Genomic DNA, 57671 nt, shown 5'->3' with positions numbered 1-57671 from the left:
CGGCGGCCTCGACCAGCGTGTAGCCGAAACCCTGGTAGCGGAACATCACCTCGACGATGACGACGCCGGTGAGCAGCCACGGGAACTGCAGCATGATGACGGTGAAAGGCGCGATCAGCGCGTTGCGTAGCGCGTGCTTGATCACCACACTGCCGAAGGAGAGGCCCTTGAGGCGGGCCGTGCGGATATACTGCTGCGTCATCACCTCGACCATCGAGGCCCGTGTCATGCGCGCGATATAGCCGGTGCCGTAGATCGCCAGAGTGATCACTGGCAGGGTGAAATTGTAGAAGGTGATGCCCTGGCTGGCGGATGCCGCCGAGCCGTTCAGCCAGCCCAACCACGAGGCGAAGATGACGGTGAAGATGACGCCCGACACATATTCGGGCGTCGCCGTCGAGGCGATCGAGGCCACCGACAGGGTCCGGTCCGTTCGCGAGCCTTCGCGCATGCCGGCAAGGATGCCGATGAGCAAAGAGATCGGCACCATCACCGCCAGCACCCAGAACATCAATATGCCGGTGGCGCCGAGTGCCGGAAACAGCTTGGCCGCGACCGTCGTCTTGAACTTGGTCGAACAGCCGAAATCGCCCTGCAGCACGCCGGAGAATTTCGGCTCGACCGGGTCGTTGCAGAAGGAGAAGCGCTGCGTCACCTTGCCGGTGGCCGGATCGGTGATCGGCTGCTTGGGCAGGACGCCCAGCCATTGGCCGTAGCGCGCAAAGAAGTTCTGCCGGTAGCCGTGATTGACCAGCCAGCTTTCGAGCTGTTCGGCCGACGTGTGCATCTCGGTCTGGCTGATCGCCAGCTTCTTCAAGTTGGGCTCGAGATTGACGAGAAAGAAGACGACCAGCGTCAGGCATAGCATCGTGAGCAGAATCGTGCCGATGCGTCTGGCAATGAATGAGAACATGCGCGCTCCCCTGCCGGCCGGGTTGGGGTCAGATAGGTTCAACCCTGTGTCGGATACCTTGTGAGGCTCCGCCACCGTTGCACAATACGCAACGGCGACGAAGCTGCAAATAAGAGGGGCTGACGCCCCTCATATTTGTCGCAAAAGGATCACGCCTGTTCGAGCCAGACCTTGCCGAAGTCGTGCTCATAGGTCGGGTGCATCGAGTGGTTCTTCACCTCGGGCTTGATGTTGATGTAGAGCTTGCGCCAGTAGGGCTGGATGATGATTCCGGAATCCTGCAGGGTCTGCTCGATGTCCTTCATCACAACCTTGCGCTTCTCCGCATCGGCGATGCCGAGCGCCTCGTTGACCTTCTTGTCGAAGTCGGGATTGGCGTAGGCCGTCTCGTTCCACGCTTCGCCGGAGCGATAGGCGATGGAGATGACCTGGATGCCCAGCGGGCGCATGTTCCAGTTGGTTTGCGAGAACGGATACTTCGTCCAGTCGTTCCAGAAGGTCGAGCTCGGCAGCACGGTGCGCTTCACCTTGATGCCCGCTTCGCGCAGCTGGGCCGCGATCGCGTCCGTGGTGTTCTTGTGATAGTCTTCGTCGTTGCTGATCAGTTCGTGCTCGAAATCGATCACGCCGGCTTCCGTCAGCATCTGCTTGGCCTTGGCGATGTCGCGCTTGACCTCGGGCAGCTTGACATATTCCGGATGGATCGGCGCGACATGGTGGTTTTCAGCCGGGGTGCCGGCATTGCCGTAGCCGAGCTGCAGCACCGTGGCGTTGTCGACCGCAAGCAACATCGCCTGACGAACCTTCTGGTTGTCATAGGGCTTGTGGGTGATGTTGAAGCGCGACACCACGGTGGCCGCCGTGACGACCTCCGAAACCGGCGCGCCGACATCAGCGATGATCTTGATGTAGTCGGCGGTCGTTTCGTGGTTGGTCTGGACTTCGCCAGATTCGAAAGCCGAAACCGTCGCCGCCGGATCGGTGCCGTAATCGATGAACTCGACACCATCGAGGAAAGCTTCGCCCTGCCACCACTTGCCGGTCTCGCGGCGCTTGTAGACCACCTTCTGGCCGACATCGTAGGAGACAAGCTCGAACGGGCCGGTGCCGATCGGGCAATTCTTGAAGTTGGCGCCCTTCTCATCGAAGGTCTTATGCACGACCAGTGCCGGATAATCGCACATGTTCGGGATGATGGCGATGTCGGGCTTGCTCAGCTTGAGCTTGACCGTCATGTCGTCGACCTTGACCACGGAGCCTTCGCGCAGCTTCTTGGTGCCGTCGTCGACCAGGCTGCCGAGGCGGCCAGGCATCGAGTTGCCTTCCGCTGCCTTGTCGGCCCAGCGGGTGAAATTGTAGATCACGTCGTCGGCGGCGAACTTGTCGCCGTTATTCCATTCGACGCCTGGCCGCACATGCAGCGTGTATTCGGTGGCGTCGTCGTTGATATCCCAGCTTGCCAGCAGGTAAGGCGCGAAGGTGTACTCCTTCGTGTACTTCACCAGCGGCTCGAGCGCCTGGCGCTCGGCGTTCGCAATTTCCGACCAGTCGGCGGTGCGTGGATCCTTGGGATCCTTGATCGACATGGCGACCTTCAGCACGCCGCCCTTCTTGCCCTGCACGTCCTCGGCCTTGGCCGGCGTCGGCGCGGCGAGACCGAGCATGCCGTAAGCCATTGCCGTCGATGCACCGAAAACGCTGGCCAAAGCCAGGAATTCACGGCGGTCCACCGTGCCCGACTTGGCCGCTTCGGCCATCGCCACGATGTGGTCCGGAACGCGATCACCGTTACTTTTGTAGATTGCCATGACTGACTCCCATTGTTTGGCTTTCTGCCTTTTAACATTCCGCATCCAGACCGTGATGTCAAAAGCCGGTTTGGAATTGGAACATGGTGGGGAATGTGCAACTTTGGAATGGGGCCGGTTGGCGTGATAGCGACAGCCTTGACGCAAATTTGTTAGTCCACAGCACATTTCCAAAAATTAACAGGGCAATCAAATCAAGACATTGCCGGCGGACAGGCCTCGTGCGCGCGCCAAAAGTCCTCTTCAGCCCGCCGGGGCGGGCAACACCGTCAATATTCGCGTTCGTAAAAGACGCCGCCCTTGGCTTCGCCCGCGTCGTTGGCCTCGCCGCGCAGCTTCACGCCCCTCCCGACATTGAGATCGATCGTCGCCTTGCCGGAGCCCGGTTTGTCGCCCTTCTGGATTGTCACATAGGTACGGTCGTTGAGGTACTTGCCGGCCGAAACCGCGGTGCCCCCCTTCTCGTCGGTCGTCACGTCGAGATCGTCGATGCCGATCGCGCTGCGTAGATTGTCCAGCAGCGAGGTCGTGCCGCCGGCCCCTGCCAATTGCGCGGCCGCGTCGGCAAGCTGGGCGATCTGCAGCGGCGAGAGATTGGACATCGAGCGGCCGAAGATCAGTTGCGCCAGCACCTCGTCCTCAGGCAGCGCCGGTGCGGAGGAGAAGTTGAACTTTGGGTTGGTCGCTTCGCCCGAAACGACGATGGTGACGGTGGCGCTGCCGGTCGTCGTGGTCGCGGTCAGGTTGAGGTAAGGCACAAGCGAACCCTGGAACCCGACTGTGCCCTCGGTGAAGGTCAGCCGCTTGGCAAGGATCGTCAGCCGGCCGCGTTGCAAGGTGAAGGTTCCGACGGCCTGCGGCGAGGATGCCGGGCCGGTCAGCTTCAGCGAGCCGCCTAGCTCGGCATCGACGCCCCTGCCCTGGATGAAGATCTGATTCGGCGCGTTGACCGTCACGTCGAGGACAAGGCCGCTGCCGCTGCTGCCGCCGCTGCTGGATGTCGGCGGGTTCAGTGCCCTGTCCTGCGCGCGCACCGCGCGCGGCGGGTTCTTATGCTTCACATCCAACTCCGAGAGCGAACCGGGCAGCTTCTCCGGCACGGTGATGACCGTCCTCGCCAGATTGATGGTGCCGGCGAGCACCGGCGCCGACACGAGCGACCCCTTGATGGTCAGGTCGCCGCCGAGATTGGCGGTCACCACCCTGCCGTCGGTGTAGCGGGCGTCGGTGAGTTTTATCGACAGGTCGGCCGGAAAACCTTGCGCCGGCGTGATGCCGACGGTGCCGCTCGCCGAAAGGCTGCCGCGCGTCGACAACGTGCCCGTAAGGCGATTGATCCTGGCGACGCCGCCGCCGATCGAGACGTCGGCCCCGATGTCGTTGACCGCCAGCCCGGAGCGCGCGTCGATGAGACGGGCGCCCGACGTCGAGACTTTGCCGCTGATCACCGGCGCGGATACAGGACCGCGCACCTGCACGTCGACATTGGCGGTTCCGTTGAGCGCCAGGCCTTGCACGGCGAGTTTCGAGGCAAGGAAGGAAAACGGCACCTTGCCTTTGAAATCGAGCGCCAGGGTCGGCCCGCCTGCCGTCGTCACCGTGCCGCCGCCCTTGAGACCAAGGCCCGCGCCGTCGCTGATGTTGGCGTCGAAGGCAAGCTTGCTGCCGGCAAAGGTTCCCGACGAGGATACGTTCATGCCGCCGAGGCCTGCGCCCCGCGTCTGCGAAGTCTGCACGCCCGAGGCATCGACATTGAAGGCGACCGTCGGAGTGGCCGGCGCGCCGGAGACCTTGACCGTGCCCGAGATCGAGCCTGCCGCATCGAGGCCAGGCGAGAAACTGTTTGCGAGCGAGACCGGCACCCTGGCCAGATTGGCGTTGATGTCGAGCGTCTGCGTGACCTTGCCCGTCACCGTCGCCGTACCGCCGCCGAGATTGAGCACCAGCCGGTCGAGCGTCGTCGCGCCGTTGGCGATGGTCACGGTCGAGGCCTGCGCGATCGCCGCCTTGATGCCTTGCACCGTCGCTTGGCCCGACGCGAGTTCGACGGTCGTCGTGCCGTTCGCCACTTTCACCCGGCCGGCCGCTTTCGCCGGAATGTTCTTCACGGTGGCGCCGCCGGAAAAGCCGGTCCAGTCCCCGTCGCGCTTCAGGTCGACATCGATCCTGGTAACGGCAGTGCCGCCGGAGGTCACGCTGTCGGCGCGGATCTTGCCGGAGATGACAGGTGCTGCAAGGTAATTGGCGATCTGGGCGTCGATGGCGACTTTTTTGGCCGAGAGGTCGCCGCGCCGGATCGCCGCCGTCGTTGCCTTGACGGCGACGTTCGGTGCGTTGCCGGCCTTCGAGAAGGCGATCGTGCCGCGGACGTCGCCTTCCGCCTTTTCCAGCGCAAGCGCCGCCAGCGGCCCGATGTCAGGAAGATCGAGCGACACGGTGCCCACCGGCACGAAAGCTTCATCAAGCGCGAGGTCGCCGGAGATCTTGTTCGGGCCGAGCGACAGCAGAAGCCCGTTGATCGCGCTCTTGCCATTGGCGGTGGCAAGCACCGCATTGCCCTGCAGCGGCTGTCCGGCGACATTGCCGGTCAGTTGCACATCGGCCGCCGGATTGGCGGCATCCGCCTTGCCTGTCGCGGTGAGCTTCAGTCCGGTGATCTCGCGCGCCGCCACGGACAGCCTGTCGCTGTTCACCGTCAGCGAGAGGTCGGGCGCCATGATCGGACCTTGCGCATTCAGGCCAAAAGCGATGGCGCCCTTGGCGTCTTTCGACAGCAGCGAAACGTCGCTCAACGCCCCCCTGATGTCGGCGGCAAGCTTGTTGTCGGCAAGGCTCGCCTGCCCGTCGGCGCTCAGCGCGCCCGAGTTGAGCTTCAAGCCGGAGACATTGACGTTGCCGTTGGCGTCGCGTTTTAGCGCGGCGCTCAATTGCGCGCTCTCGCCCAACATGCCGCGCACCGCCGCCGGCAAGGCGGAAGAAGCGACATTGGCGTTCACGTTGAGGTCGACGGCGCCGTCGCGCAGCGACATGCGGCCGGCGACCTGGCTGTTGAGCGCATCGCTCTTGAGCGAGCCGCTGTTGACGGCAACGGCGTCGCTCGTCAAACGGCCGTTGACCTCGGCCGTAACCTTGCCGGCAACCAACGGCGCGATCATCGGATTGTCCAAGCCGATCCTGTCAATCGACACCGTCCCGGAGACCGGGCCTGCCCGCCCCTTGAGATCGAACGCATCCGAATGCAGCGCAACGGCAAGGCCGTCCACATTCACCTGGCTGGCGGCAACCGAAGGCAGGATGGCGGAAGCCTCGAGGCGGGCTTGCGTGCTTTGGCCGGCTATCTTTGCCGACAATGACTGGACCTCGATCTTGACCGGGCTTTTGGCGCTGCCGATCGTCAACGGCAGGCTGGGTCCGGATGACGTCAGATCGAGCGAAAAATCGCTGACGCCGTTCGGATTCAAGGTGCCGGCGGCGTTGCCGGAAATCTTGTCGCCCGCAAGCGTTGCATGGTCCAGGGCCAGGCCGCTCGCCAGACCATAGCTGCCGGCGGCATCCAGATTGAGCGGCCCAAGTCCCGCCTGGCGGGTCTGGCTGGTCTCGGCGCCGGCAAGCTTGGCGTCGAACTCGATATCGGGATTGGCCGACGGACCCGTGAGGTGTGCCGTGCCTTCCAGCGTTCCGGCGGCGTCCAGGCCCGGCACGAAATCATTGGCGAGCGCCGCAGGCAGGCCGGCGAAATTGGTCGTCAGGTCGAGGAGCTGGCCGGCGCTGCCGGAAATGGTCGCCGAGCCGCCGCCGAGATTGAGCGCAAGCTTCTCGACGCTGGCGACGCCGTTGGCGATTGCAAGGCGCGACGGCTCGGCGATCGCCGCCTTGATGCCGCGCAGGGTCGCTTCGCCGGACGCGATCTCGACGCTGGTCTTGCCGTCGGCGATCTTCACGCGCCCGGTCGCGGTGGCCGGAATGCCGGATGCCGTCGCGCCGCCGGAAAAATTGGTCCAGTCGCCGTCGCGCCTCAGGTCGATGCCGATACCGCTGACCACTGTCTTGCCGGAAGTGACGCTGTCGGCCTTGATCGTGCCCGATATTGCCGGTCCCTTGAGATAATTGGCGATCAGCGCATTGACGGTGATCGCTTTCGCCGCCACTTCGCCGCGCGCGATCGATGTGCTGGCCGCATTGATGGTAAGGTTCGGAGCCGCGCCATCCTTGGCGAAGGCGATCGTGCCGTTGATATCGCCGGTTGCCGTCTGGCCGCCTAGCGCCGCCAGCGGGCCGACATCGGGAACGGCCAGCGTCAGCGTGCCCACCGGCACGAACGCTTCGTCGAGCGCGAGGTCGCCCGAAACCTTGTTGTCGCCGAGTGCAAGGCTGAGGCCCTTGATCGCGCTCTTGCCATTGGCGGTGGCAAGCACCGCATTGCCCTGCAGCGGCTGTCCGGCGACATTGCCGGTCAGTTGCACATCGGCCGCCGGATTGGCGGCATCCGCCTTGCCTGTCGCGGTGAGCTTCAGTCCGGTGATCTCGCGCGCCGCCACGGACAGCCTGTCGCTGTTCACCGTCAGCGAGAGGTCGGGCGCCATAATCGGACCTTGCGCATTCAGGCCAAAAGCGATGGCGCCCTTGGCGTCTTTCGACAGCAGCGAAACGTCGCTCAACGCCCCCCTGATGTCGGCGGCAAGCTTGTTGTCGGCAAGGCTCGCCTGCCCGTCGGCGCTCAGCGCGCCCGAGTTGAGCTTCAAGCCGGAGACATTGACGTTGCCGTTGGCGTCGCGTTTCAGCGCGGCGCTCAATTGCGCGCTCTCGCCCAACATGCCGCGCACCGCCGCCGGCAAGGCGGAAGAAGCGACATTGGCGTTCACATTGAGGTCGACGGCGCCGTCGCGCAGCGACATGCGGCCGGCGACCTGGCTATTGAGCGCATCGCTCTTGAGCGAGCCGCTGTTGACGGCAACGGCGTCGCTCGTCAAACGGCCATTGACCTCGGCCGTGACCTTGCCGGCAACCAACGGCGCGATCATCGGATTGTCCAGGCCGATTCTGTCGATCGACACCGTCCCGGAGACCGGGCCTGCCCGCCCCTTGAGATCGAACGCATCCGAATGCAGCGCAACGGCAAGGCCGTCCACATTCACCTGGCTGGCGGCAACCGAAGGCAGGATGGCGGAAGCCTCGAGGCGGGCCTGCGTGCTTTGGCCGGCTATCTTTGCCGACAATGACTGGACCTCGATCTTGACCGGGCTTTCGGCGCTGCCGATCGTCAACGGCAGGCTGGGTCCGGATGACGTCAGATCGAGCGAAAAATCGCTGACGCCGTTCGGATTCAAGGTGCCGGCGGCGTTGCCGGAAATCTTGTCGCCCGAAAGCGTTGCATGGTCCAGGGCCAGGCCGCTCGCCAGACCGTAGCTGCCGGCGGCATCCAGATTGAGCGGCCCAAGTCCGGCCTGGCGGGTCTGGCTGGTCTCGGCGCCGGCAAGCTTGGCGTCGAACTCGATATCGGGATTGGCCGACGGGCCCGTAACATGTGCCGTGCCTTCCAGCGTTCCGGCAGCATCGAGGCCCGGCACGAAATCATTGGCGAGCGCCGCAGGCAGGCCGGCGAAATTGGCCGTCAGGTCGAGGATCTGGCCGGCGCTGCCGGAAATGGTCGCCGAGCCGCCGCCGAGATTGAGCGCAAGCTTCTCGACGCTGGCGACGCCGTTGGCGATTGCGAGGCGCGACGGCTCGGCGATCGCCGCCTTGATGCCGCGCAGGGTCGCTTCGCCGGACGCGATCTCGACGCTGGTCTTGCCGTCGGCGATCTTCACGCGCCCGGTCGCGGTGGCCGGAATTCCGGATGCCGTCGCGCCGCCGGAAAAATTGGTCCAGTCGCCGTCGCGCTTCAGGTCGATGCCGATACCGCTGACCACCGTCTTGCCGGAAGTGACGCTGTCGGCCTTGATCGTGCCCGATATTGCCGGTCCCTTGAGATAGTTGGCGATCAGCGCATTGACGGTGATCGCCTTCGCCGCCACTTCGCCGCGCGCGATCGATGTGCTGGCCGCATTGATGGTGAGGTTCGGAGCCGCGCCATCCTTGGCGAAGGCGATCGTGCCGTTGATATCGCCGGTCGCCGTCTGGCCGCCTAGCGCCGCCAGCGGGCCGACATCGGGAACGGCCAGCGTTAGCGTGCCAACTGGCAGGAATTGATCGTCGAGCGCGAGGTCGCCCGAAACCTTGTTGTCGCCCAGTGCAAGGCTGAGGCCCTTGATCGCGCGCTTGCCGGCGGCGGTCACCAACGACGCCTCGATGTCGAGCGGCTGTTCCTCGACGCTGCCCGTCAGCGAGATATCGGCCGAGGGGTTGGCGATGTCGGCTTTGCCCTTCGCCGAGAGCTTGATGTCCTTCACCGTGCGGCCGGCCGCCGTCAGGCTGGCGCTGTCGGCCGACACCGAGAAATCCGGCGCCCAGCGCGGACCGCTGGCGGTCAGCGCGAAATTGACCCCGCCGGCAAGCGGCGTGCCCGCCAGCGACGACAGCGCCGATACATCGCCCAGCGTTCCCTTGACGTTTGCCTTGATATCCGAGCCTTGCGCGCTGGCGGTGCCGCTGGCGCTGAGCGAGCCGGAGGTGAGTTCCAGCTCGTTGGCCGCGAAAGCGCCTTCCGGATCGCGGGTCGCGGTAGCCGAGAATTTCACCCGTTCGCCAAGCAGCGAGCTGATCTGCGGCGGCAGCGCCTTCGATACGGCGTCGGCGTTCATCTTCAGCGTCATCGACAGGTCGGCGAGCGAGACGCCGGCGGTCAGCGCGGCATTGAGCGCATCGCTGCGCAACGTGCCCTGGTCGACGGTGACGGTGTCGCGGCTGATCGAACCGGCGAGATCAGCGGCTAGCTTGCCCGTCACCAGCGGCGCCAGGGTCGCCACGTCGGTCTTCAGGCCGGCGGCCGCGAGCTTGACATTGACCGGCCCGGTGCGGGTCGCGACGTCGAAGCCGTCGGAATGGACCTGTCCCGTCACATTGTTGAGCTGCGTGCCGCCGACGGCGATCGAGGCCAAGGAGGTGCCGATGTCGACTATCGGCGCCTTGCCGTCGCCAAAGGCGCGTGCGGTCGCCTTCTCGACCGCGACCAGGATCGGCACCGCGCTGGTGCCGACGTCGATGGTGACGGGCTTGTCCTTGGCGGAGAGCTCGACGGCAAGATCGCTGGCGCCCTTCGGGTCGACATTGCCGGTGGCCGTGCCGTGCACGGCGCCGCTCTCTACAATTGCGCGCTCGATATCGATCCCGCCTGTCGTGGTCGCCGTCCCGGCCACGTCGAAATTCGTCTTGCCGGCAAACAGCGACTTGAACTTCTCCGGCAGGAAGCGCTCGAATTCGCCGTCGCCTTTGGCCTCGACATAGTGGCCCCTGTCGCTCAACTGATGGCGGCCGGTGAGCTGGGCGACGATCTGACGGTCGACAACGAACGTGCCGATGCCGTTCCAATTGGCGAGCGGCCCCGTGCCGGAGACGACGATATCAACGGGGGGCGCATCGGGGAGCTTGAGCAAATTGGCGATGATGCCGCCGGCCGGCTCCGACGCCTTGAGATCGAGGTCGAGCTTGTTGTCGGCCGGCGCGAAACGGACCTTGGCGTCGACATTGCCCTGCTTGCCGTCGCGGCGGGCGACTTTGAGCACCGTGTCGATCGCCAGCGGCGATGGATCGGCCTTGAGCGAACCCTTGGCGGCAAGTTCGGCAATGCCGCTGCCGGCGAGCTCTTGCCCGAGCGCGATCTCCGGCAGCTCGATCTCTTTGACGTCGATCGAGACCGGCAGACTGTTCGATGCGCCTTGCGACGGCTGTTGGCCGGCTCGTGGCAGCCGCGCCAACTCGATGCGCTCGGCTTCGATGCGATCGGCGCTGAAGTTGCGCGACAAAAGCGCCGTCGGCGACCAGTCGAGCGCCACCTTGCGCGCCACCAGCCAGGGCCCCGTGCGATCCTCCAGCACGACATGATCGAGCCTGAGCTGACCGGACCAGATGCCTTCGATACCGCTGACGGTGATCTTGCGGTCCTCGGTCGAGGCCAGCTTCGAGATCAGACCGGCGAGATTCTGACGACCGCCTTCGGTGCCGGTCAGCACGGCGAGGGCGCCGATCGCCACCACCAGCAGCAGGAGCAGCGCGTAAAGGCAGATACGAAGGATGCGCCAGAATATCCTCATCATCAGAACGCCTGACCGATGCCGGCATAGAGGCCGAAATGCGGATCGCCCGGATCGCGGTTGAGCGGCACGGCGGCGTCGATGCGCAGCGGCCCGAATGGCGTAAGATAGCGCAGACCGACGCCGGCGCCGACCTTGACGTCGGAGAAATCGGGGAAGGATTTGGTCGAGACCGTGCCGGCATCGACGAACGGAACGATGCCGATCGTGTCGGTGACGGCCATGCGCATCTCGACCGAGGTCTCGAACAGGGACAGGCCGCCGATCGGCTGGCCGTCGATGTCCTTCGGGCCGATACCTTGATAGGCATAGCCGCGCACCGAGCCGCCGCCGCCGGAATAGAAGCGCCTGTCGGCCGGAACATTCTGCAGCCCGGTGCCAACGATCGAGCCGAGCGTGGCGCGTTCGGCGAGGACGAATCTGCTCGCCGTATCGAGCGACTGGTAAGCCGAGCCTTCGCCCTTCAACTTGAGGAATGTCGCGCCGTTCAGAATGTCGTAGCTCGGCTCGGCATAGGCGAGCGCCCGGAAACCCCTGGTCGGGTTGAGCTTGTTGTCGCGGCTGTCATAGACATATTGCAGCGGAATGCTGGCGATCAGATAGGTGTGCTTGCCGAAGGCGTCGGTGATCCTCGAGTAGTCGAGGTCGAATTCAGCCGAGACCCGCTGCCTCTTGTCGAGGTCGTAGGAGACTCCAACGTCGCCCTTGACCGAGAAATGGTCATAGGCGTCGGGGTGCTCCAACACGGTCTTGACGCCGGTGAAGAACTTGGATGTCGGCCCGAGCACCCCCGGCTTCTCGAACATGATGCCGGCATTGTAGTTGAGCGCGGAAATGCTGTTGCTGCCGATGCCGCTGATGGAGCCGTCGATGCGCAGCTTCTCTGCCTGGCCGAACAGGTTGCGGTGGCCCCAATAGCCTTCGAGCCCCAGTCCTTCCGTGTTCGAAAACGTGCCGCCGACGCCGAAAAAGCGCGGCTTGCGCTCGCTCACCTGGACGTCGATCGGAATGTTGCCTTGGGCGTCGAGGCTCTCGCCCTCCTTGATGGTCACGCTGTTGAAGACTTCGAGCCCGAGCAGCCGATCGCGGGCATCGTCAATCTCTTGCGGCGAATATTGCTGGCCCCGCTTTAGGTCGGTCATGTATTCGGTGAAGTCGCGATCGACCTTTTCGGTGCCCTCGACGGTGGTGTCGCCATAGCCGGCGACCGGGCCGGCCGCGACCGTCAGTGTCACGTCGAGCGTCGAGGTGTCATGGTCTGCGACGATCTCGCGATCCGTCACCTTGGCTAGCGGCCTGCCCTCCTCCTTGAGCGCTCGCACGATCGCCGCTTCGGCCTTGAGCACGGCACCCGAACTGGCGTCGCCGCCCGCGATCAGGCCGAAATCGGCGCTCGCCAGGCCGGCCGCGTCGCCTTTCAGTCTGATGTCGCCGAGGGTGAATTTCGGCCCGGCGGCGATGCTGACGACCACCGGAATGGGCTGCGGCCCCTTGAATTCGGCGTCCGGCGGCAGTTCGTCGATGGACTTGCCCTCTATGGTGATGGTGACCACGCCCTCGTAGCGGGCGTCGGCATAAAGGGCGGCAACCAGTTGCTCGCGGTCGCTGCGCGCCTTGGCCATCAAGCCGAGCGACCCCGATACCGGGTGCTCCTCGTCATTTTTGAGCACCGAGGCATCTTCCAGCTTCTTGACCAGATCCTTGTCGGCATCGGGAGCGTCAATGGTCACCGAATAGCGCAGCGGATCGACGATGTCGGCATCCTCGTCCTTGGACGAGCCCCAAAGCTTGATGCCGAAAATCTCGAAAGCAGCCGCCGGCCGGGCTTCGCCGGCGAGCATGGCCGCGCAGACGAGCGCCAAAAGCAGGGCGCGCGGAAGCACGCGCCCTGGCGCGATCCCTCCTGACATCTGCGTTTCATACGCCGGCATTACGCTAACCTAGACGACAAAACTAAAATTGGAATGAAGTTCTGAAACGCTCGTAAAGGGGCCACAATCCAATTGTCTGAAATAGACCGGGCTTGGAATTCACACCTTTTGCGCCTTCGCAAGAAAGCGTGAACCCTTGTCCCATGGAGGTTCTGTCGAAATACCGGCCTGTGGCCGGCATGGAAACCGTTGGCGGGTTGAAAACCTGCCGCGTTCGGCGTTGACAAGCCTGTTTGATGCTTGATCATGGCCGGACGCTGCAATGTCGGGAGGGTGATATGGCAATGCGCGCGGCTCGTGGTCTCTCTTTCCTCGTTCTTCTGTTCTTTGCCTTGAGCGGGGCCGCGCAAGCGGCCGAAGCCCGGCGAATCGTGACGACCGACAACTCCGACTATTTCGGTTTCGACCTCAGGTCCGACCAGAATGTCAGCCTCGACCAATGCAAGACCACATGCCTCGGCGATCCCGCCTGCCGCGCCTTCACCTACAACACGAAGGCCAAATGGTGCTTTCTCAAATCCGACTACAATCAGCTGAAACCCTTCAGCGGCGCCGTCGCCGGCAAAGTCGCAAACGTCGATGGCGACCCCGATATCGGCGCGCCGCCTCCACTTGCCTTCTTCCCCAACTGGATGGCCGATCAGGCCCAGCAGTTTCGCAACAAGCTGACCGATCCGGCGTATGACAAGCCGACCGAAGGGCTGGCCGCACTTCAGGCTGCGGCCGAGCAGGCAGCGCTGACCGGCGACCATCGCCTGGCCATGCAGAAATACCAGGCGGCGCTGTCCGTCCTGCTCGACGACGGCGCGCTCTGGCTGGCGCTGGCGCGCGAGACGCTCGGCGTGCAGCCGGCTTCCAACACTTCCGAACCCTCGACCCTGCCGGCAAACGTCACCTCGGCCGCTTTCAACGCCTATAAGCTGGTGCGCACGGCAAAAACCCGCGCCGAGGCGCTGGCGCTGCTTGCCGCCGGCCTCGACAAGCGCGACCTTTTCCGGCCGGCCATTCAGGCCTATGAGGCGAGCCTTGCGCTGGTGAACTCGCCAGCCGTGCAGGCCGACTACGCCGACCTCAAAGCACGCAAGGGTTTCCGCGTGATCGACCATTCCGTCGATGCCGATTCCTCTTCGCCGCGCATCTGCGCCCAGTTCTCCGAGGACTTGGTGAAGACCGGCGTCGACTATTCGCAGTTCGTCACCGTCGACAATGCCGCTCCCAAGGCTGTCGAAGCCAAGGACAAGCAGATCTGCGTCGAAGGGCTTGAACATGGCCAGCACTATGACGTGACCTTCCGCGCCGGTCTGCCGGCCGCGATCGGCGAGTCGATTGCCGCTCCGGTCGTGCTGTCGATCTATGTCCAGGACCGCGCCCCGTCGGCCCGCTTCACTGGCGACAGCTTCGTGCTGCCGGCCGGCGCCCGCCGCGGCATTCCGGTCGTCACCGTCAACATGAGCGCCGCCAAGATGAAGCTCTACCGCATCGGCGACCGATCGCTGGCGCAGCTTCTGTCCGGCTACCAGTTCCTGCATCAGCTCGACGGCTATGACATTTCCACCATTTCCGACCAGATGGGCGAGCCGGTCTGGGAAGGCACGCTCGACATCGCCAACGACCTCAACAAGGAGGTCACCACCTCCTTTCCGGTCGACGAGGCGATCCCGCAGCGCAAGCCCGGCGTCTATGTGCTGACCGCCCAGCCGGTCGACGACAAAAGCGACGATTATGGTTCGCGCGCCACCCAGTGGTTCGTCGTTTCCGACATCGGTCTGTCCACCTATACCGGCCAGGACGGTCTCAACGTCTTTGCCCGCTCGCTGGGCTCTGCCAAGCCGATTGCCGGCGCCGAACTGACGCTGCTTGCCAAGAACAATGAAATCCTCGGCACGGCGACGTCCGACGCCGAGGGCCATGCCGTTTTCAACCCGGGCCTGACGCGCGGCGAAGGCGGCATGGTGCCGGCGGTGCTGATGGCCAAGCAGGGCGACAACGACTTCGTCTTCCTCGACATGGGCCGCGCCGGTTTCGATCTGTCGGACCGCGGCGTTGCCGGGCGTGCCGCGCCCGGCGCGCTCGACGTCTATGCCTGGACCGAGCGCGGCATCTACCGCGCCGGCGAAGACGTCCATGTCGCCGCCCTTGCGCGCGACGGCGCCGCCAAGGCGGTCGAGAACCTGCCGCTGACCTTCATCTTCACCCGACCCGATGGCGTCGAGAACCGCCGTATCGTCAGCGACGGCGCTTCCGCCGGCGCCCATGCCGTCGATCTGTCGCTCGAGCCTAACGCCATGCGCGGCACCTGGTCGGTGTCGATCTACACCGATCCCAAGCAGGCACCGGTCGCCAGCCATATGTTCCTGGTCGAAGACTTCGTGCCGGATCGCATCGAGTTCGACTTGACGGCCGACAAGAAGGAAATCGCGCAGGGCGAGACAGCCAATGTCAGCGTCGACGGCCGCTTCCTCTATGGCACGCCGGCCGCCGGCCTCGCGCTTGAAGGCGAGATGACGCTGTCGACCACGGACAGCTGGGATCGGTTCAAGGACTTCACCTTCGGTCTCGCCGACGAGCAGTCGGCCGAACCTTCGGTGACGCCTTTGGCCAACCTTCCCCTCGTCGGCGACGACGGCAAGGCGACCTTCCCGGTCTCGATCGACCAACTGCCCTCCACGACCAAGCTGATCAACGCCAAGGTCACAGTCCGCATGCGCGAAGCCGGCGGCCGTGCCGTCGAGCGCTCGCTCGACATCGCCGTCCATCCGGAAAAGGAGATGATCGGCATCCGCCCGGATTTCGAAGGCGGCGAGGTGCCGCAAGGCGGAACGGCGAAATTCAGCATCATCGCCGTCGATCCGAACGGCAAACGCGAGGAGCTGAAGGGCGCGCAGTGGTCGCTGGTCAAGGTCGAGCGCAATTACCAGTGGTACCGTTCGAACAATTCCTGGAACTATGAAGCGGTGAACCTCACCAAGGCCGTCGCCAACGGCCAGATCGACCTGAAAGCCGACGGCGAGGCGACCGTGTCGCTTCCTGTCGACTGGGGCCGCTACCGGCTCGAGGTCGAGACGGCCGACCCCGATGGCCCGGCGACCAGCTATGAGTTCGACGCCGGCTGGTACGTCGCCTCGACCACCACCGAAACACCGGACGGCCTGGAGATCGCTCTCGACAAGGACACTTACGCCGCTGGCGAGGTGGCCAAGCTCAAGGTGTCGCCGCATTTTGCCGGCGAACTCCTGGTCACCATCGGCGCCGAGAAGCTGTTGAAGACCGTCACCGCTTCGGTGCCGACCGGCGGCAGCACCGTCGACATCCCGGTCGGCAACGACTGGGGAGCCGGCGCCTATGTCACGGCGACTTTGTTCCGGCCCGGCGATGCGCAGGAATCGCGCATGCCGGCCCGCGCAATCGGCGTCAAATGGCTGACCGTCGATCCGGGTTCGAAAAAGCTCACTGTTGCGCTTACGCCGCCTGGAAAGACGGCCCCGCGCCAGCAGCTGTCGATCCCGGTCGCCGTCAGCGGCGCGCAAGCCGGCAGCAAGGCCTATGTGATGGTCGCCGCCGTCGATGTCGGCATCCTCAATCTCACCAACTACAAGGCGCCCGATCCGGAGGACTGGTTCTTCGGCCAGCGCATGCTGGGTCTGGAAATCCGCGACCTTTATGGCCGCCTGATCGACGGTTCGCTCGGCACCACCGGCAAATTGCGGACCGGCGGCGACGGCGCCAACATGCGGTCGCAGGGCAGCCCGCCGACCGAGAAGCTGGTCGCCTTCTTCTCCGGCCCGGTCGAGCTCGATGCCAACGGCAAGGCGCGGATCGATTTCGACATCCCGCAGTTCAACGGCACCGCGCGCGTCATGGCCGTCGCCTGGACCAAAGAGGCCGTCGGCCATGCTCAAACCGACGTCATCGTGCGCGATCCGGTGGTGATCACCGCCGGCCTGCCGCGCTTCCTGGCGCCTGGCGATGCCGCGACCATGCGTCTCGATATCGCCGACACCGACGGCCCTGCCGGCGACTACAAGCTGTCGGTCACCACGACCGGCGATCTCTCGACCGGCGACAAGCCCCTGCCCGAGAAGCTGACGCTTAGCCAGGGCAAGCGGCAAGCGCTCTCATTTCCGCTGATCGCGCAGACGGCGGGCGACGCTTCGATCACCGTCAAGCTCGCGCATAACGGCGGAACGGAGGTCGAGCAGACGCTCTACCTGCCGGTGCGCCCGGCGCAGCTCCCGGTCACCAACCGCATGGTGGTCGACCTGAAGCCCAATGGCGGAGCCTTGCGCGTCGACAAGGAGCTGCTCGCCGCAAGCGTGCTCGACGGTGCTTCGGTCAGCATCGGCGTCTCGCAGGCAGCCGCCTTCGACGTCCCTTCGCTTTTGATGACGCTCGATCGCTACCCCTATGGCTGCGCCGAACAGACAACCAGCCGCGCCTTGCCGCTGCTCTATGTCAACGACATGGCCAAAAGCACCGGCATGGAGAGCGATCCGGACCTGCATGGGCGCATCCAAGATGCCGTCTACAAGGTGCTGAGCTACCAGGCATCAAGCGGCAGCTTCGGCCTCTGGGGCCCGGGGTCCGGCGATCTCTGGCTCGATGCTTATGTCACGGAGTTCCTGACCCGGGCACGCGAGCAGAAATACGACGTGCCGGCTCAGGCGATGAACCAGGCGCTGAACAACCTGCAGAACTCGCTTGGTTATGACCAAGACGTCCAGGATCGCGGCAGCGAGATCGCCTACGCGCTCTATGTGCTCGCCCGCAACAAGAAGGCCTCGATCGGCGATCTGCGCTACTATTCGGACACGCAGCTCGAGTCCTTCTCCAGCCCGATGGCTGTCGCCCAACTGGCCGCGAGCCTGGCGCTCTATGGCGACACCCAGCGTTCGGAGGCGACTTTCCAGACGGCCTTGCGGCTGGCGCAGGCAAGCACCGAATACGACTATTATCGCTCCGATTATGGCTCGCCCCTGCGTGACGGCGCGGCGATGCTTGCGCTGGCCGCGGAATCGAAGCCGGTGCCGAGCATCGTGCCGCAGCTGATCAGGCTGGTGGCGCGTGAACGCGCCGACGCCCGCTGGACGAGCACGCAGGACGAATCCTGGATGCTCCTTGCGGCAAGGGCGCTGAAGGAAGGCAACAATTCGATCACGCTTTCCGTCAACGGCGCGCCGCATACCGGCGGCTATTCCGATCGGGTTGCCGGCAACGACCTTGTCGACAGCCCGCTCGCCATCGCCAACACCGGCACGACGGCGCTGCAGGCGGTGGTCACCGCGGTGGCCGCACCCGTCGAGCCGCTGCCGGCCGGCGGCGACGGCTTCACCATCGATCGTACCTACTACAGGCTCGACGGCACCGAGGCCAACATCACCGAGGCCAGGCAGAACGAACGCTATGTGGTCGTGCTCAAGGTCTATGAGCAGAACAAATGGCCCTCGCGCCTGCTGATCACCGATCTGTTGCCGGCCGGCTTCGAGATAGACAATCCGAGCCTGGTGTCCAGCGCTCAGTTGTCGAACTTCTCCTGGCTGGCGCAGACCGACGCCGCGCATCTGGAGTTCCGCGACGACCGCTTCGTCGCCGCCTTCAATCCCAACGAAGGCGACGGCGACCGCAACATCACGCTGGCCTATGTCGTGCGCGCCGTGAGGCCCGGCACCTATGCCCATCCGGCGGCGACGGTGGAGGACATGTACCGGCCGCAATATTCGGCCCGCACCGCCTCCGGCATGGTGGAGGTCAAGGCGGAGTAAGTATTCCGACGCTGGCGATCACAAACATGGCGATAGCGCTGCCCCTCATCCGCCTTCCGGCACCTTCTTCCCGTGAAAGACGGGGAGAAGGGACAAGCTCCAGCGCTGACGCCCCCCTCTCCCCGTCTTTCACGGGAAGAGGGTCAGGGTGAGGGGCAGCACCATGCTTTCCAAAAGATTTTTGCGCCGCGCTGCCATAACGGCAGCTTCCTCCGCCGCCTGTCTTGCCCTTTCCGTCGCCGCTCTCTGGCAGCTCGACCGCGCCTTCCCGCCGCCGCTCCCGGCGCCGCTGACGGTCTCCACCGAAGTGCAGGACCGCGACGGCGAACTCTTGCGCGCCTTCGCGACGCCGGACGGCTACTGGCGGCTTGGGACCCGGCTCGACCAGGTCGACAAGCAGTTCGTCGACATGCTGGTCGCTTATGAAGACAAGCGCTTCTGGGACCACCGCGGCGTCGACATGCTGGCGCTTTGTCGCGCCGCCGGGCAGTTCGCCACCAGCGGCCACATCGTTTCCGGCGGCTCGACGCTCTCGATGCAGCTTGCCCGTCTGATCGAGCCGCGCGACAGCCGCAGCCTCGCCTCCAAGGCCAGGCAAATCCTGCGCGCCATCCAGATCGAGCGGCGTTTGTCCAAGCGCGAAATCCTCGAGCGCTACCTGACGCTGGCGCCCTATGGCGGCAACCTGGAAGGTGTGCGCGCCGCCTCGCTCGCCTATTTCGGCAAGGAGCCGAAGCGGCTGACCGTATCGGAAGCAGCACTTTTGGTCGCGCTGCCGCAGTTGCCGGAAAAGCGCCGGCCAGACCGCAATCTCGACATCGCGCATGCCGCGCGCGACCGCGTGCTCACCCGCATGGTCTCGGCCGGTCTGCTCAACGAACGAGAGGCAGCGCGCGCCGCGCTCGACGACGTCTCCGGCCTGCGCCGCAAGCTGCCGGCATTGGCCGCGCATGCGTCCTACGCCATGCTGCCCAAGGCTCAACCCGGCAAGCCGCTGCAACTCACCATCCGCCGCAGTGTTCAGCAAGGGCTGGAGCAGGTGGCGAAAGAGGCCGCCAGGAAGCTCGGCCCAAAGCTTTCCGTCGCCATGGTGCTGGCCGATGCGCGCACCGGCGACATTCTTGGCGAAGTCGGTTCAGCCGATTTCTTCGACGCCAGCCGATCCGGCTGGATCGACATGACCAAAGTAGTGCGCTCGCCCGGCTCGACGCTGAAGCCGTTCATCTATGGGCTTGCCTTCGAGCAAGGCCTAGTGGCGCAGGAGACGATCATCGAGGACAGCCCCGCCGACTTTGGCGGCTACCGGCCGAAGAATTTCGACATGGGCTACCAGGGCGACGTCAGCATCAGGCAGGCGCTGCAGCTGTCGCTCAACGTGCCGGCGATCCGGGTGCTGGACGCAGTTGGTCCCGCGCGGCTCACGGCGCGCTTCCGCCAGGCCGGCGTCAACCTGGTCCTGCCGCTCAACGAGGCGCCCGGGCTGGCGATCGGCCTCGGCGGCGCCGGGGTGACTTTGCGCGACCTGGTGCAGCTGTATACCGGCCTCGCCAATGGCGGCAAGATGCACGCGCTGCATGACGGCACCGAGCCCGCCGATGCCGAGCGCATCACCGCCACTATCCTCGACGACCAGGCCGCCTGGCAGATCGACGACATCCTGTCCGGCGTGAAGCCGCCCGAAGGTGCGGCCCAGCGCGGCATCGCCTACAAGACCGGCACATCTTACGGCTATCGCGATGCCTGGTCGGTTGGCTTCGACGGCCGCTATGTGCTTGGCGTCTGGGTCGGCCGTGCCGACGCCGGCCCGGTACCTGGCCTCTCCGGCTATGTTTCGGCCGCGCCCATTCTCTTCGAAGGCTTTGTCCGCTCGGGTTTGGCCAGCGTGCCGCTGCCCGGCCGGCCGCCGGGTCTCTTCAATCCCAAACGCGAAGAATTGCCGGTGACGCTCGCCCGCTTCGGCGCCGGCTCCGACGGGCTGGTGCAGGCAACGCCGACTGAACCGGCGCCCACCATCGTCTTCCCGCCGGACGGGGCTCGCGTCGACCTCGGCACCAATTCGGCGGACGCTTCGCCGCTTGTGCTGAAGCTGCAGGGCGGCCGCGCGCCCTTCCGCTGGCTTGCCAACGGCAAGCCGCTCGCCGGCATCGACCGCCGCCGCACCGCGACCTGGCAGCCCGACGGCACCGGCTATTCGACGCTCACCGTTATCGACGCCGCCGGGCGCGCGGCCAGCGTGAAGGTTTTCGTTGAATAGAAGCGGGCAAGCGATTCGGCGCGTTGCGCCTTTCAAGGATCGAAAGGCACTTCTCTCGAGGCTTATTGCGAAGCACACCCGTCCTTCAGCGGGAGCAGCTATAATCCTCCCGGCACTGGCTCTCCTGGCTGCCTTCTCCGCCCACGCCGACCCCCTGCCCGCCGGATTCGTCCGGCTCGCCGATGTCGATCCGACCATTCGCAGGACATCCGCTATGCCGGGCTGGGAAACTTCCTGCAACGCGAGGTCGACGGCTACGAAGCGCCGGTCTGCATCCTGACCGCGCCGGCGGCGAAGGCGCTGTCCGGCGTCCAGAAAGCAATGACGGCCGAGGGCCTCACGCTGATCGTCTTCGACTGTTACCGCCCCGCACGCGCCGTCGCCGACATGGTCAGATGGACAAGGCAAGGCGGCCCGCCCGATCCGCAATGGTATCCGACGGTCGAGCGCGGCGACCTCATCGCCGAGGGCTATGTCGGCGAACTGTCCAGCCGCTCGCGGGGCTCGACCGTTGACCTCGCCGTCGCTGAGCTTGACAAGACAAGCCCGGCTCATTCCGCTTGCGGCGCGACTGACGCCCGCACGCTCGACTTCGGCACCGGATTCGACTGTTTCGATTCGGCGAGCGAGACGGCCCACCGCCCGCTGCCCCTCCAAGCGACGGCAAACCGCACGATGTTGCTTTCGGCCTTGCGCGCCGCCGGCTTCCGCAACTATGCGCGCGAATGGTGGCATTTCACCCTCGCCGACGAGCCGTTCCCAAAGCAGCGCTTCGATTTTCCGGTGACCGCCGACTAGGGCACAGGACTTGCCCGGATCGCGGCCGGTTCTAATTAGGCCCGCTGACGAGGAACCACGCTGCTGGCAAGTGAGGAAGATATTTCCTCGACTGGCCGCCCCTCGGCGAAAAATTGCTGCAAGGAGATGAAAAAGGCAACATTGAGTGCATCTAATTTCTATAAATTCGCTAGAGTTCGGGCCGTTCAACGGAGGCGGAAATGACCAACCCTCATTTCGGGAAACTGCTCGGCGCGCTGGTCGCCACATCTGTCCAGTTCGGCTCGCTCGGTTTCGCATTTGCCGATACGACCATTCTGAATGTGTCCTACGACCCGACACGTGAGCTCTACAAAGCCTATGACGAGGCCTTCACCGCGCACTGGAAGGCGGAGACCGGAGAAACCGTTACCATCCAACAGTCGCATGGCGGATCCGGCGCCCAAGCGCGAGCCGTCATCGACGGTCTCGACGCCGATGTCGTGACGCTGGCACTCGAAGGCGACATCAACGCCATTGCCGCGAAGACGAAAAAGATCAATCCGGACTGGCGCACGAAGTTCGAGAACAACTCGGCCCCCTACACCTCGACCATCATCTTCCTGGTGCGCAAGGGCAATCCCAAGGACATCCATGACTGGAACGATCTGGTGAAGGACGGCGTCCAGGTAATCACGCCGAACCCGAAGACCTCGGGCGGCGCGCGCTGGAACTACCTCGCCGCCTGGGCCTATGCCAATGCCAATGACGGCAATGACGAAGCCAAGACCAAGGAGTTCGTCGGCAAGCTCTATGCGAATGTCCCCGTCCTCGATACCGGTGCCCGCGGCTCGACGGTGACCTTTGCGCAGAAGGGGCTGGGCGACGTGCTGATCGCCTGGGAGAACGAAGCCTATCTCGCGCTCGATGAATTCGGCGCCGACAATTTCGACATCGTCTACCCGCCGACCTCGATCCTGGCCGAGCCGCCGGTCGCCGTCGTCGACGGCAATGTCGACGCCAAGGGCACCCGCAAGGTCGCCGAGGCTTATCTGAGCTGGCTCTATTCGAAGGAAGCCCAGACCATCATCGCCAAGAACCACTATCGTCCGGCCAAGCCCGACCTGGTGCCTGCCGAGGATCTCGCCAAGCTACCGGCAATCAAGCTCGTCACCATCGACGATCCGCAATTCGGCGGTTGGAAGAAGGCGCAGCCTTATCATTTCGGCGACGGTGGTATATTCGACCAGATTTACAAGCCCGCCCAATGAAGCATGGCAGCCATAGGCCGGATGAAACCTGCTTGGGTCTATTGTACGAGTGCCCGAGCCGAGGCGAAGGGCACTCTGGTCTGAGTAAGAAGGGACGATCCAGAACAGCATGAACACAGCACCCGCCAAGGCGGGGTGGCGGTTCAGACAGCCGAGTGTCATTCCGGGCTTCGGATTGACGCTCGGCTTCTCGCTTGCCTACCTCACGCTCATCATCCTCATTCCGCTTTCGGGGCTGGTCTGGCGTTCGGCCGCGCTCGGCTGGACCGACTTCTGGGCGATCGCCGTCGACCGGCGCACTCTCAATGCGCTGAAGATCAGCTTCGGCACCGCCTTCCTGGCCGCCGCGGTCAACGTCGTCTTCGGCACCATCGTCGCCTGGGTGCTGGTCCGCTACCGCTTCCCCGGCCGACGCATCGCCGATGCGATGGTCGACCTGCCCTTCGCCTTGCCCACCGCAGTCGCCGGTATCGCGCTCACCACACTCTATGCGCCGAATGGCTGGATCGGCCAGCTTCTGATGCCGCTCGGCATAAAGGTCGCCTACACCCCGCTCGGCATCGTCATCGCCTTGGTGTTCATCGGCCTACCCTTCGTGGTGCGCACCGTCCAGCCAATCATGGAGGAGCTCGACAGGGAGGTCGAGGAAGCTGCCGCCACGCTTGGCGCCAACCGCTTCCAGACCATCACTCGTGTGCTCTTCCCGGGACTGGCGCCGGCCATCGTCACCGGCTTCTCGCTCGCCTTCGCGCGCGGTGTCGGCGAATACGGCTCGGTCATCTTCATCGCCGGCAACCTGCCCTTCAAGTCGGAGATCGCGCCGCTCCTCATCGTCATCCGGCTCGAGGAATACAATTACGAGGCGGCGACCGCGATCGCCGCGATCATGCTGGCGCTGTCCTTCGTGATGCTTTTGGTCGTCAACCTCGTCCAGACATGGAGCCGCAAGCGCTATGGCTGATCCCGAGATCAAATCCTACGAACCGCATCACGAAAGCCAGTCGGCCGCGGTGACCGAAAGCAGGCCGGTGCGCTGGGTGGCGATGGGAATAGCCTTCGCCTTCCTCGCCGTCTTCCTGCTTCTGCCGCTGATCGTTGTCTTCCACGAGGCGCTTAGCAAAGGCATCGGCGCCTACACGGAGGCGCTTGCCAGCCCCGACACGCGCTCGGCGATCCGCCTGACGCTGCTGGTGGCGGCGATCTCGGTGCCGCTCAACCTCATTTTCGGCATCTCGGCTGCCTGGGCGATCGCCAAGTTCGAGTTCAAGGGCAAGGCCTTTCTGACCACCCTCATCGACCTGCCGTTCTCGGTGTCGCCCGTCATTTCCGGCCTGGTTTATGTGCTCCTCTTCGGGGCGCAAGGCCTGCTCGGCGCGTGGCTGAAGGCGCATGGCATCGTCATCCTGTTCGCCGTGCCGGGCATTGTGCTCGCAACCATCTTCGTCACTTTCCCCTTTGTCGCCCGCGAGCTGATCCCGCTGATGCAGGAACAGGGCAATGGCGACGAGGAGGCGGCCCTGTCACTCGGCGCCAATGGCTGGCAGGCCTTCTGGTATGTGACGCTGCCCAACGTCAAATGGGGCCTGCTCTACGGCGTGCTACTCTGCAACGCGCGCGCCATGGGCGAGTTCGGCGCCGTGTCGGTGGTCTCAGGTCACATTCGCGGCCTCACAAACACCATGCCGCTGCATGTGGAAATTCTCTACAATGAGTATAACGCCGTCGGGGCCTTCGCGGTCGCCTCGCTGCTTGCCGGCCTGGCTTTGGTGACGCTGGTCTTGAAAACACTTCTGGAGATGCGCTACGGCGCCGAGATTGCCGCGACACGCGGACATTAGATGCATGCCGCCCGAAACCGCGTAGCATGCATCAACTGATTGAGGGATCTGTATGGAAGTTCGCGTTGTCAACGTGCGCAAGGAGTTCGAGCGGTTTCCGGCGCTCCACGACGTTTCGCTCGACATCAGGTCGGGCGAGCTTATCGCGCTGCTCGGGCCATCCGGTTCCGGCAAGACGACGCTGCTCCGCCTGATCGCCGGCCTGGAGCGGCCCACCAAGGGCGCCATCTTCTTCGGCGAAGAGGATGCTTCGCAGAAGTCGATCCAGGAGCGCAATGTCGGCTTCGTGTTCCAGCATTACGCTCTGTTCCGACACATGACGGTTGCCGACAATATCGGCTTCGGCCTCAAGGTCCGGCACGGCGCCGCGCGTCCCTCGGCGCAGGAGATCCGCCGCCGCGCTTCGGAACTCCTCGACCTCGTCCAGCTGTCGGGGCTGGAAAAGCGCTATCCGGCGCAGCTTTCCGGCGGCCAGCGCCAGCGCGTCGCGCTCGCCCGCGCCATGGCCATCGAGCCCAAGGTGCTTTTGCTCGACGAGCCATTCGGCGCCCTTGACGCGCAGGTGCGCCGCGAGTTGCGCCGCTGGCTGCGCGAAATCCACGACGCCACCGGCCACACCACGGTCTTCGTTACCCACGACCAGGAGGAGGCGCTCGAACTCGCCGACCGCGTTGTCGTCATGAGCCAAGGTCGCATCGAGCAGGTCGGCTCGGCCGACGAGATCTACGACACGCCGAACTCGCCTTTCGTCTACAGCTTCATCGGCGAATCGAGCTCGCTGCCGGTCAAGGTTGACAATGGCGAGATCTGGCTGGCCGACCGGCCGGTCGGTCTGCAGGCGCCGCATGCGCAGCCGGGAGAGGCCCTGCTCTACTTTCGTCCGCACGATGTCGAGCTGCTCGACGGCTGCAGCGGCTGCATTGCCGGGACGGTCGCCGCCAGCCGCCGCGTCGCCGGCACAAGGCGGGTCGAGCTCGAGATCGGCGGCGAGCGTCAGCGCGTCGAGATCGAGCTGCCGGTCGACCATCCGGCGGCACAGAAGAGCCGGGTGGCTTTCAGGCCGAGGCGCTGGAAGCTTTTCCCGGCCTCCTGACCTATTTGCCGCCTGCCACGTCCAGGCGCCCGGTAGAGGAGCCGCGATGAATCAGGTTGGAAGAAAATCCTACCAAGCGGCTGTTCGGGCGGGAGATTTTCCCGCTGCTCGTGCGTCCCCCGGACCGCGTGCCTCGCGCAGCCAGGCTTTCCTTTTTATGGTCACACCATAGTTCTGATTGTCTGGAGGAGGACCGTTTTCATGAAGCGCTTATTGCTGGGTATTGCCACGCTTGCCGGCTTCGTCGTCCTCGCGTCCTCCCAAGCCTGGTCGGCCGACAAGCTGCTCAATGCCTCCTACGACGTCGGCCGCGAATTGTTTGCCGACATCAACAAGGCTTTCATCGCTGAGCATCCCGGCGTGACCGTCGATCAGTCCAACGCCGGAACCTCGGCGCAGGCTCGTGCCATCGCGGAAGGTTTGGCAGCCGACGTCGTCACCTTCAACCAGGTCACCGACGTCGATTTCCTGGTCAAGAGGGGTCTGATCTCCGCGGACTGGCAGAAGGATTTCCCAGACAACGCATCGCCTTTCTATTCGCTGCCGTCCTTCCTTGTTCGTGCCGGCAATCCCAAGCACATCAAGGACTGGAACGATCTGGTGCGTGACGTGCAGGTGATCTTCCCCAACCCGAAGACATCAGGCAATGCCCGCTATACCTATCTCGCTGCCACCGCTTACGCGAAGGAAGCCTTCAAGGGCGACGACGCCAAGGTGAAGGAGTTCATCGCCAAGCTGTTTGCCAACGTGCCGATCTTCGACACCGGCGGCCGCGCCGCCACCACCACCTTCGTGCAGCGCGAGATCGGCGACGTGCTGATCACCTTCGAATCCGAAACGCGCGGCATCCGCAGGGAATATGGCGACGACAAGTTCGAGCAGGTCACGCCTTCAGTCAGCCTGCTGGCCGAATTCCCGGTGGCGATCGTCGATAAGATCGCCGACGAGCACGGTAGCCGCGATCTCGCCAAGACCTATCTCGAATTCCTCTATTCGCCCGAGGGCCAGGACATTGCCGCCCGCAACGGCCTGCGGGCCCGCGACGCAGCAGTGGCCGCCAAATACAAAGCCGAGTTTCCCGACGTGCGCCTGTTGACGGTAGACGAGATCTTCGGCGGCTGGGATAGGGTGCAGAAAGAGCATTTCGCGGCAGGCGGCTTGCTCGATCAGGCCTATGGCAGCCGGTAGCGCTTACAATCAAAAGAAGTGGAAAGCCGTCATCGCCGTCGGCATCGCCGGCTTTTTTCAATCTGGAGCCGGCATCACTTTGCCGGCGAAATCAACGCGGCCAATGTGAAAAACATTACGAAGAATCAACGCGTTTGTGCCTAACCTGTGTCGACGAATTGTTGTGCCAAGCCGCGTAGCGCGGCCAAACTGTCATGATTTGCACACAAACAACCGCCAGATGCAGGCGATTGGGGTTTGATAAACTGAATCGGGCATGCTGACCAAAAAAGGCAAATACGGCCTCAAGGCCCTCGTGCATCTTTCCGGCCTGCCGGCTGGCCAGCTTGCATTCGTCAACGACATAGCGGTCGCAAACAACATCCCGAAGAAGTTCCTGGACGCCATTCTGGGCGAATTGCGCAATGCCGGCTTCGTCCAGAGCCGCAAGGGCAAGGAAGGCGGCTATCGCCTCGCCAGGCCCGCTTCCGAGATCAAGATCGGCCATGTCGTGCGCGTGCTCGACGGGCCGCTGGCGCCGATCCCTTGCGCCAGCCGCACGCAATATCAGCGCTGCGAGGACTGCGACGAGGCGACGTGCCAGGTCCGCCACATGATGCTGGAAGTGCGCCAGGCGATCGCCGAGGTGCTCGACAACCGCAGCCTCGCCGCCATGCGCGACGCCGACAACGACGATTTCCCGGTCGAACTCACGTCGCAGATCTGACCGCTCAGCCGCGCCGTCTCGCCGTTGGTTGTCTGTCCGCGACAGACGCTGTAAATCGGCTGACGGATGGATCAAGGTTTGGGGGTATCTAACGCATGAGGCTGCCTCGGCTTGGCAAGTCCCGCAGGGCCAACCGGCAACCGTCATCCGCCAGCATCTATCATACCGAGATCATCGCCGACGTTGCAGTGCCGGAGCGCGGCGAGACCGTCCGCTTCTTCAGCCGCAAGCTCCTCCGCCCCGGCAAGTTGCGCAGCGTCTCCAACAAGGATCTGCGCGAAAGCCTGCTATCCATGTTCTATCTCGGGGTGGCGGCGGTGCTGCCGGTGGCCTGGTGGGCGCCGATCTGCGATTGGGTTTCCACGCTTCGACGCAAGCGTCATTTTCGCAAGGATTTCGCGCGGTATGACGTGGCGATCAAAGCGGTCCTTGGCGATGATGCCGACACGCGAAGCCTTTTCAGGGGACATCTCGCCGCCGCGCATCGCCGCCGTCTGATGCTTGCCGCTCATCTGGCGCCTGGCAGGCGCTGGTCGCCGGCGATCCGGCTGGAAGGCATCGACGGCTTGCGCGAGGCCTTGCAGCGCGGCCGCGGCGCCATCGTCTGGTGCGATCAGTTCGTCGCCCAGACCATCATGGGCAAGCGCGCCCTCTTCGAAGCCGGCATCGAAGCGCACCAGGTGAGCGTCAACTTCCACGGCTTTTCGGAAAGCAAATTCGGCCTGCATGTGATCAACAAGCCGCTGGTCGAGGTCGAAAACCGGTTTCTGAAGAGCCGCATCGTCTTTGAGCGCGCCGAAGCCTACCAGGTTACGGCGCGCATCCAGAAGACGCTGAAGGAGAACGGAGTCGTGCTGATGACCAACACCATCCACGCGGGATCTACCTTCACCGAGAGCGCCATGGGCGAGCGTGGCTGGACCCACCTCGCCTCGGCGCCGGCGAATTTTGCGGCGCGCGCCGGCGCTGCGCTGTTTGGCATGTCGACCCTGGAGACAGTGCCCTTTCGCGAATACCGGGCGATCGTCAGTCCCGAACTGAAGCCCAACGCTGTCCAGCCTGCATCCCGGCCGGCAAAGGACGTGGCGGCAAAGAACCTCGTTCTGCAAGCGGCCTATATCCTGCTCAAGCGCGACCGGCTGCTGGAAGCGGTCAAACTGCATCCCGAGCAGATGATGGCCTGGTCCAGCGCCAACCGGCTCACCGGACAGCAGGATCAAGCCGCGATCGGCGCCGACGCCGCATAATGCATTTCCCCGAGACGCGCAGCGGTTTTGGGTCAACGACATGCATCAGAACGAAGACTGAAAAGTGCGTCGCCTGAACCTGTTCAGCTCGAGGGGCTTGAGCTCAGTGCTTGCTTAAGGATGGCGGCGACGCTCCGCGCGCCATCCGCCGTCACCGCCGGTTCGTCCGGCTCCGGTTCTTCCAGGGTCGCGAACTGGCTGTCGACCAGACTCGCCGGCATGAAATGGCCTTTGCGCCCCGACACCCGTCGCCGGGCAGTCTCGCGATCGATCTTCAGATAGAGGAAGACGATGCCCGGGCAAAAGCTGAGCAGCCGGTTCCGGTAGCTGCGCTTCAGCGCCGAACAGGCCGCCACCGGCTTGTGTCCCTCGCCGACCGAGGCTGCGATGCGCTCGCCGATGGCATCGAGCCAACCCTCGCGCAACGCATCCGTCAGCGGCTCGCCGCGCGCCATGCGCGCCACGTTTTTCGGCGGATGCAACCGGTCGCCCTCGATGAAGACCGCGCCCAGCGCCTCGGCCAGCGCTTCGCCCATCACCGTCTTGCCGCAGCCGGCGACCCCCATCACGACTATGGCCGGCGCTGACCGGATGTCGTTCAATGGAAACCTCCGACGGCTGTGACCTTACGATCCTTCATCCACAGTCAGCGGCTTGCCGGCGCACGGCCATAGAGCAAAAGCATGGCCACGATCACGACGCCGTAAATGATCTGCCGCCCCGCCTCCGGCATCTGCATGACCGACAGGATCGATTGCAGCAGCGTGATCAGGATCACGCCAGCGACGGTGCCAAGATATGAGCCGCGGCCGCCGAGGATCGAAGTGCCGCCCAGCACCACGGCGGCGATCGACGGCAACAGATAGGCGTCGCCCATCGACTGCGCCGCCTTCGATGCGTAGCCCGCGAGCAGGACGCCCCCGAAGGCCGAGAGCCCGCCGGAGACGGCAAAGGCAATCAGCACCACGCGGCGCGTGTCGATTCCGGAAAGATAGGCGGCGCGCTCACGGTTACCGATGCCGTAAACGACGCGGCCGAAGGAGGTGCGGGTCAGCACGAAAACCATTGCCGCCCCTATCAGCGCCCAGATGATCACCGCGTTCGGCACCCCCGGAATGGTGAAGCCGGTCGCAAGGTAGCGCATCGCCGCTGTCGCCGAATCCTGCGGCGAGAACCCGCCCGTATAGACCACCATCAGCCCTTGCGCGACGGCGTTGGTGGCTAGAGTGATGATCATCGAGGGAATGCGCAAATAAGCCACGCCGGCGCCGTTGACGATGCCGATCGCGACCCCGCACAGGACGCCGAACGGGATGGCGAGCGCGACGCCGACCGGACCGTAGGCTGCAGCGGCACAGGCCATCATCGCGCCGGTCGCCACCGACCACGGCACGGAAAGGTCGATCTGGCCGAGCAGGATTACCAGCATCATGCCGGTGGCGATCACGCCGAGGAATGACGCGACCTTCAGCTGCTGCAGGAGATATTCCGGCGAGAGAAAACTGCGCGAATAGAGGCTACCTAGCAGAAGCAGGATAACGATGCAGGCAAAGGCGGTCGCCACCGCCGGATCGGCGCGGCGGATGAATTTCGGCATGCGGCTGGCGATGCCGCCAAGCGTCGTTTCGCTCACAGGAACCACTCCAGCCGGTTGCGCACCCGAAACAGCGCGAAGGCGCCGAGGCTGACCGCGATCAACAGGATGATGCCCTGGAACAGCGGCTGCCAGAGCGGGTCGAAATCGAAGACGAACAGCAGGTCGCCGATGGTGCGGAAGGCGAGCGCTCCGAAGATCGCGCCAATAGCGCTGCCTTTGCCCCCGAACAGCGAGACGCCGCCGAGCACAACTGCCGCGATCGAGAACAACGTGTAGGCATTGCCGCTCGCATAGGCAGCCTCGCCCGTATAGGTAAAGAAGGTGAGGAACAGGCCGCCAATCGCGGCAAGCAGTCCGGCCAGCGTGTAGGCAAGGAACTTGCCCCTGCGGATCGGCACACCCGACATATAGGCTGCCGTTTCGGACGAGCCCGCAGCGTAAGCGGCGCGGCCGAGCTCGGAGCGGCGGAACGGCATCCACACGACAAGCACGACGACGAACAGCGCCATCAGGCTTGCCGGCACGACGCCGAAGAAGCGCCCTGTCAGGAAATCGGCGACGTCCTCGTTGACCGATCCGCCGGGAACCGGTCGCAAAAGCAGCGCGAGACCGAAATAGACGGCGCCCGTGGCTATCGTAGCGACGATCGGCTGCAGGCGCCCGTAGATCACGATGGCGCCGTTGATTGCCCCGCAGACGAGCCCGGTGCCAAGCACAGCCACCAATCCGAACGCCGTCTCGAGACCCGTGCCGATGACGAGCCAGGAAGCCATGCAATTGGTCAGCGTGAAGATCATGCCGACCGAGAGATCGATGCCGGCGGTGATCACAACCAGCGTTTGCGCCATCGCCACGAAGGCAAGCAGAACGCCCTTGTTCGCCGCCGTCTGCACGACATTGGCCGTGAAGCCGGCTGGATGATTGCCGCTGTAGATCGCGAACATGACGATGAAGATGGCGAACGCCAGCAGCGTTCCGCGCTGTTCGGCCAGCCAATAGCGCCAATCCTTCACGCGCCCTCTCCTTGTTCTGCCCGCCCGCTGCCGCCGTGGATATTCAGCGCGCTGGCGATCAGCGCGTGCTCGGTGATATCGGCGCCAACCAGCTCGCGCTTGATGGCGCCGTCATAAAGCACGAGCACGCGGTCGCAGCAGCCGATCAGCTCGTCATAGTCGGTCGAATAAAACAATATCGCGGCGCCGGCGTCGGCGAGCTTACGCATCAGCTGATAGAGCTCCTGCTTGGTGCCGACATCGATGCCGCGCGTCGGATCGTTGAGCAGAATGATGCGCGGCTGCCGCATCAGCCATTTGGCGATCACCACCTTCTGCTGGTTGCCGCCGGACAGCGCCCCGACAGGGATATCGAGCCCCGCCGTCTTGATGGCCAGTAATTCAACCATGTCATCGATCAGCCGCTGCTCGGCGGCACGGTCGATGACGCTGGCCTTGGACAGCCTGTCTAGTGCTGCGAAGGAAAGGTTCTCGCGCACCGTCATCGGCAGCATCAGCCCTTCCGTCTTGCGGTCTTCCGGGATCAGCGCCATGCCGATACGGTCATCGCTGGCGGCTGCCGGGCTGGCAATCGAAACCTTCTTGCCGTCGACCAGGATCTGCCCGGAAAGACCTCGCAGAACGCCGAAGAACGCCAGCAGCAGCTCACGCTGACCCTGGCCGTCGAGCCCGCCCAATCCTACCACCTCGCCGGCCGCAACCGAGAGCGAGATATTGTCCAGCCTATCGCTCCAGGACAGGTTGCGCACCTCCAGCACAGGAGCCGCAACCGTCTGGGGCCTGGTCGGCTTCGGCGGAAAGATGTGGCTGTATTCCCGGCCGATCATCAGCTCGACGACTTCGTTGTCGCTCTTCGATCCAGCCCGATAGCTGGCAACATTGCGGCCGTTGCGAAACACCGTGCACTGGTCGGCAAGCTCGGAGATCTCGTTCATTCGGTGGGAGATATAGAGCAGCGCCAGCCCTTCCTGGCGCAACCGCTTCAGCACCTCGAAGACCTTCGCGACATCGGCGGCGGTCAGCGCCGACGTCGCTTCGTCGAGGATCAGGATGCGCGGCTTCCTGGCCAACGCCTTGGCGATCTCGACCATCTGTCGTCGCGAGAGCGGCAGGTCCTTGATCAGCGCCAGGGGGTGAATATCGGCGGCACCGGCGCGGGCAAGCGCCTGTTCCGCGAGGCGCCGTTGCGCCTTGCGATCGATCATGCCGAAGCGTTTCGGCGGGTCGGATATGACGATGTTGTCGGCGACGCTCAGCTCCGGAATGAGCGACAGCTCCTGGAAGATGCAGACGATGCCGGCCTGGTTTGCCGCGGCGGGCGAAGCAAATGTCACCTCGCGGCCGTCCAGGGTCATGGTACCTTCATCCGGCGCGACGACACCGGCCATGACCTTGATCAAAGTCGATTTGCCGGCGCCGTTCTCACCGAGAATGGCGTGGATGCTGCCGGCCGTGACGGTGAGATCGGCCTTTTCCAGGGCGCGCACGCCGCCATAGCGCTTGGATATGCCTTCCATGCGGAAGAGCGGAGCCGCGCCGTTCATCAGCCCTCCCCAGGCCAGTTCGTGATTGGCATCAAGCGGCCGGCGCCGCGGCTTCCGCGACGCCGGTCCGTCAGACTATTTGTTTTCCTTGGTCTGGCCCATGATTTCCTGCGCGGTGAAATTGATGCCGCAGGTCGGGAAGGAATTGCCGACGAAGAAATTGTCGGACTGATCGGGGAAGTAGTCCTGCCCTGCCTTGAAGTTCGGATCCTCGACGATGGCCAAAGGCAGCTTGACCGACTGCGGCACGACATTGCCTTCGAGCGCGGCAATCGCCGTCTTGATGGCAACGGCAACCTGCGCCGGGCCGGTACCGGCCGACGAACATTTCAGCCCGTCCGCCGCATGCGCCGCGCAGAATTTGCGGAAGCCGTTTTCCGTCTCGCCGCCGAACGGCACGAACGGATGCTTGGCGTCGATCATCGCCTGCACGATGCCGGTATCGCCGCCTTGCCCTGTGATGCCGTCGAACGGTCCGCTGGTGGCGATCGCGTCGGCCGTGGCTTTCTGCGCCACGCCGTCGTCCCACTTGCCGACGACTTCGGTGACATCCCATTTCTTGCCCGACGCGTTGAGAACCTCGTGAATGCCATTGTGCCGGTCGGTATCGACGGAGGTACCCGCGACACCGCGCACCTCAAGCACTTTGCCGCCGTTCGGAACGTGAGAGACCAGCCATTTGCCCCACAATTCGCCGAGCCCCTTCTGGTCGACATTGACGTTGATGGCGTCCTTGGTGTCGAGGATGTTGTCAAAGGCAACCAGGATGACACCGGCGTCCTTGGCGCGCTTGATCACAGGCCCGAACGCGGTCGGGTTCTGGGCGTTGACGACGATCGCGTCGAAGCCGGAATCGATGAAGTTATTGATCGCCGAGATCTGCGCCGGCACATCCTCGCCGGTCGACACCACCTTGAATTCCTTCAGCTTCTTGGCAACGTCCGGCTGCGCGGCATAGGCTTTGGCCGTCTGGATCATCTGGATGCGCCAGGTATTGGCGATATAGCCGTTCGCGAGCGCGATGCGATAGGGCCCTTCCTTCTTCGGATATTTGAAGAATTGTGTGTCGGCCGCCCAGGGCGCGAAGCAGTCGGGCTCGGCCGAGGGCCCTTTGACGATTTCCGGATCGGCGATCGCCGACGAGCTCAGCATGACAAATGCAGTGGCGGCAACCACACCGCCAACAAGTGACTTGATCATCAGTATTCCTCCCAGTTGCAGTTCTGCTTGTTGATTAAGTCCTGGCGTTTTGGCCGGCACCTCCTGCCGCATCCAATCGCCTGCCGGCCGACCTTTGCCGCCCGCTGCCTCCTCTTGCCTCGCCTGAGGGCGATTCAGCAAACTATCATATTATACATAATAAACAAGTACGGACTGTTTGCTTATGTATAATAAACAGCGCCTCAAGTCCGCCGCCTTACTACTCGACGCAGAAGATGGTAGCGCTACCATGCAAGGTAGTAAACCGGCATTTGCACAGTCGTCTTTGCGTGTTTCAACGTGCGGTGCTCTCGCGGCGAATGAGCTCGAAACCGAGATCGACAACCCTCTGCTGGGGCCTCCGGCCCGCAATCGCCGCCAGCGCCATCGCCACTGCCTGCCGTCCGATTTCATAACGATGCGTGCGAACGCTGGTGACCGACGGGAACGCCGCCTGCATCATGTCGAGGTCGTTGAAGCCGACGATGCCGATGGCCTTCGGTACCGCGATGGCGGCGCGGCGACATTCGAACAAGACCCCCAGCGCGATATCGTCATTGTTGCAGAAGACGCCGTCGAGCGACGGCATCTTGGCCAGAGCATCGCGCAAAAGCTCGCGGCCGAGCGTCACGCTGGACAGTAGCGGCGTGGTGGTGACCAGGCGGGGATCGAACAGGCCGGCCGACTCCATGGCCGCGCGATAGCCGGCAAGGCGCCGCTGCGAGCGCGGGTCCATGCGCGCGCCGATGAAACCGATGCGCCGATAACCTGCCTCGATCAGGTGCTCGGTGGCAGCGCGGCCACCGTCGAAATGCGAGAAGCCGACCAGCATATCGACCGGATCGTGTCCGGTCTCCATCACTTGCACCACCGGGCAGCCGGCCGTCTCCAGCAGCTTTCGCGACTGCGGTGTCTGGTCGATGCCGGCCACGATAAGCGCCGCCGGGCGCTGCGAGGCGAATAGCTGCAGCAGCCGCTCCTCTTCCAAGCCCGAATAGTGGGTATTGCCCATCTGGATGCGGAAAGGGCTGTCCGAAAGACTGTCATAGATGCCGCGCACCACTTCGGCAAAGACATTGTTGGTGAGCGACGGCACCAGCACGCCGAAGACCTCCGCGCGCGCCGAGGCCAATGCGCGCGCATTGGGGTCCGGGATGTAGCCGAGCTCGTCGACGGCGACCTGTATCTGCCGGCGCAGATCTTCCGAAACCCGCCCAGGCTCGCGCAGCGCGCGCGACACGGTGATGGCGCCGACGCCCGCCTTGCGCGCCACGTCGGCGATGGTCGGGCGGCCGCCGCCACGCCGCGAGCGCGGCCTTGTCACCGCCTTGTCCTTTTTGCACGAAAGGAGCGCAGCGGCGAGTTGACGATCAACAGTTTAGCCACAGCAACCATGTTTCGCAGCCCGTCCCATTCCGGTTGGGTCGCGCAGGCCATGGCCGTTGTCAAGCCGACGAATATTGGTTCAGCCCACCCCCGGCAGAGGCGATAAACCCCCCAGGTCAATGCCTCGGTCGTCAGACCGCCCTCGCCTGATCGGCCGTAAGCGCCTGCTCCCGCGTGCCGGAGACGATGATCTCAAGGACCTCGTGCTCGTCGGTGTTCCTGACATGACGGTCGCCGACATTCTCGCCGCGCTTGAGTACCATGACACGGTCGCCTACGGCGAAAATGTCGACCAGCCGATGCGAGATGATGATCTGGGCAACACCCTGCCTTTTCAGTTCCAGCATGGTCTCGAGGAGCCGCGCGGTCGCCATCACCGAGAGATTGGCGGTCGGTTCGTCGAGGATCACGACGCGTGGCTCGAACGAAATCGCGCGGGCGATCGCCACGGATTGCTGGCGACCGCCCGACAGGCTCTCGACCTTCTGGAAAACGGAGTTCACGTCCACCTTGAGCCGCTTCAGTACGCTATCGGCTTCCGCGTACATCTTGCGGCGATTGACAAAAGGGCCTTTGCGCGGCCAGCGGCCGAGAAAGATGTTCTGGCCGACATCCATGTTTCCGCAAAGAGCGAAATCCTGGTAGATCATCTCGATACCCGCATCGCGGCTCTCATGCGGACTCTTGAAGTGCACCGGTTGACCGGCGACGAGGATTTCGCCGGCGTCGCGCTGATAGGCGCCGGTCAGGATCTTCATGAGCGTCGACTTGCCGGCCGAGTTGTCGCCGACCAGTCCAAGGATCTCTCCGGGATAGAGCACCAGATCGACTTTCCGAAGCGCCTGAACGGCACCGAAGGCTTTTTCGATGCTTCGCATTTCCACGATCGGTTGAGGCAACGCAGCATCAGGCATGAATGGTTTCCCGGGTTCGTGCGCCTCGCGCGAGGCGGGCTCGCAGGCGACCGAAGATATTGGCCTGGCGCACCCAGATGTCGATCAGCACCGCGACAATGAGAATGACGCCGATGAAGACATTGATCCAATGCTGCGGCATGCTGAAGCCCTGGACATTGAGCTGCAGGAGCGCCCTAACCAGTGTGATCACGGCTGCACCGGCCAGAGAACCCAGCATGGTGCCGTAGCCGCCGAAGATCGACCCGCCGCCGATGATCACCGACGCGATGGCGTCGAGTTCGCGGAACTGGCCTGCAACGGGGTTGAAGCTTCGGAAATAGGCGACGTTGATGATCCCGGCCATCGTCGCGCAGAACGCCGCCAGCATGAGCGAGATGAAGCGCGCCCGGTTGGTGTTGATGCCGGCATAGGCGGCGGCGCGGATGTTGCCGCCGGTTGCATAGACCTTTTGCCCGAACGGCGTGTAGGCGAGCACGACGCCGGCAATCACGGCGACGAAGATCATCCAGATAGTCTGCACGCTGACCACCTCGGCCAGTGTTCTGAGGATGCCATCCGGAAGCACGATGCTGAAGTGAAGGAGGATGTCATTCACCTTGCGGCCGAGCAAATTGTAGCCCTCCGGCCAGCCGGTAAGCTGCTGCCCGGCGACGAACCAGGCCGCGAGGCCGCGGGCGATGTAGAACATGCCAAGCGTTGCGATGAAGGCCGGCAGTTTCAAGCCAACGGCGACGGCGGCATTGACGAGGCCGGCAAGCATTCCCGCAAGCAGGCCCATCGCGATAGCGGTGACGGGGTCGGCACCCAGGACCTTCAGGAAATAGGCCGCCGCGCTGCCGGCGAGCGCCAGGACGGCTCCGACGGAGAGGTCGATATCGCCGGCCGCAATGACGTAGGTAAGCCCGACCGTGATCAGCGCCAGTTCCGTATAGTTGAGCAGGATCGCGAAAGTGTTGGACAGGTTCCACCAGTAATCCGGCCTGAGGAAAAGGCCCGTGAGCCACAGCACCACTGTCAGGATGACGGCGAGGGCATCGCGCCGGGCGAGGAACTTGCCGAACCCCGTTGCCGACAGTGCGATGTCGGTCGCCATCGCGCCCTTGGTCACCACGCCCTCGAGCGCGACGCCGCCGATCTCGAAGGCCGGCGGCGGCGGCCTGCCGCGCAGCCATGCCCAGAGGCGCGCCGCGACCTGCCGGCGGATGAGATAGGGTTCGATCAGCACGGCGATGACAAGCAGCAGCCCGAGGAAGACCGGCACCGCGCCCACTGGCAGGGAGTAGACGGCGTTGACCGTCACCTCCTCCTCGCCGATCTTGATGGTGCGCGTGATCGGCAAACCCTCGCGCAGCACTTTGTCGAGCAGAACGACCAGCGTGGCGCCGAGGCAAGACCCGGCGACGCGGCCGCGACCGCCGAGAATGGAAGCGCCGCCGATGATCACCGCGGCGATGACGGTCAGTTCGCCGCTGACGCCGTAAAGCGGGGTCACGCCCTTGTCCTGAGCGGCCGACAGCAGGCCGGCAACGGCGGCGCAGAGCGACGAGAGCAGATAGGCACGGATGCGCACCCAGTTCGTCGGTATGCCAGCATAGACTGCTGCCTGCTCGTTGCCGCCCGTCGCAAAGGTTTCGTAGCCCCAGCGAGTGTTGGCGAGCACGTAGGCGCCGATCACGGCAACGACCGCGAAGATTGCGATCTGGTTGTTGAAGCCGAAGACGTTCGTCTCGCCGAGATGGAAGAAGAGCGGGGCCTCCTTCGCTTTTCCTGGATAGTAGATCGCCTGACCGTGCGTCAGGGCGAGGACGAAGCCGCGGCCGATCAGAAGCGTGGTCAGGGTGGCGATGAACGCCGGCACTTTTAGGATGGTAACGAGCACGCCGTTGACGAGGCCGATCAACATCCCAAGAAGGACGCAGACGGTCACCGACATGACGATGCCGAGATCGGCGAAGCTTGGCGCGAACAGCCTCGCAAAAACGACGGCCACAAGGCCGTAGATGGAACCGACCGAAAGGTCGAGGTCCTTGTTGATGATGACGAAGGTCATTCCGACGGCGATGATGGCGACCCGCGAGGTATCGCGAAGCAGTGCATGGAACGCCTCCGGCGAGCCGAAAAACGTCGGATTGACGGCAGCGCCGCCGAGATAGATCAGCGCCAGCAGGGCAAGCAATCCCATTTCCCAGCCGCCGACGAGCTGGGGTGGAAGGCGACGAGCGAGAGCTTCAGCGGGCATTCTTTGATAAAGGGTTCCGAAGGCCAAAATGCGCGGGAAGATACCAGCCCTCCCGCGCCGGGTTCAGTGTCGCTTTGACATTCAGTTCTCGAAACGCTTGCCGACCTTTCCAACGGTCTCCTGCGTCACGAGTTGGGCGCGCGTGTCGAGATTGGCGGCCGCGATGCCGCGATCGATCTGCAGATAGAGTTGCATGACCGGATAGAAGCCCTGCAGGAAGGGCTGCTGCCCGAGCGCGCCGGTCAGGTCGCCGCTCTTCAACGCATCCTGCTGCGCCGGACCGAGGTCAAACCCATAGGCGCAGATCTTGCCAGTCTTTCCGGTTTGGGCGACGGCCTTGGCCAGCGCAGGCGTGAACACGTTGTTGCCGGCGAAGGCGCCGACAACATCACCGCGCGACTCGAACAGCGTCACGATGCCGTTCACCGGATCGTTCGGATTGGTGTCGATGCCGGTGTTCTCGGGACCTGCGTCGACCTTGAAGGCCTCGAGCTTGCCGGCATCCTTCAGGCCTTTGACGATCGCGTTGAAGGCCGCGGTGACGCGATTGTTCACCTCGATGTTGCCCATCGCGGTCGATGACGGCAGAACGATCGAGCCCTTCTCGATACCCTTGTCCGCCAGGCACTTGACGAGTGCCTCGCCGGCGATCGCCGCGGCGGAGGCGTCCTGACCGGTGTGGCTGATGCCGCTGCGGTCGAGGATCGTGCCGTCGAAGGAATTGGTCGTTGCTACCGGTATGCCCTTGGCTCCGGCGGCCTTGACGATGTCGTTATAGGCGCCGACCTGGGGCGTTGTCATGATCAGCCCGTCGATCGTCGGATCCTGCACGATCTGATTCAGGATTTCGATCTCGCGGGCGGGGTCGTCGGTCGGAGATTCCGAGCCGAGCAGCAGTATCTTGGCGCCGATCAGGTTGCCGGCGGCGGTTGCGCCGACATAGACCGGATCGAAGAAGCCGTTGCCGGCCGTATGTGTGACGATGGCGAAGGTGAGATGGCCATCGGCCGAATGGAAATCCTTGGTGGTGGGGGCTTCCTTTGCGGCTTCCTCGAAGCTGTAGCCGCCGACTGCTTTCTCGACGCCGCCGGACTGCGCGAAGGCGGAGGGCACGCCGAGCAACAACGCCGCGGCGGATGCCGCGAGCGGGAAAGTACGTCTCATGATTATCCTCCCTTGCATTCAACGGGCGGAAGCCGTTCGAGCGCATTATTCAGGAGATTTTCCGAGTGCTTCCTCCCACTTTCGCGATATTCCGCCGAAAGCCTTTCCAAGTAAATAGCTTGCTGCACCCAGTATTCGGACGCGACGTCATGCGAAAGAGCACGGACGACTATCCACCTGACCCCTCCCTTTGCGCCGGTAGACAAGCTTGCAATGGCCAGGGTTGCCGGCGGAAATCAGGCTGGCGCTTCCGCGCCTCGCCTCGCCTTCCACATAAGCAGCAAAATCGCCGCGAGATTGACCAAGTTCCAGGCGATGCCGTTGAGGAAGGCGGCGGCATAGGAGCCGGTTAGATCGTAGATCCAGCCCGACATCCAGCCGCCGACGGCCATGCCGAAGATCGTCGCCATCAGGACGATGCCGACGCGCTGGCCGGCTTCCTTGGCCGGCATGTAGTCGCGCACGATGATCGCATAGCAGGGAACGATGCCGCCTTGCGAGAGGCCGAACACCAGCGACACCACATAGAGCGAAGCCAGCCCGTCGAAGGGAATATAGAACAGCAGCGACAAGCATTGCAGCGCCGAGCCGATGATCAAAGTTTTCACCGCGCCGATGCGATCGGCGAGGAAACCTGAGCCAATGCGGCTGACAACGCCCGCCGCCAGCATGATCGACAACATGTCGGCGCCGCGCGCGACGCCGTAGCCGAGATCCATGCAATAGGCGACGATATGCACTTGCGGCATCGACATCGCCATGCAGCAGCCGAAGCCAGCAATCACCAGCAGCATCTGCAACGCCGCCGGCGGCAGCGAGATTGGCTGCGTCGGCCGGCTTCCCGGCGAGCCATGGGTGGCTTCGAGCGGCGCGCCGCGGCGCAGCATCAGCACCAGCGGCACCATGGTAGCGAGGCAGAAGATGCCGATCGCGGCATAGGTGAACCGCCAGCCTTCGCCTTGCATGACATAGGGCATCACCGTCGGCCAGACTGCTCCGGCAAGATAGCTGCCGGATGCGGCCGCGGTCACCGCGACGCCGCGGCGCCGGTTGAACCAGTGCGAGATGTCGGCGATCAGCGGGCCGAAGATCGCCGATGTGCCGAGTCCGATCAGAAGCCCCTGGACAAGGGTGAACGCAAGGATCGAGCTGGTCAGCGAGGCGAGCAGGAAGCCCGCGCCGAGCGCAATCGCAGAGACGAGCGCCGGGATCCAGTAACCCATGCGGTCGATGGCGCGTCCGACCAGCATATTGCCGGCGGCGAAGCCGACCATGGTCGCGGTATAAGGCATCGAAGCCGCGGCCCTGTCGACGCCGAATTCGGCCTGCACGGCGGGCAGAACGACGACCACCGCCCACATGCCGGCGCCGCCGATCGTCGACAAAAGCATCGAGACGCCGAGCCGTATCCATGCATAGGCGCTGTCGATGCTGGGGCCATCTGCCCGGCTGGAGACGGTTGTCGTCACACCTTTCCTGTCCGCGCTTGTTGGTGATCGGGCGGTTTCCACCCCAAGTATCGGCGCATTCCCGGTGCCGAGCAGCGCCACAAGGGACAAATCCGTGGCTCCAGAAATCGGGAACCGGCCATGCCGCCCAGAGTTTTTGCCCCAAGAGAGCGTTGTGCCCAAGGGGAGTTGTGCCCCAGGAAGGAGGTTCGCCATGACCGCCAGGAAAAAATGGTCGGCCGAAGTGACCGCGCACAGCGATGCGCTGGATCTCGAGGAGCACATTTTCGAATCCGACGATGCCAAGAGGATCGCCATCTCGCTGAAGCGCTCGGCTGAGCACAGCCATCGCCGCAAGGCGGAGCCGTTCCGGTCGGCGATGTCGATGCTGAATTTCTACATCAACCGCGCCGGCAGGAACCTGCCGGAGAAGCGCAAGCGAGTTCTGGAAAAGGCCAAGGACGAGTTGCGCGTCGCTTTCGGGCGCGAGAAGGAAGACTAAGACTTGTCGAGGTCGGACCGGGCCTCACCCGGGTATCGGTAGACCTTAGCGCGAGCGGATGACGTCGTCGGTATTCGCGAGCAGCTTGCGCACGGCGTTGCGCGCCGCATCCGGCCGCTGCAGCCGGATGTTCCTCTCGATCGCTTCGTGCAGTTTCTGGGCGTGCTGCAGATCGTCCAGCTCGCGTGTCGTATAGGCGAAGAGATGATTGAAGGCGGATTCGATCAGGACGCCCAGGGGCACTAGGAGATCGTTGCCGGAGGCCCGGAGAATGGCCAGGTGGAAGCGGGTGTCGGCGCGCGTCCGCTCCTGCAAATTGGTCGCCTCGCCCATCTCGCGGCAGGCCTGGCTGATCTCGGCCATTTGCTCATCGGTGCGCCGCATTGCGGCAAAAGCCGTCGCCTCGGGCTCGATGATGTGGCGGAATTCCTGCACCGTCTTCAGGAACACCTCGCGATCCGGCGACGTCGCGTACCAGGAAAGCACGTCGCGGTCGAGCAGATTCCAGCGCTCCTTCGGCTCAACCCAGCTGCCGATCTTCGGACGTGATGCCAGAAGGCTCTTGGCCATCAGCATCTTGATCGCCTCGCGCACCGCCGAGCGGCTGACGTCGAAAGTCTCCGACCATTTGGCTTCGTTGGGCAGGATGGTGCCCGGGGGATAGTCGCCGCGCACGATCCGAAGGCCGATTTCGCTGGCCAGCGAGGTATGCACGCTGGCGCCAGGGATGCGCGGCGCGTCCGGCCGGCGAACGCCAGCCATACGCTCGGCGGATGCCGCTTTCGCCGGCCTTTTTTCGTTGTTCGGCTTTGCGTCCCGCATATGCCCAGAAAGTCCGGTTTTCAGAAGCTGTCAAGCGCGGCAAGGCCGGCTTTGCCGCCAGACGCCGCGCTGTGCACAGCTCAACCTATGTTTGTCGGCCCTCACGCTGTTTGACGTATTTGCGCCAGCTGTGTTCGGGGCGGAAGCCGAGCACGTCCCGCGCCTTGCGGTTGGACAGCAGCGTCTCGAATTCACCGAGCTCGGCTTTCACCGGCACGCCTGGATAGAAACGCTTCAGCAGCTCGGCCGTCGGCAGATCGGACGAGGTCTCGTCATTGGCGGCGTTGAACACCTGATAGCCCAGCCCATCCTTCTCGATGGCGCGCAAGGCGATCTGGCCGAGATCGCGGGCGTCGATATAGCTCCAGGCAATGCGCTTGCGGAAACCGGGATCGGCAAACCATTTCGGGAATAGCGCATATTCATGCGGCTCGATGACGTTGCCGATGCGCAGCGCATAGATGTCGAAACCGCTGCGCAGCGCGAAGGCGCGCGCTGTCTTTTCGTTGACGATCTTGGACAGGGCGTAGCTGTCCATCGGATCGACGTCATAGTCCTCGTCGAGCGGGAAATGCGTCGGGTTGCGCGGCTCGTTGGCGAAGACCAGGCCGTAGGTCGTCTCGCTGGAGGCGATGATCACCTTGCGGATGCCGAGTTTCACCGCCGCTTCGATGACGTTGTAGGTGCCCATCGCGTTGATGCGGAACACCTCGTTGTCCGGGGTGATCATGATCCGCGGGATGGCGGCAAAATGCACCACGGCGTCGACCGGCTGTGCGCGCAGCGATGGATCGAATTCATGCAGCCCGGCATAGCTCGACAGCGCGTTGAACACCTGGCCGCTGTCGGTAATGTCGGTGATCAGCGTGCGCACCTTCGGGTTGTCGAGCGGCTTGGTGTCGATGTTGAGCACCTGGCAGCCATGCTCGACCAGATACTGCACGACATGGCGGCCGGCCTTGCCGCTGCCGCCGGTGAACATGATGCGCTTCGTCATTTTGCTCTCCACATTTCTCAAGGATTGTGTGTATTGTCAGACAATATGGCATTCAGCAACGGCCTGCCAACCGCGATCCGCGAAAACCTTCTCCAGCAATGCTCGCCGGCCGGTCGCGCCGGCGCCGACCATCAGGAAAGACAGGGACGAAACGACATGACCACCACCGCTGCCCGCGAAAACATCGGTTTCATCGGCCTCGGCCTGATGGGGCATGGCATCGCCAAGAACATCGTCGACAAGGGCTATCCGCTCACCTTCCTCGGCCGCAAGAACCGCAAGCCGGCGGATGACCTGCTCGGCCGCGGCGCAAAGGAAGTGGCCACGTCCAAAGAAGTGGCAGCGGCCTCCGACATCGTCTTCATCTGCGTCACCGGCTCGCGTGAGGTCGAGGCGATCATCCGCGGCCCCGGCGGGCTGAAGGAAGGTCTGAAGCAAGGCTGCGTGGTCGTGGATTGCTCGACATCCGACCCCGTCTCCACCGTCGCGCTGGCCGCCGAACTCAGGGCGCTCGGCGTCGACTATGTCGACGCGCCGCTCAGTCGCACGCCGAAGGAGGCCTGGGAAGGCACGCTCGACGCCATGGTCGGCGCGCCCGACGCGGTGTTCGCACGGTTGAAGCCGGTGATCGAAACCTGGGCCGGCCGCATCGTCCATATCGGTGACACCGGCGACGGCCACCGCATGAAGCTGCTCAACAACTTCATCTCGCTCGGCTACGCGGCGATCTATTCGGAAGCCTTGGCGCTGGCGCAGAAGGTCGGCATCTCGCCGCCCCGCTTCGACAGCGTGATCCGCAACGGCCGCATGGATTGCGGCTTCTACCAGACCTTCATGCGCTGGACGCTGGAAGGCGACCGCGACGCCCACAAATTCTCCATCGCCAATGCCTTCAAGGATTTGACCTATCTGGAATCGATGGCCGGCGCTGCCGGCATCGCCAATCCGCTTGGCAACGCCACCAAGAATTCGTTCGCGACCGCCTTCGCGGCGGGGCCGGCCGAGCAGTATGTGCCGATGCTGGCCACCCATATCGGCAAGCTCAACGGCGTCGACCTGATGCCGTCGAAGGGCGGCAAAAAGCAGACGATCTGAAAGCCGCGGCCAAGCCTGTCAGCGTCTCGAGAGCTCGATCACCTCGTCGGTATTGGCGAGAAGCCTGTGCACCGCGCTTCTCGCCGCGGCCGGGCGCTGCAGGCGGATGTTTCGCTCGATCGCCTCGTGCAGGGACTGGGCCCGCCGCTGGTCGCTGTGCTCGCGCGTGACGAAGATGAAGAGATGATCGAGCGCCGATTCGATCAGTACGCCTAGCGGCACCAGCAGCTCATTGCCCGAGGCGCGCAGGATGGCGAGATGGAACCGCGTATCGGCGCGCGTGCGCTCCTGGATATGCGCCGCCTCCCCCATTTCGCGGCACGCTTGGCTGATTTCGACCATCTGCTCGTCGGAGCGCCGCAGCGCCGCGAAGGCGGCCGCCTCAGGCTCGATGATATGGCGGAACTCCTGCACCGTTCTGAGAAACACCTCGCGGTCAGGCGAGGTCGCGTACCAGGCGAGCACGTCGCGGTCGAGCAGGTTCCAGCGCTCCCTCGGCTCGACCCAACTGCCGATCTTGGGGCGGGACGCGAGCAGGCTCTTGGCCATCAGCATCTTGATGGCCTCGCGCACCGCCGAGCGGCTGACATTGAAGGTTTCCGACCATTTGGCTTCGTTGGGCAGGACAGTTCCGGGCGGATAGTCGCCGCGCACGATCCTGAGGCCGATCTCGCCGGCGAGCGATGCGTGCACGCTGAGGCCGGCGATCCGCGTCGCCTCGGGTCGTCGTATCGTGGCCGGCTGTGCAGGCTCGGCTAAGCGCTTTCCAGACTTTTCCCGTGGCATCCGCCTTCCGGTGCCTCCTGTCGCGGGCTCCAAGTCGCCCGCAAAAACTCTGCCGGGATAAGAAAATTCTGGCGCAAAAACTCTTGGCTCCGCCGCCCCGGCAAGGCCGCGCCCATAGTCCTGGCGAAAGGTGGAGGGGCGCCCTTCGAAGGGCGCCCCGGGGATCGAAGCCTACTTCTGGATGCAGGTGTCGACCGTATCCTTGGTGCATTCGTCGAGGCCGGTGAAGACCGGATCGTCGACCTTCTTGCCCTGGATGAGGTCGAGCATCACCGACGGCGCCTTGTAGCCCATTTCGAACGGCCGCTGGCCGACCAGTGCGGTCACAAGGCCTTCCCTGGCGATCGCCACCTCGTCGCCGATCGTGTCGGCGGCGCCGATGACGAACTCGTTCTTGGCGATCTTGTCGGCCATCGGCTTGAACAGGTCGCGATAGGGCTGCGGAGCGCCGAACAGCGGCCAGCCGCCCATGATGCCGAAAGCGTCGAGCTTCGGATTGGCGGCCAGGATGTCGGTCATCGCCTGCACGCCCTTGGCGCCGTCGTCATTGGTGAACACCGGGCAGCCCGCCACTTCCGTCCAGCCGCCTTCGCCGGCGAGCGCCGGCAGGCCTTCCTTGCCCGACAGCGCATCGCGCATGCCCTGCGCGCGGCGCAGGATGTTGTCGGCGGCCGGATTGCCCTCGATCGTGCAGATCGTGCCGCCATTCGGCTTGGCCTTCTTGATGTATTCGCCGATCCGCTTGCCCATCAGATAGTTGTCGGTGCCGAGATAGGTCTTGCGAAGCGCGGCGTCTTCCTTGGCAAGATCGGCATCGACCGTCATGATCGGGATCGACGGATTGGCGCTCTTGATGGTCTGCGCGATCAGCGGCGCGTTGGACGGCGAGATCGCCATCGCGGCCGTGTCCGGCTTGCTCAGCATGTCCTGCACGATCTGGGCTTCGCCGGCCTCGTCCGAGGTCGATGCCGGGCCGGTGTAGAAGCATTCATACTCGGAGCTGGCGTTCTCCTTGTTCCACTTCTCGCAGCCCTGATGGATGGCTTCGAAGAAAGGGTTGTCGAGGCCCTTTACGACAATGACGAGCTGTTTCTTGGCCAAAGCCGGCCCGGCGCCCAGCGCCATGGCGGCGACGGCGGCGAGCAAAAGTGATTTCCTCATATCAGTCCTCCCTTGAAAACAGACGGACACGACGTGCCCGCCACACCGATCGGCCCGGATGCAAGCAACACGCGGAATAGGCTCGAAAGTTCGTGTCTCAAGCCGGGCCGACAAGCATTTGCCGATCCGTTCCAGCTCGAATGGGCGCCGGCCGGATCCTGAATCTCGCCCATCGCGTCACGCCGAGCAGCGATTTCGCGACGGAAAAATTCTTCCTCCAATGCTAGCTAATAACGGCTCGCTGCCAACGTCAATTGCTATTTGTCCTACAAAACCGATTTTTCGACGGGACTCGAAATTAATCGCCCGACAATTGATTGACGCCCATGGCCGCATTTGCCTAAATGAGTCTATCGCACCTGCTCGGGAGGAGTTGGAGGCGCGAGGCCCCTGCGGCGCCGGCAATTATGGCAAGGCAGTCGAGGGACGAAAACGGGGAGGCTTAAGGCTGGTGTCGGTTCTCGAACTCGCCAACATCTCGAAGCATTTCGGCGCCATCCAGGCGGTGAACGACGTCTCGTTCACGCTCGAGGCCGGCGAGGTCGTCGGCCTGATGGGCGACAACGGCGCCGGCAAGTCGACGCTGGTCAAGATGATCGCCGGCAATTTCCGCCCCAGCCACGGCACGATGCACATGGACGGCAAGGAGCTGATCCTGCACAAGCCGGCCGAGGCCCGCCAGCACGGCATCGAGATCGTCCATCAGGACCTGGCGCTTTGCAACAATCTGACGGCCGCCGCCAATGTCTATCTCGGCCGGGAACTGCGCCGCGGCATCGGCCCCTTCCGCATTCTCGACTACGCCGCGATGTACAAGCGCGCCGGCCAGCTCTTTGCCGAACTGAAATCCGAGACGCGGCCGCGCGACCTCGTCAAGCAGATGTCTGGCGGCCAGCGCCAGGCGGTGGCGATCGCCCGCACCATGTTGTCGCAAGCCAAGATCGTGCTGATGGACGAGCCGACGGCGGCGATCTCGGTCAGGCAGGTCGCGGAGGTACTGAACCTGATCCGCCATCTGCGTGACCAGGGCATCGCCGTCGTGCTGATCAGCCACCGCATGCCCGACGTCTTCGATGTCGCCGACCGCGTCATCGTCATGCGGCGCGGCAGGAAAGTCGCCGACAAGAAGATCGCCTCGAGCTCGCCCGAGGAAGTCACCGGGCTGATCACCGGCGCCATCGAACAGGTTGCGTAATCGTGTGGATCGGGCGTCCAACGCCTCAGGAAGGTCGATAATGGCAGTCACCCTTGACCAGACGATCGCGCAGAAGCAGCACACATTCTTCTCACGGCTCTTTGCCAACCAGACCTTCTGGGTGGTGATCGCGGTTATCCTCGCGTGCCTGTTCCTGTCCTTCGCGACCGACGCTTTCGCCACGCAGAAGAACCTCTTCAACATCACCCGCAACATCACCTTCGTCGCCATCGTGGCGCTCGGCATGACTTTCGTCATCATCACCGGCGGCATCGACCTGTCGGTCGGCTCGGTGCTGTGCCTGTGCTCGATGGTGCTGGCCGTCACCATGCATGCCGGCTATTCGATCGAAATCGGCATCCTGGCCTCGATCGTCACCGCTTTAGCCATCGGCGCCTTCAACGGGGTGCTCATCGCCTATCTCGGTTTCCCACCCTTCGTGGTGACGCTCGGCATGCTGTCGGTGGCGCGCAGCCTCGCCATGGTCGCCTCCAACAACACCGTCGTCTTCCAGTTCGGGCCGGACCACGACAAGCTTCTGGCGCTGGGCGGCGGCGCCTGGGTGTTCGGCATCGCCAATCCGGTGCTCTACATGATCCTTTTGGCGTTGATCACCGGCTTCATCCTGCGCTGGACCAAGTTCGGCCGGCATATCTTCGCCATCGGCGGCAATGAGCATGCGGCCACGCTGACCGGTGTTCCGGTGCGCCAGATCAAGGTCGCAGTCTACATGATCTCGGCGCTCTCGGCCGGTCTCGCCGGCATCATCCAGACCGGCTGGCTCGGCGCCGTCACCACCAATCTCGGCAACGGCATGGAGCTGCAGGTGATTGCCGCGACCGTCATCGGCGGCGCCGACCTCGCCGGCGGCGTCGGCACCGCGTTCGGCGCCATCGTCGGCGCCGCCCTGATCGAGGTCATCCGCAACAGCCTCGGCCTGCTTGGCATCAATGCCTTTTGGCAAGGCACTTTCATCGGGGGCGCGATCATCCTGGCGGTGCTGTTCGACCGCATCCGCAACTTCCGGCGCAGCGACTGACGATCACCGACCGACAATGAGAGCATCGACGACGTCGCCAACTACGAGATCGAGCGCTTCATCGACAGCATGCTCGACGCCGCCGATGCGCCGGCGCCGCAGGCGACGCGCGCTCGCATCAACACGATGCTGGATTTCTGCGTCCGCAAGGCAATCCAGCTGATAAAGGCCAATGTCTGCGAGCGCATTTCCCCGATCGAAAAGTTGTGGACCAGCCACACGGAGTTGATCAAGGCGCACCGTGTGGCGGTGGCCAAGCACGGGCGGCGGCGGGAGCGGATATTCTCTGGAACACGGCGGAGAAAGTAGATCGGCTGGTGTGAAAACTTTGCCAAACATACCAATGAAGCCGCATCTATTGCGGCGTAGCGGGTGCTTTAGGTCCGTTCTTTTGAAAGTTTGCTAGAGCGTCCCGAAATTCCTGTTCGTTCTTTTTGCGAAAACCCTCGGCACCGTAGCGTGCGATCCCTTCGTCAAGCGATTTCGCGACACTGCCGCCAAAGGTCGGAAGTCGTGCTGGCTGCTCGCGTTCGGGCCACAGCCAGAAGCCCACTACAGTCAGTACAGCGACTGCCATCGCCAGAAGAACGCTTCTATTGAGTATCGCTGACATTATCGGCCCCTAGCATCTCCGTAGCAGCCTAGGGTCAATTTCTTAAAATTTGGCGGCGACCGCGCTTACATTTTTAGCCAGAACAAGTGGCGCTTAGACGGCACATCCCACGAAGCCGCCGTTCACTTCACTCGAACTGCTCATCGACCGGTATCTGCATCGCCGTCACCGATTATGGATTCCGCGCTTTTTGCTATTCAGCTGCTGCAAGACACTCTTCGGCCAAACCGCGCTGGGAATATGCGCGTCAGACACGTTCGACATCGCTTTTTTGGGCGTGACCGGAAACCTCGGCCCCCGCATGGGCCGGAAGGACCAGAAAGCGCAGCGCTGCCACCAGCCCGATCAGGCCGATCGCGAAAAAGGCGATCCTAAAGTCCATCAGGTTGGGCGCCGCGCCGCTGCGCACGATCTGCGACAGGTTGAGGATCGCCGCGGCCACGGCCACGCCAAACAGCATCGCCACCTGCTGCAGCATACTGGACAAAGTCGCGGCCGAGCTGCGCTGCGGCGCGCCGATATCCGCGAAGGCAAGCGTGTTGAGCGCCGTGAACTGCATCGAGCGCGTCAGACCGGCGACCAGCATCAACGCCACGACAAGTGCCAGCGGTGTCTGCGGCGAAATCACGCCGCACGCCGCGATTCCAAGCGAGGCAATCACCCCGTTGACCACCAGCACCCGGCGGAAGCCAAAGAGTCTGAGCGTCGGCGTGGTCACCGCTTTCATCCCGAGGTTGCCGAGGAAGTAGGCCAGGATCAGCAGGCCGGCGTCCACCGGCCGCATGCCGAAGCCCACCTGGAAGAGCAGCGGCAGCAGGAACGGCGTGGCGTTGATGGCGACGCGGAAGATCGTGCCCGCCGAGAGCGTCGAGATGGCGAAGGTCGGCACTTTGAAGGGGGACAGGTCGAGCAGCGGATGCGTCACCCGCCGCAAGTGCCGCACGGCGAACCAGCCGACCGCGACGCCGGCGGCAACCAGGCCCGCTGTCGGCAGCATGCCATCCTCGGGATGCGCAAGCCGTTCCAGCCCATAGAGCATCGCGGCGAGGCCGAGCGCGGTGAGGAAGAATCCCGGCCAGTCGAGCGGCCTGGTCTCGGATTCGCGATCGCCCGGAACGAAGCGCGCGACAAGCAGCAGCCCGGCGAGGCCGAGCGGAACGTTGATGAAGAAGTTCCAGTGCCAGGACAGATAGGTGGTGATGAAGCCGCCGAGCATCGGCCCGATCACCGGCGCGAACAAGGCCGGCCAGGTGATCAGCGCCGTGGCGGCAAGCAATTCGGACTTGGCGGCGTTGCGCAGCACCAGGATGCGGCCGACCGGCGTCATCAAGGCGCTGCCGAGGCCCTGAACGATGCGGGCGGCAACGAATTGCGTCAGGCTCTGTGAGTAGCCGCAGGCGATCGACGCCAGCGTGAACAGCCCGATCGCGACGAGGAAAATGTTGCGCGCGCCAAACCGGTCGGCAAGCCAGGCCGACAACGGCACGAACACCGCCATGGTCAACATGTAAGCGGTGATGCCGATGCTCATCGCCACTGCCGGCACGCCGAAAGACTGCCCCATCTGCGGCAGCGACGTCGAGATGATCGTCGAATCCAGCAACTGCATGAAAAAGGCGACGGCAACGATCAGCGCGACGCGCCGCGCCTGGCGCGCCGCCGTCGGCACGAGCTGGGATACGGCCTCATTGTCGGGGATGCTGGTCATGACGCGCCGGTTGAACAGCATAAGGCTGAACCAGTCCAGAGCTTATCCAACAAACTTTCGTGTCGCCCCGCCGCCTGTTATGGATGAGCGCGGGCCGGACGAGGGAAATGCATGAAGCCGATCTATATCGACTACCTCAATGCTCTCGACATTGAAGCCCTTGGCCTGAGCGATGCCGAGATCATCGGCGCCGTCGAAGCCGGGCTCGTCGCCCAGGGCAAGGGCCAGACGGTGATCGAGCCGCGCGTCCATCTTGAGCCGGATCCGTCCTTCCGCGGTCATTTCAACGTGCTGCGCGGCTATGTGGCGCCGCTCGATGCGGCCGGCGTCAAGATCGTCGGCGATTATGTCGACAACTACCTGCACGCCCTGCCGTCCGAATTCGGCATACTCAACCTGTTCGACCCGCGCACCGGCGCGCCACGCGCCATCCTCGACGCCACCGTGATCACCGATATGCGCACCGGCGCGGTCACCGCCATCGGCGCCAAGCATCTGGCGAAGAAATCATCCAGGGTGCTCGGTCACATCGGCGCGCGCGGCACCGCCTACTGGAACGTGCGACTGCTCGATCACCTGTTCGACTTCGACGAGATCCGCGTCCATTCGCGCCGCCCCGAAAGCCGCGACGCTTTCGCCGCGAAGCTTGCCGCCGACCTCGGCAAGCCGGTTGTCGCCGTTGCCGACTGGAAGAGCTGCGTGGAAGGCGCCGACATCGTTGTCGAAGCCTCGCGGCTACCGGAACCGCAACCCCTGCTCAAGACCGCCTGGATCAAGCGCGGCGCGCTGGTCGTGCCCTATGGCACGATGAGCGCGGTGGAGCTTTCGCTTACCGACATCATGCAAAAGATCGTCGTCGACGACTGGGGTCAGTGCAAGGGCGGCAAGTTCGGCTCGCTGCGCGCCCATGTCGAGAGGGGACGGCTTAGCGAGGCGACGCTGCATGCCGAGCTCGGCCAGATCGCTGCCGGGCACAAAGCGGGCCGGCAAAGCGACGGCGAGACGATCCTGTTCTGGCATCGGGGTCTGTCGCTCTCCGACATCGCGCTCGGCAAGGCGATGCTGGCCAAAGCCGCGGAACAAGGCATCGGCCAGAGGCTGCGTTTCGCATGACCCCGCTCGTTCTCACCGGCGCCGGCGTCAGCATCGAGGACGTGGCCGCCGTGGCGCGCAGTGCAGGCAAGGTCGAGATCACGCCGGCGGTCATCGAGAAACTCGGCAAGGCCCGCCAGGTCCTCGATGACGCCGCTGCCGGCGGCCAGCAGATCTATGGGCTGAACACCGGGCTGGGCGCCAATCTCGGCACGGCTGTCGAAGGCGATGCCGGTGCCTTCCAGCGCCAGCTTCTCGACGGACGCGGAGCTGCGGTGGGAAACCCATTGCCCGCCCAGCTCGTGCGCGCCGCAATGTTTGCCCGCATCGCCATGCTTTCCGCCGGCGGCTCCGGCCTGTCGCCGCATGTCCTCACCGCGCTTGTCGATCTGCTCAACGCCGGCATCCATCCGGTGATGCCGTCGCTGGGCTCGATCGGCGCCGGCGACCTGGTGCTGATGACCGCGATAGCCCACACGCTGATCGGCGAAGGCGATGCCGACTATCAGGGCAGGCGCATGCCTTCGGCAAAGGCGCTGATGATGGCGCGGCTTGCGCCAGTCAGCCTGGCACCGAAGGATGGTTTGTCGCTGATCAACGCTTCCGCCGTTTCTACCGGCGCCGGCGCGCTGGCGCTCGTCGACGCGCTGTCGGCACTCGAACAGCAGGAGCAGGCCGGCGCGCTCACCATGGAAGCGTTCGGGGCCAACCGCACCATCCTTGACCCGCGCCTGCATCTGGCGCGGCCGGCCGCCTGTCAGCAGGTAGCGGCAAAGGCGCTGCGCGACCTGCTCACCCGCGACGGGACGCCCGCGCCGACCACCCTTCAGGATCCGCTGTCGATCCGCTGCATGCCCTCGATCCACGGCGCGCTCATCCAGGCGATCGACCATGCCCGGCTCACGGTCGAGATCGAGCTCAACGCGTCCGCCGACAACCCGCTGGTGCTCGCCAACGACTCACTCGTGCTGTCGACCGGCAATTTCCACACCGCCTCGCTGTCGCTGGCCTTCGAGACGCTAGGTCTGGCGATTGCGCAATGCGCGGCGGCGTCGGCCGCGCGCTTCATCCAGCTCACCGGCTCAACCCGCCACGGCTTGCCGAAATATCTGTCGCCAATCGGCGGCGCGTCCGCCGGCTTCGTGCCGCTGCAGAAGACGGTGACGGCGATCCTGGCCGCCATCCGCCACAAGGCCAATCCGGTGATGCTCGACTTCCTGCCCGTGTCCGAAGGTGTTGAGGATCATGCGACGCAGACTCCCCTCGCCGTCGCCAAATGCGTCGAGATGATCGTACTGTGGCAGCGGCTGATCGCCCTGGAGCTTATGGCCGCCGCACAGGCCGTCGATCTTCGCGAAGGTCTGACACTTGCGCCGGCCACCAGCGCGATCCACGCGGCCGTCCGCGCCCATGTGCCGACGCTTAAGGAAGACCGGCCGCTCGGATCCGATGCCGATGCGCTCCATGCGGTGCTCGCCGACGGGTATTGGCTCCCTGCGGTGCACCAAATACTGCTCGACTAAACGAGATCAGGGCACCGCATCGTTGCGGACGATCGAGATCACCACCCGCCCAAGCCAACCCTCAGGCCAACTGGCCGCTCGCCCCGAATCGGATGGCCGGGCTCCGCCGCTTATGGGCCCGCCGGACGGCGCCCTCGGCACCCTCTTGGGTTGCACGATGAGTTCGGATATGAAGAGCCAAGGGCATATAAGGGGTGGCTCAATTGCATCGTTCCTGCTTCGTCTTGGCGGCAGACGCAAAAAATTTCCCATACGCTGTTCTGGGCGCGCGGCGCATACTGGACGTATCTGCGCCTATCGACGGTTTCATCCTTCATATCGGCGCCGGAACTGAGGATTTGCCGGTCGCGGACCGATTGCTCGGGGCTGCCGTCAAGATCGTCGACGTGTCCGATCTCATGAAGGAATTCGATTTCGATCCCGGTCACCTCAGCGTAGCAACCTACATTCGCCTGCTTGCTGACAAGCTGGCGGTATTCGAGCCCTACGACAGGCTCGTCTATGTGGACACCGATGTTATCTTCAACCGGTCGATCACCGACTTGGCCGATGTTGAACTGAATGCCCCACTCTTGGCGGCCCATGACGAACAGACCTATTTCGATCCGAGCTGCCGTGAGTCTCTTGAGATGGAGCCCGGCTCATCGCATTTCAACGCCGGCATACTGGTGCTGAACATGCCAATGATCCGCGCCGAGGGGCTCTTGGAGCGGGCGCGCGAACTGGCGCTGCGGCGGGTACCGAAGCTCGATCAGGGAGCGCTCAACATAGCGTTTGCCGGACGCTGGCAAACGATGCATCCGCTCTGGAATCTGCAGACCAACTATTCCAGCCAGATACCCTTCAGTAGAGCCTTCGCGCGTCATTTCACCTTCGGAAAGCCGTGGTGGCCAAGCCCTGAAGGAGTGGAACTCGCCGCGATGGCGATCTATCGCAACCTGGCGAAAGATACGCCCTGGCTCGATCGGTTCAAGCGTCCGCTCTGGACGAGAGGTCTGCGCAAGCGATTGCTCCGCAAATTCGACGGCCTCTCCGGGATCATTCTCAACAAGGAAAAATACAGACGCCGTTTCCGATTCAACGCCGAACGGTGCACCGCCATTTTTGCCGCGCAGGCCGATCAGGGGATGATGGCCGCAACCTATCCGGAGGTCCTGATGGGCGTGGTCAAGCTACGGAAATAGGCGCCGATCTCTCGACGAAAGCTTACCGGCTCGGGCCGCGAGGCCGGCCCAATACCTGCCGCACTTGGCGGCGAACCCAGGCAGACCCATCGCAGTGCCCGTTCAGGCTCTTGCGTCCACTTTCTTCATGAAACGCCTGAGCTCGTCTGGATCCATATGCACGATGTGCCGGTCTTCCGGATAGGCGCCGCTGTTGACGTCGCCGACATTTTCCGAGAACGCCGCGATGCGCTCCGCTTGCCTTCAGCCGATATCGATCATCACCTTGCCGGCCTCGACCTTGACCGGATAGGTTTTGAGGTTGACGCAGACCGGCGCGCCCTTGGCCTGGCCGGTCTTATAGTTGAAGCGGCCATTATGCTTCGGGCATTCGATGATGTCGTCCATCACCAGCCCGTCGGCCAAATGCGCCTTTTCATGCGTGCAGAAACCGTCGGTGGCGAAGAACTCGTCGTCAGGCGAGCGGTAGATCGCGAAGGTGCGGCCGCCATGGTCGAAGCGGATCACGTCCTCCTCGTCCACGTCGCCCACCGCGCACGCTTCGACCCACTCCGGCATCTTGTCCTCTCCTGATTGGGTTCGCGCAACTGCCGCGCGCACCGACCTTATTCGGCAGCCGCAGCCGTTATGTCGAGATCGTGGAATCGCCGCGATAGGGCTTGGCCGTCGGCGGCAATTCGCGCTTGAGGTAATAGTCCTCGTATTTCAGCTGCCTGAGCAGCACCGGCCAGACCTCGCGATAGGCATGCAACATCGACGGGTTCGGCTCCGGCAAATCGTGCTTGATCAACTCATGCAGCTTGGGCAGCGCATGATAGGGCACCATCGGGAACATGTGATGCTCCACATGGTAGTTCATGTTCCAGTAGATGAACCGGCTGATCGGGTTCATATAGACCGTGCGCGTGTTGAGCCGATGGTCGGTGACGTTGTCGGCCAGCCCGATATGCTGCAGCAGGCCGGTCGTTACCATGTGCCAGGTGCCGTAGAGTCGCGGCAAGCCGATCAGCACCAGCGGTATCCATGACCCAAACGCGATCGCGACAGCGATCGTCGCGACGTATACCGCGATGTGCCAGTGCGCCGCGATCACCGCCTTGTGCTGCTCCATCTCCGGAATGTAGCTCTTCTCGTCGTCCGACAGCTTGCCGAAGGCCTGGCGCACCAGCGTGGGCAGCGAATAGCGGAAGTCGAGAATGCCCGTGAAGGCGAGCGCAGCCTTGATGAGGTCCGGGGGCCGCATAACGGCGATCTCGGCATCGCGGCCGACAATGATCGTGTCGGTGTGGTGACGGGCATGGCTCCAGCGCCACTGCACCGGGTTGCGCATCAGCATGAACGAGGCGATGTGATAAACGACATCGTTCATCCAGCGCGTGCGAAACGCGGTGCCGTGCCCGCATTCGTGCCAGCGCGAGTCGCTCGACGAGCCATAGAGCACGCCATAGACGAACATGAATGGCACGACCCACCACGTGCCCCAGAACCAGATAATGCCGGCGGCTGAGCCCAGGATCGCCGAGATCCAGATGACGCTATCGCGGATCGCCGGCCCGTCGCAACGCTGCATCAGCTCCTTCATCACCTTGCGCGGCACGTCGGTGTGGTACCACTCGGCCGATGCAAGTCCGGTCTCTATCGCAAGCCGCGTGCTCTCGCCGACAAGGCTGTAGTCGCGCTTCGTACCGGTGGTCGTCATCGTCATTAAAGCCCGTTGGCGCGGAATTTCCCGTCGAGGAATTTCTTGGCGCGCGGCACGTCCTCCTCGTCGAGATGCTCGATGATTACCGGGATGTTCGGGTGCTTTTCGCTGAGACGCTTGAGATAGAGATCGTAATTCAGCACGCCGAGCCCCGGCGCCGGCAGTTCGATCTCGCCGACGCCGCGGAAGGTCAGCCCCTCATGCGCCTCCGCGTCGCCGATGTCGGCATGCTTCTCCGTCTTGTCGCCGCCCGAACGCTTCACGTCCTTGGCATGCGCGATTTCGATCTTGTCCGTCAGCGTGTCGAACACCTGGTTCAGCACCTGATCCATGCGGTCGATGTTGTGCGCCTCGAAATAGTTCGTCGGGTCCATCAACAGGCCGAGGCCGGGATGGTCGACCTGAGCGAACATCCTGACCGTCTCCTCGACCGAGCCGACAACGTTGTTGACGTAGGTTTCAAGCAGGAACACCGCGCCGTGGTCGTAGGCGGTCTGGGCAAGATCCGAGATCACCTTGCGGCACTCCTCAAAACCCTCCTCGGTCTTGTTCTTCGGATGATGCACCCAGTCGGATTCGGTGTTGTAGGTGCCGGTTTCCGAGATCACGTAAGGCGAGCCGAAATCGCGTGCGTTCCGGATGAGCTCCTTCAGGTAGGCAAGCCGCCGCTCGCGCTCGGCCCTGTCCGGGTGGATGATGTTTGTGTAGCCGGACACGCAGCAAACCGGGAGGTTGTGGTCGCGGAACGTATCGCGCACCCGCCTCGCCTTGTCCCTGGTGATCTGTCCGGC

Annotated in this window: 40 protein-coding genes and 2 pseudogenes (2 of these 42 running past the window's edge); 18 read left to right on the top strand and 24 right to left on the bottom strand. The window is 63.9% G+C overall.

What is annotated here, in order from left to right; translation table 11 throughout:
• The 4 genes from A9K66_RS25190 to A9K66_RS25175 all read right to left on the bottom strand — a co-directional run.
• Positions 1 to 913, bottom strand: the 5' portion of a protein-coding gene (locus A9K66_RS25190) for an ABC transporter permease (RefSeq protein WP_067328931.1). 122 nt of this gene lie to the left of the window's left edge; 913 of the gene's 1035 nt are visible here — the first part of the coding sequence; its start codon is at positions 911 to 913; the stop codon falls past the left edge of the window.
• 149 nt (positions 914 to 1062) lie between these two features.
• On the bottom strand, positions 1063 to 2721 hold the full coding sequence (locus tag A9K66_RS25185; protein WP_067328929.1) for an ABC transporter substrate-binding protein: 1659 nt from the start codon (positions 2719 to 2721) through the stop codon (positions 1063 to 1065).
• A gap of 269 nt (positions 2722 to 2990) precedes the next feature.
• Complete coding sequence (locus A9K66_RS25180) at positions 2991 to 10910, bottom strand: translocation/assembly module TamB domain-containing protein (protein WP_082954085.1); 7920 nt, start codon at positions 10908 to 10910, stop codon at positions 2991 to 2993.
• Positions 10911 to 10912: 2 nt separating this feature from the next.
• The gene (locus A9K66_RS25175) at positions 10913 to 12841 is read right to left on the bottom strand and encodes an autotransporter assembly complex family protein (RefSeq protein WP_067328927.1); all 1929 of its coding nucleotides are present in this window, start codon (positions 12839 to 12841) and stop codon (positions 10913 to 10915) included.
• 278 nt (positions 12842 to 13119) lie between these two features.
• Here A9K66_RS25175 and A9K66_RS25170 point away from each other — a divergent pair, with 278 nt between their 5' ends.
• The 10 genes from A9K66_RS25170 (at position 13120) to A9K66_RS25125 (ending at position 28953) form a co-directional block, all read left to right on the top strand.
• Entirely contained in the window at positions 13120 to 18600 is a 5481-nt protein-coding gene (locus A9K66_RS25170) for an alpha-2-macroglobulin family protein (protein ID WP_067328926.1), read from the top strand.
• 163 nt (positions 18601 to 18763) lie between these two features.
• A complete protein-coding gene (pbpC, locus tag A9K66_RS25165) occupies positions 18764 to 20854 on the top strand; it encodes a penicillin-binding protein 1C (protein ID WP_082954072.1) in 2091 nt (696 codons plus the stop codon).
• 165 nt (positions 20855 to 21019) lie between these two features.
• A complete protein-coding gene (locus A9K66_RS25160) occupies positions 21020 to 21652 on the top strand; it encodes a M15 family metallopeptidase (protein WP_348626467.1) in 633 nt (210 codons plus the stop codon).
• Between the two features lie 200 nt (positions 21653 to 21852).
• A complete protein-coding gene (locus tag A9K66_RS25155; protein ID WP_067328921.1) occupies positions 21853 to 22881 on the top strand; it encodes a sulfate ABC transporter substrate-binding protein in 1029 nt (342 codons plus the stop codon).
• A gap of 109 nt (positions 22882 to 22990) precedes the next feature.
• Entirely contained in the window at positions 22991 to 23842 is an 852-nt protein-coding gene (gene cysT / locus A9K66_RS25150; protein ID WP_066990552.1) for a sulfate ABC transporter permease subunit CysT, read from the top strand.
• The gene (gene cysW, locus A9K66_RS25145) at positions 23835 to 24719 is read left to right on the top strand and encodes a sulfate ABC transporter permease subunit CysW (RefSeq protein WP_067328919.1); all 885 of its coding nucleotides are present in this window, start codon (positions 23835 to 23837) and stop codon (positions 24717 to 24719) included. Before cysT ends, cysW begins: the two co-directional genes overlap by 8 nt.
• A 52-nt stretch (positions 24720 to 24771) precedes the next feature.
• Complete coding sequence (locus A9K66_RS25140; RefSeq protein WP_067328916.1) at positions 24772 to 25812, top strand: sulfate/molybdate ABC transporter ATP-binding protein; 1041 nt, start codon at positions 24772 to 24774, stop codon at positions 25810 to 25812.
• A 201-nt stretch (positions 25813 to 26013) separates the two neighbouring features.
• On the top strand, positions 26014 to 27000 hold the full coding sequence (locus tag A9K66_RS25135; RefSeq protein WP_067328913.1) for a sulfate ABC transporter substrate-binding protein: 987 nt from the start codon (positions 26014 to 26016) through the stop codon (positions 26998 to 27000).
• 256 nt (positions 27001 to 27256) lie between these two features.
• Entirely contained in the window at positions 27257 to 27706 is a 450-nt protein-coding gene (locus A9K66_RS25130) for an Rrf2 family transcriptional regulator (protein WP_013530871.1), read from the top strand.
• A 95-nt stretch (positions 27707 to 27801) separates the two neighbouring features.
• Entirely contained in the window at positions 27802 to 28953 is a 1152-nt protein-coding gene (locus A9K66_RS25125; protein ID WP_067328911.1) for a hypothetical protein, read from the top strand.
• A gap of 83 nt (positions 28954 to 29036) precedes the next feature.
• On the opposite strand, the gene A9K66_RS25120 is transcribed toward A9K66_RS25125, so the two are convergent.
• From A9K66_RS25120 to A9K66_RS25075, 10 genes are all read right to left on the bottom strand, one after another.
• Positions 29037 to 29519 (bottom strand): gluconokinase, encoded by a 483-nt coding sequence (locus tag A9K66_RS25120; protein WP_082954084.1) that lies wholly within the window; start codon positions 29517 to 29519, stop codon positions 29037 to 29039.
• 80 nt (positions 29520 to 29599) lie between these two features.
• Positions 29600 to 30586, bottom strand: a complete 987-nt coding sequence (locus A9K66_RS25115) for an ABC transporter permease (protein ID WP_067328909.1) — start codon at positions 30584 to 30586, stop codon at positions 29600 to 29602.
• Positions 30583 to 31563, bottom strand: a complete 981-nt coding sequence (locus A9K66_RS25110; RefSeq protein ID WP_067328907.1) for an ABC transporter permease — start codon at positions 31561 to 31563, stop codon at positions 30583 to 30585. Before A9K66_RS25110 ends, A9K66_RS25115 begins: the two co-directional genes overlap by 4 nt.
• Complete coding sequence (locus tag A9K66_RS25105; protein ID WP_067328905.1) at positions 31560 to 33107, bottom strand: sugar ABC transporter ATP-binding protein; 1548 nt, start codon at positions 33105 to 33107, stop codon at positions 31560 to 31562. The genes A9K66_RS25110 and A9K66_RS25105 overlap by 4 nt, the downstream gene beginning before the upstream one ends.
• 75 nt (positions 33108 to 33182) lie before the next feature.
• Positions 33183 to 34307, bottom strand: a complete 1125-nt coding sequence (locus A9K66_RS25100) for a sugar ABC transporter substrate-binding protein (protein WP_067328903.1) — start codon at positions 34305 to 34307, stop codon at positions 33183 to 33185.
• A gap of 295 nt (positions 34308 to 34602) precedes the next feature.
• Entirely contained in the window at positions 34603 to 35631 is a 1029-nt protein-coding gene (locus A9K66_RS25095; RefSeq protein WP_067328901.1) for a LacI family DNA-binding transcriptional regulator, read from the bottom strand.
• A gap of 193 nt (positions 35632 to 35824) precedes the next feature.
• Positions 35825 to 36607, bottom strand: a complete 783-nt coding sequence (locus A9K66_RS25090) for an ATP-binding cassette domain-containing protein (RefSeq protein WP_066990523.1) — start codon at positions 36605 to 36607, stop codon at positions 35825 to 35827.
• A complete protein-coding gene (locus A9K66_RS25085; protein WP_067328898.1) occupies positions 36600 to 38849 on the bottom strand; it encodes an ABC transporter permease in 2250 nt (749 codons plus the stop codon). Before A9K66_RS25085 ends, A9K66_RS25090 begins: the two co-directional genes overlap by 8 nt.
• Before the next feature lie 81 nt (positions 38850 to 38930).
• Positions 38931 to 40013, bottom strand: a complete 1083-nt coding sequence (locus A9K66_RS25080) for a substrate-binding domain-containing protein (RefSeq protein WP_066990516.1) — start codon at positions 40011 to 40013, stop codon at positions 38931 to 38933.
• A gap of 236 nt (positions 40014 to 40249) precedes the next feature.
• Complete coding sequence (locus tag A9K66_RS25075) at positions 40250 to 41482, bottom strand: MFS transporter (RefSeq protein ID WP_067329145.1); 1233 nt, start codon at positions 41480 to 41482, stop codon at positions 40250 to 40252.
• Positions 41483 to 41675: 193 nt separating this feature from the next.
• On the opposite strand from A9K66_RS25075, the gene A9K66_RS25070 reads away from it, so the two are divergent.
• Positions 41676 to 41963, top strand: coding sequence for a DUF3175 domain-containing protein (locus A9K66_RS25070; RefSeq protein ID WP_067328896.1), 288 nt, complete (start codon positions 41676 to 41678; stop codon positions 41961 to 41963).
• 45 nt (positions 41964 to 42008) lie between these two features.
• Here the strand turns inward: A9K66_RS25070 and A9K66_RS25065 are convergent, their stop codons facing one another.
• A complete protein-coding gene (locus A9K66_RS25065; protein ID WP_067328893.1) occupies positions 42009 to 42785 on the bottom strand; it encodes a FadR/GntR family transcriptional regulator in 777 nt (258 codons plus the stop codon).
• A gap of 85 nt (positions 42786 to 42870) precedes the next feature.
• Entirely contained in the window at positions 42871 to 43782 is a 912-nt protein-coding gene (locus A9K66_RS25060) for an NAD(P)-dependent oxidoreductase (protein WP_067328891.1), read from the bottom strand.
• Positions 43783 to 43938: 156 nt separating this feature from the next.
• Between A9K66_RS25060 and A9K66_RS25055 the strand changes: the two genes are divergently transcribed.
• Positions 43939 to 44877 carry an NAD(P)-dependent oxidoreductase gene (locus A9K66_RS25055; protein WP_067329143.1) on the top strand — a complete coding sequence of 313 codons (939 nt, stop codon included), beginning with the start codon at positions 43939 to 43941 and terminating at the stop codon, positions 44875 to 44877.
• Positions 44878 to 44895: 18 nt separating this feature from the next.
• Here A9K66_RS25055 and A9K66_RS25050 read toward each other — a convergent pair whose 3' ends face one another.
• Both A9K66_RS25050 and A9K66_RS25045 read right to left on the bottom strand, forming a co-directional pair.
• Positions 44896 to 45663 carry a FadR/GntR family transcriptional regulator gene (locus A9K66_RS25050; protein WP_067328889.1) on the bottom strand — a complete coding sequence of 256 codons (768 nt, stop codon included), beginning with the start codon at positions 45661 to 45663 and terminating at the stop codon, positions 44896 to 44898.
• Between the two features lie 171 nt (positions 45664 to 45834).
• Positions 45835 to 46824, bottom strand: a complete 990-nt coding sequence (locus A9K66_RS25045) for a sugar-binding protein (protein WP_066992270.1) — start codon at positions 46822 to 46824, stop codon at positions 45835 to 45837.
• Positions 46825 to 47275: 451 nt separating this feature from the next.
• Between A9K66_RS25045 and A9K66_RS25040 the strand changes: the two genes are divergently transcribed.
• The 3 genes from A9K66_RS25040 (at position 47276) to A9K66_RS31360 (ending at position 49367) form a co-directional block, all read left to right on the top strand.
• The gene (locus tag A9K66_RS25040; protein WP_066992363.1) at positions 47276 to 48019 is read left to right on the top strand and encodes an ATP-binding cassette domain-containing protein; all 744 of its coding nucleotides are present in this window, start codon (positions 47276 to 47278) and stop codon (positions 48017 to 48019) included.
• 40 nt (positions 48020 to 48059) lie between these two features.
• A complete protein-coding gene (locus A9K66_RS25035) occupies positions 48060 to 49058 on the top strand; it encodes an ABC transporter permease (RefSeq protein WP_066992267.1) in 999 nt (332 codons plus the stop codon).
• Positions 49059 to 49127: 69 nt separating this feature from the next.
• A complete protein-coding gene (locus tag A9K66_RS31360; protein ID WP_245307680.1) occupies positions 49128 to 49367 on the top strand; it encodes a hypothetical protein in 240 nt (79 codons plus the stop codon).
• Between the two features lie 46 nt (positions 49368 to 49413).
• Here A9K66_RS31360 and A9K66_RS30860 read toward each other — a convergent pair whose 3' ends face one another.
• On the bottom strand, positions 49414 to 49671 hold the full coding sequence (locus A9K66_RS30860) for a hypothetical protein (protein WP_197507518.1): 258 nt from the start codon (positions 49669 to 49671) through the stop codon (positions 49414 to 49416).
• A 247-nt stretch (positions 49672 to 49918) separates the two neighbouring features.
• Complete coding sequence (locus A9K66_RS25025; protein WP_067329140.1) at positions 49919 to 51379, bottom strand: MFS transporter; 1461 nt, start codon at positions 51377 to 51379, stop codon at positions 49919 to 49921.
• A gap of 111 nt (positions 51380 to 51490) precedes the next feature.
• Between A9K66_RS25025 and A9K66_RS25020 the strand changes: the two genes are divergently transcribed.
• The 3 genes from A9K66_RS25020 to A9K66_RS25010 all read left to right on the top strand — a co-directional run bounded on the left by A9K66_RS25020 (position 51491) and on the right by A9K66_RS25010 (position 55178).
• A complete protein-coding gene (locus A9K66_RS25020) occupies positions 51491 to 52492 on the top strand; it encodes an ornithine cyclodeaminase family protein (protein ID WP_067328884.1) in 1002 nt (333 codons plus the stop codon).
• The gene (gene hutH, locus A9K66_RS25015) at positions 52489 to 53994 is read left to right on the top strand and encodes a histidine ammonia-lyase (RefSeq protein WP_067328882.1); all 1506 of its coding nucleotides are present in this window, start codon (positions 52489 to 52491) and stop codon (positions 53992 to 53994) included. Before A9K66_RS25020 ends, hutH begins: the two co-directional genes overlap by 4 nt.
• Before the next feature lie 203 nt (positions 53995 to 54197).
• Positions 54198 to 55178: a glycosyltransferase gene (locus A9K66_RS25010; protein ID WP_127403202.1), complete on the top strand. Its 981-nt coding sequence runs from the start codon at positions 54198 to 54200 to the stop codon at positions 55176 to 55178.
• Positions 55179 to 55280: 102 nt separating this feature from the next.
• On the opposite strand, the pseudogene A9K66_RS31660 reads toward A9K66_RS25010, so the two are convergent.
• The 4 genes and pseudogenes from A9K66_RS31660 to A9K66_RS24995 form a co-directional block, all read right to left on the bottom strand.
• Positions 55281 to 55418, bottom strand: a pseudogene (locus tag A9K66_RS31660) (3-methyl-2-oxobutanoate hydroxymethyltransferase); the annotation flags it as partial.
• A gap of 3 nt (positions 55419 to 55421) precedes the next feature.
• Positions 55422 to 55736 carry a MocE family 2Fe-2S type ferredoxin gene (locus A9K66_RS25005; protein WP_067328880.1) on the bottom strand — a complete coding sequence of 105 codons (315 nt, stop codon included), beginning with the start codon at positions 55734 to 55736 and terminating at the stop codon, positions 55422 to 55424.
• Positions 55737 to 55783: 47 nt separating this feature from the next.
• Positions 55784 to 56877: pseudogene (locus A9K66_RS25000) on the bottom strand (fatty acid desaturase family protein).
• Between the two features lie 5 nt (positions 56878 to 56882).
• A protein-coding gene (locus A9K66_RS24995; protein ID WP_067328878.1) for a sugar phosphate isomerase/epimerase crosses the window boundary here: on the bottom strand, positions 56883 to 57671 show its 3' portion. The gene runs 126 nt beyond the window's last position; only the last 789 of its 915 coding nucleotides appear in the window; its start codon lies off the right edge, out of view; its stop codon occupies positions 56883 to 56885.

This window comes from Mesorhizobium sp. AA23 (genome assembly GCF_001672435.1).
GTDB lineage: Bacteria > Pseudomonadota > Alphaproteobacteria > Rhizobiales > Rhizobiaceae > Mesorhizobium.
This window is presented reverse-complemented; position numbering and strand designations above follow the sequence as displayed.

Bases quoted from the DNA above. Each gene is read 5' to 3' on its own strand.
- cysT (WP_066990552.1), top strand. From the start codon at position 22,991: ATGAACACAGCACCCGCCAAGGCGGGGTGGCGGTTCAGACAGCCGAGT.
- A9K66_RS25120 (WP_082954084.1), bottom strand. From the start codon at position 29,519: ATGGGGGTCGCCGGCTGCGGCAAGACGGTGATGGGCGAAGCGCTGGCC.
- A9K66_RS25065 (WP_067328893.1), bottom strand. From the start codon at position 42,785: ATGCGGGACGCAAAGCCGAACAACGAAAAAAGGCCGGCGAAAGCGGCA.
- A9K66_RS25025 (WP_067329140.1), bottom strand. From the start codon at position 51,379: ATGACCAGCATCCCCGACAATGAGGCCGTATCCCAGCTCGTGCCGACG.
- A9K66_RS25170 (WP_067328926.1), top strand. From the start codon at position 13,120: ATGGCAATGCGCGCGGCTCGTGGTCTCTCTTTCCTCGTTCTTCTGTTC.
- A9K66_RS25140 (WP_067328916.1), top strand. From the start codon at position 24,772: ATGGAAGTTCGCGTTGTCAACGTGCGCAAGGAGTTCGAGCGGTTTCCG.
- pbpC (WP_082954072.1), top strand. From the start codon at position 18,764: ATGCTTTCCAAAAGATTTTTGCGCCGCGCTGCCATAACGGCAGCTTCC.
- A9K66_RS25045 (WP_066992270.1), bottom strand. From the start codon at position 46,824: ATGAGGAAATCACTTTTGCTCGCCGCCGTCGCCGCCATGGCGCTGGGC.
- A9K66_RS25135 (WP_067328913.1), top strand. From the start codon at position 26,014: ATGAAGCGCTTATTGCTGGGTATTGCCACGCTTGCCGGCTTCGTCGTC.
- A9K66_RS25070 (WP_067328896.1), top strand. From the start codon at position 41,676: ATGACCGCCAGGAAAAAATGGTCGGCCGAAGTGACCGCGCACAGCGAT.
- A9K66_RS25005 (WP_067328880.1), bottom strand. From the start codon at position 55,736: ATGCCGGAGTGGGTCGAAGCGTGCGCGGTGGGCGACGTGGACGAGGAG.
- A9K66_RS25130 (WP_013530871.1), top strand. From the start codon at position 27,257: ATGCTGACCAAAAAAGGCAAATACGGCCTCAAGGCCCTCGTGCATCTT.
- hutH (WP_067328882.1), top strand. From the start codon at position 52,489: ATGACCCCGCTCGTTCTCACCGGCGCCGGCGTCAGCATCGAGGACGTG.
- A9K66_RS25175 (WP_067328927.1), bottom strand. From the start codon at position 12,841: ATGCCGGCGTATGAAACGCAGATGTCAGGAGGGATCGCGCCAGGGCGC.
- cysW (WP_067328919.1), top strand. From the start codon at position 23,835: ATGGCTGATCCCGAGATCAAATCCTACGAACCGCATCACGAAAGCCAG.
- A9K66_RS25050 (WP_067328889.1), bottom strand. From the start codon at position 45,663: ATGCCACGGGAAAAGTCTGGAAAGCGCTTAGCCGAGCCTGCACAGCCG.
- A9K66_RS25100 (WP_067328903.1), bottom strand. From the start codon at position 34,307: ATGATCAAGTCACTTGTTGGCGGTGTGGTTGCCGCCACTGCATTTGTC.
- A9K66_RS31360 (WP_245307680.1), top strand. From the start codon at position 49,128: ATGCTCGACGCCGCCGATGCGCCGGCGCCGCAGGCGACGCGCGCTCGC.
- A9K66_RS25105 (WP_067328905.1), bottom strand. From the start codon at position 33,107: ATGAACGGCGCGGCTCCGCTCTTCCGCATGGAAGGCATATCCAAGCGC.
- A9K66_RS30860 (WP_197507518.1), bottom strand. From the start codon at position 49,671: ATGTCAGCGATACTCAATAGAAGCGTTCTTCTGGCGATGGCAGTCGCT.
- A9K66_RS25085 (WP_067328898.1), bottom strand. From the start codon at position 38,849: ATGCCCGCTGAAGCTCTCGCTCGTCGCCTTCCACCCCAGCTCGTCGGC.
- A9K66_RS25055 (WP_067329143.1), top strand. From the start codon at position 43,939: ATGACCACCACCGCTGCCCGCGAAAACATCGGTTTCATCGGCCTCGGC.
- A9K66_RS25155 (WP_067328921.1), top strand. From the start codon at position 21,853: ATGACCAACCCTCATTTCGGGAAACTGCTCGGCGCGCTGGTCGCCACA.
- A9K66_RS25035 (WP_066992267.1), top strand. From the start codon at position 48,060: ATGGCAGTCACCCTTGACCAGACGATCGCGCAGAAGCAGCACACATTC.
- A9K66_RS25180 (WP_082954085.1), bottom strand. From the start codon at position 10,910: ATGAGGATATTCTGGCGCATCCTTCGTATCTGCCTTTACGCGCTGCTC.
- A9K66_RS25090 (WP_066990523.1), bottom strand. From the start codon at position 36,607: ATGCCTGATGCTGCGTTGCCTCAACCGATCGTGGAAATGCGAAGCATC.
- A9K66_RS25125 (WP_067328911.1), top strand. From the start codon at position 27,802: ATGAGGCTGCCTCGGCTTGGCAAGTCCCGCAGGGCCAACCGGCAACCG.
- A9K66_RS25185 (WP_067328929.1), bottom strand. From the start codon at position 2,721: ATGGCAATCTACAAAAGTAACGGTGATCGCGTTCCGGACCACATCGTG.
- A9K66_RS25020 (WP_067328884.1), top strand. From the start codon at position 51,491: ATGAAGCCGATCTATATCGACTACCTCAATGCTCTCGACATTGAAGCC.
- A9K66_RS25080 (WP_066990516.1), bottom strand. From the start codon at position 40,013: ATGAGACGTACTTTCCCGCTCGCGGCATCCGCCGCGGCGTTGTTGCTC.
- A9K66_RS25060 (WP_067328891.1), bottom strand. From the start codon at position 43,782: ATGACGAAGCGCATCATGTTCACCGGCGGCAGCGGCAAGGCCGGCCGC.